At 56.9% G+C, this 55,095-nt stretch carries 60 protein-coding genes and 2 pseudogenes (2 of these 62 only partly in view); 20 read left to right on the top strand and 42 right to left on the bottom strand.

Annotated features, from left to right (window positions below):
- Nucleotides 1-1,233: the 5' portion of a histidine--tRNA ligase gene (gene hisS / locus QZ487_RS03700; RefSeq protein ID WP_285976438.1), read on the bottom strand. Its footprint begins 6 nt before the window's first position; the window shows 1,233 of its 1,239 coding nt (coding positions 1-1,233); it begins with the start codon at nt 1,231-1,233; its stop codon lies beyond the left edge, outside the window.
- Nucleotides 1,234-1,359: 126 nt separating this feature from the next.
- Between hisS and ppa the strand changes: the two genes are divergently transcribed.
- Nucleotides 1,360-1,896 carry an inorganic diphosphatase gene (ppa, locus tag QZ487_RS03695; RefSeq protein WP_285976437.1) on the top strand — a complete coding sequence of 179 codons (537 nt, stop codon included), beginning with the start codon at nt 1,360-1,362 and terminating at the stop codon, nt 1,894-1,896.
- Nucleotides 1,897-1,908: 12 nt separating this feature from the next.
- Here the strand turns inward: ppa and QZ487_RS03690 are convergent, their stop codons facing one another.
- On the bottom strand, nt 1,909-2,289 hold the full coding sequence (locus QZ487_RS03690; RefSeq protein ID WP_285976436.1) for a hypothetical protein: 381 nt from the start codon (nt 2,287-2,289) through the stop codon (nt 1,909-1,911).
- 247 nt (nt 2,290-2,536) lie between these two features.
- Between QZ487_RS03690 and lptB the strand changes: the two genes are divergently transcribed.
- The 3 genes from lptB to ctrA all read left to right on the top strand — a co-directional run bounded on the left by lptB (nt 2,537) and on the right by ctrA (nt 5,613).
- Complete coding sequence (lptB, locus tag QZ487_RS03685) at nt 2,537-3,265, top strand: LPS export ABC transporter ATP-binding protein (protein WP_285976945.1); 729 nt, start codon at nt 2,537-2,539, stop codon at nt 3,263-3,265.
- Nucleotides 3,266-3,270: 5 nt separating this feature from the next.
- Nucleotides 3,271-4,743 (top strand): RNA polymerase factor sigma-54, encoded by a 1,473-nt coding sequence (rpoN, locus tag QZ487_RS03680; protein ID WP_296023358.1) that lies wholly within the window; start codon nt 3,271-3,273, stop codon nt 4,741-4,743.
- Nucleotides 4,744-4,917: 174 nt separating this feature from the next.
- On the top strand, nt 4,918-5,613 hold the full coding sequence (gene ctrA / locus QZ487_RS03675; protein WP_285976434.1) for a response regulator transcription factor CtrA: 696 nt from the start codon (nt 4,918-4,920) through the stop codon (nt 5,611-5,613).
- Nucleotides 5,614-5,683: 70 nt separating this feature from the next.
- Here the strand turns inward: ctrA and QZ487_RS03670 are convergent, their stop codons facing one another.
- Complete coding sequence (locus QZ487_RS03670; protein ID WP_285976433.1) at nt 5,684-6,895, bottom strand: mechanosensitive ion channel family protein; 1,212 nt, start codon at nt 6,893-6,895, stop codon at nt 5,684-5,686.
- Nucleotides 6,896-7,000: 105 nt separating this feature from the next.
- On the opposite strand from QZ487_RS03670, the gene QZ487_RS03665 reads away from it, so the two are divergent.
- Nucleotides 7,001-7,705 carry a tRNA (guanosine(46)-N(7))-methyltransferase TrmB gene (locus QZ487_RS03665; RefSeq protein WP_296023357.1) on the top strand — a complete coding sequence of 235 codons (705 nt, stop codon included), beginning with the start codon at nt 7,001-7,003 and terminating at the stop codon, nt 7,703-7,705.
- On the opposite strand, the gene QZ487_RS03660 is transcribed toward QZ487_RS03665, so the two are convergent.
- On the bottom strand, nt 7,702-7,929 hold the full coding sequence (locus tag QZ487_RS03660) for a hypothetical protein (RefSeq protein ID WP_296024128.1): 228 nt from the start codon (nt 7,927-7,929) through the stop codon (nt 7,702-7,704). The two genes, QZ487_RS03665 and QZ487_RS03660, sit on opposite strands and share 4 nt — an antisense overlap.
- On the opposite strand from QZ487_RS03660, the gene QZ487_RS03655 reads away from it, so the two are divergent.
- Nucleotides 7,843-8,553, top strand: a complete 711-nt coding sequence (locus QZ487_RS03655; protein WP_285976431.1) for a DUF3592 domain-containing protein — start codon at nt 7,843-7,845, stop codon at nt 8,551-8,553. The genes QZ487_RS03660 and QZ487_RS03655 overlap by 87 nt on opposite strands.
- 84 nt (nt 8,554-8,637) lie before the next feature.
- Here the strand turns inward: QZ487_RS03655 and QZ487_RS03650 are convergent, their stop codons facing one another.
- Nucleotides 8,638-10,899, bottom strand: a complete 2,262-nt coding sequence (locus QZ487_RS03650) for an NADP-dependent malic enzyme (protein WP_296023356.1) — start codon at nt 10,897-10,899, stop codon at nt 8,638-8,640.
- 158 nt (nt 10,900-11,057) lie between these two features.
- Between QZ487_RS03650 and mutS the strand changes: the two genes are divergently transcribed.
- Complete coding sequence (gene mutS, locus QZ487_RS03645; protein ID WP_296024107.1) at nt 11,058-13,661, top strand: DNA mismatch repair protein MutS; 2,604 nt, start codon at nt 11,058-11,060, stop codon at nt 13,659-13,661.
- 26 nt (nt 13,662-13,687) lie between these two features.
- A complete protein-coding gene (locus QZ487_RS03640) occupies nt 13,688-14,026 on the top strand; it encodes a hypothetical protein (protein ID WP_296023354.1) in 339 nt (112 codons plus the stop codon).
- Here the strand turns inward: QZ487_RS03640 and QZ487_RS03635 are convergent, their stop codons facing one another.
- The 4 genes from QZ487_RS03635 to gluQRS form a co-directional block, all read right to left on the bottom strand.
- Nucleotides 14,027-14,896 (bottom strand): 3-hydroxyacyl-CoA dehydrogenase NAD-binding domain-containing protein, encoded by an 870-nt coding sequence (locus tag QZ487_RS03635; protein ID WP_285976428.1) that lies wholly within the window; start codon nt 14,894-14,896, stop codon nt 14,027-14,029.
- Nucleotides 14,897-14,993: 97 nt separating this feature from the next.
- On the bottom strand, nt 14,994-15,569 hold the full coding sequence (locus QZ487_RS03630; protein ID WP_296023353.1) for a cob(I)yrinic acid a,c-diamide adenosyltransferase: 576 nt from the start codon (nt 15,567-15,569) through the stop codon (nt 14,994-14,996).
- Between the two features lie 21 nt (nt 15,570-15,590).
- Nucleotides 15,591-15,821, bottom strand: a complete 231-nt coding sequence (locus QZ487_RS03625) for an HIG1 domain-containing protein (RefSeq protein WP_296023352.1) — start codon at nt 15,819-15,821, stop codon at nt 15,591-15,593.
- A 12-nt stretch (nt 15,822-15,833) separates the two neighbouring features.
- Nucleotides 15,834-16,661: a tRNA glutamyl-Q(34) synthetase GluQRS gene (gene gluQRS / locus QZ487_RS03620; protein ID WP_296023351.1), complete on the bottom strand. Its 828-nt coding sequence runs from the start codon at nt 16,659-16,661 to the stop codon at nt 15,834-15,836.
- A gap of 128 nt (nt 16,662-16,789) precedes the next feature.
- Here gluQRS and QZ487_RS03615 point away from each other — a divergent pair, with 128 nt between their 5' ends.
- Nucleotides 16,790-17,398, top strand: coding sequence for an HNH endonuclease (locus QZ487_RS03615; RefSeq protein ID WP_285976424.1), 609 nt, complete (start codon nt 16,790-16,792; stop codon nt 17,396-17,398).
- Between the two features lie 157 nt (nt 17,399-17,555).
- On the opposite strand, the gene QZ487_RS03610 is transcribed toward QZ487_RS03615, so the two are convergent.
- The 8 genes and pseudogenes from QZ487_RS03610 to dksA form a co-directional block, all read right to left on the bottom strand.
- Nucleotides 17,556-17,804, bottom strand: a complete 249-nt coding sequence (locus tag QZ487_RS03610; RefSeq protein WP_285976423.1) for an anthrone oxygenase family protein — start codon at nt 17,802-17,804, stop codon at nt 17,556-17,558.
- A 230-nt stretch (nt 17,805-18,034) separates the two neighbouring features.
- A complete protein-coding gene (gene kynU, locus QZ487_RS03605) occupies nt 18,035-19,264 on the bottom strand; it encodes a kynureninase (protein ID WP_296023349.1) in 1,230 nt (409 codons plus the stop codon).
- A complete protein-coding gene (kynB, locus tag QZ487_RS03600; RefSeq protein WP_285976421.1) occupies nt 19,254-19,901 on the bottom strand; it encodes an arylformamidase in 648 nt (215 codons plus the stop codon). Before kynB ends, kynU begins: the two co-directional genes overlap by 11 nt.
- Nucleotides 19,901-20,032: pseudogene (locus QZ487_RS03595) on the bottom strand (tryptophan 2,3-dioxygenase); the annotation flags it as partial. The gene kynB and the pseudogene QZ487_RS03595, both read right to left, overlap by 1 nt.
- A gap of 63 nt (nt 20,033-20,095) precedes the next feature.
- The gene (locus QZ487_RS03590; protein WP_296023348.1) at nt 20,096-20,389 is read right to left on the bottom strand and encodes a DUF4112 domain-containing protein; all 294 of its coding nucleotides are present in this window, start codon (nt 20,387-20,389) and stop codon (nt 20,096-20,098) included.
- Between the two features lie 18 nt (nt 20,390-20,407).
- The gene (locus QZ487_RS03585; RefSeq protein ID WP_296023347.1) at nt 20,408-21,844 is read right to left on the bottom strand and encodes an ABC transporter substrate-binding protein; all 1,437 of its coding nucleotides are present in this window, start codon (nt 21,842-21,844) and stop codon (nt 20,408-20,410) included.
- Between the two features lie 112 nt (nt 21,845-21,956).
- Nucleotides 21,957-22,232, bottom strand: a complete 276-nt coding sequence (locus QZ487_RS03580) for a PilZ domain-containing protein (RefSeq protein ID WP_296023346.1) — start codon at nt 22,230-22,232, stop codon at nt 21,957-21,959.
- A 98-nt stretch (nt 22,233-22,330) separates the two neighbouring features.
- Nucleotides 22,331-22,789, bottom strand: a complete 459-nt coding sequence (gene dksA / locus QZ487_RS03575; protein ID WP_285976416.1) for an RNA polymerase-binding protein DksA — start codon at nt 22,787-22,789, stop codon at nt 22,331-22,333.
- 302 nt (nt 22,790-23,091) lie between these two features.
- Between dksA and QZ487_RS03570 the strand changes: the two genes are divergently transcribed.
- A complete protein-coding gene (locus tag QZ487_RS03570) occupies nt 23,092-23,214 on the top strand; it encodes a hypothetical protein (RefSeq protein WP_296023344.1) in 123 nt (40 codons plus the stop codon).
- On the opposite strand, the gene QZ487_RS03565 is transcribed toward QZ487_RS03570, so the two are convergent.
- Genes QZ487_RS03565 through QZ487_RS03545 form a run of 5 tightly spaced genes read right to left on the bottom strand, consistent with a single transcriptional unit; the run spans nt 23,211 to nt 26,408 of the window.
- Complete coding sequence (locus tag QZ487_RS03565) at nt 23,211-24,347, bottom strand: GNAT family N-acetyltransferase (RefSeq protein WP_296023343.1); 1,137 nt, start codon at nt 24,345-24,347, stop codon at nt 23,211-23,213. The two genes, QZ487_RS03570 and QZ487_RS03565, sit on opposite strands and share 4 nt — an antisense overlap.
- The gene (locus QZ487_RS03560; RefSeq protein WP_296023342.1) at nt 24,344-25,072 is read right to left on the bottom strand and encodes a glycerophosphodiester phosphodiesterase family protein; all 729 of its coding nucleotides are present in this window, start codon (nt 25,070-25,072) and stop codon (nt 24,344-24,346) included. The genes QZ487_RS03565 and QZ487_RS03560 overlap by 4 nt, the downstream gene beginning before the upstream one ends.
- A 9-nt stretch (nt 25,073-25,081) precedes the next feature.
- Nucleotides 25,082-25,537, bottom strand: a complete 456-nt coding sequence (locus tag QZ487_RS03555) for a RidA family protein (protein ID WP_296023340.1) — start codon at nt 25,535-25,537, stop codon at nt 25,082-25,084.
- A complete protein-coding gene (locus QZ487_RS03550) occupies nt 25,534-26,163 on the bottom strand; it encodes an HAD family hydrolase (protein WP_285976411.1) in 630 nt (209 codons plus the stop codon). The genes QZ487_RS03555 and QZ487_RS03550 overlap by 4 nt, the downstream gene beginning before the upstream one ends.
- Nucleotides 26,160-26,408 (bottom strand): DUF3572 domain-containing protein, encoded by a 249-nt coding sequence (locus QZ487_RS03545; protein WP_367114439.1) that lies wholly within the window; start codon nt 26,406-26,408, stop codon nt 26,160-26,162. The genes QZ487_RS03550 and QZ487_RS03545 overlap by 4 nt, the downstream gene beginning before the upstream one ends.
- A gap of 95 nt (nt 26,409-26,503) precedes the next feature.
- Between QZ487_RS03545 and QZ487_RS03540 the strand changes: the two genes are divergently transcribed.
- From QZ487_RS03540 to QZ487_RS03530, 3 genes are all read left to right on the top strand, one after another.
- Entirely contained in the window at nt 26,504-26,872 is a 369-nt protein-coding gene (locus QZ487_RS03540; protein WP_296023339.1) for a response regulator, read from the top strand.
- 114 nt (nt 26,873-26,986) lie between these two features.
- Nucleotides 26,987-27,229 carry an acyl carrier protein gene (locus QZ487_RS03535; protein ID WP_296023338.1) on the top strand — a complete coding sequence of 81 codons (243 nt, stop codon included), beginning with the start codon at nt 26,987-26,989 and terminating at the stop codon, nt 27,227-27,229.
- Between the two features lie 10 nt (nt 27,230-27,239).
- Nucleotides 27,240-28,454, top strand: a complete 1,215-nt coding sequence (locus QZ487_RS03530) for an aminotransferase class I/II-fold pyridoxal phosphate-dependent enzyme (protein ID WP_296023336.1) — start codon at nt 27,240-27,242, stop codon at nt 28,452-28,454.
- A gap of 60 nt (nt 28,455-28,514) precedes the next feature.
- Here the strand turns inward: QZ487_RS03530 and QZ487_RS03525 are convergent, their stop codons facing one another.
- The gene (locus QZ487_RS03525; RefSeq protein ID WP_296023335.1) at nt 28,515-29,360 is read right to left on the bottom strand and encodes a sterol desaturase family protein; all 846 of its coding nucleotides are present in this window, start codon (nt 29,358-29,360) and stop codon (nt 28,515-28,517) included.
- A 50-nt stretch (nt 29,361-29,410) separates the two neighbouring features.
- Here QZ487_RS03525 and QZ487_RS03520 point away from each other — a divergent pair, with 50 nt between their 5' ends.
- The gene (locus QZ487_RS03520; protein WP_285976405.1) at nt 29,411-30,091 is read left to right on the top strand and encodes a Crp/Fnr family transcriptional regulator; all 681 of its coding nucleotides are present in this window, start codon (nt 29,411-29,413) and stop codon (nt 30,089-30,091) included.
- A 2-nt stretch (nt 30,092-30,093) separates the two neighbouring features.
- Here QZ487_RS03520 and QZ487_RS03515 read toward each other — a convergent pair whose 3' ends face one another.
- Nucleotides 30,094-30,738: a YqaA family protein gene (locus QZ487_RS03515; protein ID WP_296024105.1), complete on the bottom strand. Its 645-nt coding sequence runs from the start codon at nt 30,736-30,738 to the stop codon at nt 30,094-30,096.
- A gap of 291 nt (nt 30,739-31,029) precedes the next feature.
- Between QZ487_RS03515 and QZ487_RS03510 the strand changes: the two genes are divergently transcribed.
- Nucleotides 31,030-32,112: an OmpA family protein gene (locus tag QZ487_RS03510; protein ID WP_296023333.1), complete on the top strand. Its 1,083-nt coding sequence runs from the start codon at nt 31,030-31,032 to the stop codon at nt 32,110-32,112.
- Nucleotides 32,113-32,263: 151 nt separating this feature from the next.
- Nucleotides 32,264-32,731, top strand: coding sequence for a superoxide dismutase family protein (locus QZ487_RS03505; protein WP_296023332.1), 468 nt, complete (start codon nt 32,264-32,266; stop codon nt 32,729-32,731).
- Here the strand turns inward: QZ487_RS03505 and QZ487_RS03500 are convergent.
- The 7 genes from QZ487_RS03500 to QZ487_RS03470 all read right to left on the bottom strand — a co-directional run bounded on the left by QZ487_RS03500 (nt 32,728) and on the right by QZ487_RS03470 (nt 39,604).
- Entirely contained in the window at nt 32,728-34,374 is a 1,647-nt protein-coding gene (locus QZ487_RS03500; RefSeq protein WP_296023331.1) for an MFS transporter, read from the bottom strand. The genes QZ487_RS03505 and QZ487_RS03500 overlap by 4 nt on opposite strands.
- A gap of 26 nt (nt 34,375-34,400) precedes the next feature.
- Nucleotides 34,401-35,096, bottom strand: coding sequence for a 7-cyano-7-deazaguanine synthase QueC (queC, locus tag QZ487_RS03495; protein ID WP_285976401.1), 696 nt, complete (start codon nt 35,094-35,096; stop codon nt 34,401-34,403).
- Nucleotides 35,097-35,156: 60 nt separating this feature from the next.
- Nucleotides 35,157-35,570 carry a hypothetical protein gene (locus QZ487_RS03490; protein WP_296023329.1) on the bottom strand — a complete coding sequence of 138 codons (414 nt, stop codon included), beginning with the start codon at nt 35,568-35,570 and terminating at the stop codon, nt 35,157-35,159.
- An 89-nt stretch (nt 35,571-35,659) separates the two neighbouring features.
- The gene (locus tag QZ487_RS03485) at nt 35,660-36,550 is read right to left on the bottom strand and encodes an Hsp33 family molecular chaperone HslO (RefSeq protein WP_285976400.1); all 891 of its coding nucleotides are present in this window, start codon (nt 36,548-36,550) and stop codon (nt 35,660-35,662) included.
- Between the two features lie 54 nt (nt 36,551-36,604).
- Nucleotides 36,605-37,558: an ornithine carbamoyltransferase gene (gene argF / locus QZ487_RS03480; RefSeq protein ID WP_296023328.1), complete on the bottom strand. Its 954-nt coding sequence runs from the start codon at nt 37,556-37,558 to the stop codon at nt 36,605-36,607.
- Nucleotides 37,559-37,566: 8 nt separating this feature from the next.
- Nucleotides 37,567-38,748, bottom strand: a complete 1,182-nt coding sequence (locus QZ487_RS03475; protein WP_285976398.1) for an aspartate aminotransferase family protein — start codon at nt 38,746-38,748, stop codon at nt 37,567-37,569.
- 121 nt (nt 38,749-38,869) lie between these two features.
- On the bottom strand, nt 38,870-39,604 hold the full coding sequence (locus QZ487_RS03470) for a cold-shock protein (RefSeq protein ID WP_296023327.1): 735 nt from the start codon (nt 39,602-39,604) through the stop codon (nt 38,870-38,872).
- A 290-nt stretch (nt 39,605-39,894) separates the two neighbouring features.
- Between QZ487_RS03470 and QZ487_RS03465 the strand changes: the two genes are divergently transcribed.
- Nucleotides 39,895-40,335, top strand: a complete 441-nt coding sequence (locus QZ487_RS03465; protein WP_285976396.1) for a TIGR01244 family sulfur transferase — start codon at nt 39,895-39,897, stop codon at nt 40,333-40,335.
- A 16-nt stretch (nt 40,336-40,351) separates the two neighbouring features.
- Here QZ487_RS03465 and QZ487_RS03460 read toward each other — a convergent pair whose 3' ends face one another.
- Nucleotides 40,352-41,773, bottom strand: coding sequence for an amidohydrolase (locus tag QZ487_RS03460; protein WP_285976395.1), 1,422 nt, complete (start codon nt 41,771-41,773; stop codon nt 40,352-40,354).
- 63 nt (nt 41,774-41,836) lie between these two features.
- Here QZ487_RS03460 and QZ487_RS03455 point away from each other — a divergent pair, with 63 nt between their 5' ends.
- From QZ487_RS03455 to QZ487_RS03445, 3 genes are read left to right on the top strand one after another with little or no spacing between them, the layout of a single operon-like run.
- On the top strand, nt 41,837-42,253 hold the full coding sequence (locus QZ487_RS03455; protein ID WP_285976394.1) for a hypothetical protein: 417 nt from the start codon (nt 41,837-41,839) through the stop codon (nt 42,251-42,253).
- A complete protein-coding gene (locus QZ487_RS03450; RefSeq protein WP_285976393.1) occupies nt 42,246-43,193 on the top strand; it encodes a sterol desaturase family protein in 948 nt (315 codons plus the stop codon). The genes QZ487_RS03455 and QZ487_RS03450 overlap by 8 nt, the downstream gene beginning before the upstream one ends.
- Nucleotides 43,194-43,217: 24 nt before the next feature.
- Nucleotides 43,218-44,804, top strand: coding sequence for a GMC family oxidoreductase (locus tag QZ487_RS03445; protein WP_296023325.1), 1,587 nt, complete (start codon nt 43,218-43,220; stop codon nt 44,802-44,804).
- Here QZ487_RS03445 and QZ487_RS03440 read toward each other — a convergent pair.
- From QZ487_RS03440 to QZ487_RS03395, 10 genes and pseudogenes are all read right to left on the bottom strand, one after another.
- Nucleotides 44,801-45,142, bottom strand: a pseudogene (locus tag QZ487_RS03440) (GNAT family N-acetyltransferase); the annotation flags it as partial. The gene QZ487_RS03445 and the pseudogene QZ487_RS03440 sit on opposite strands and share 4 nt — an antisense overlap.
- Nucleotides 45,143-45,369: 227 nt before the next feature.
- Nucleotides 45,370-46,707: an ammonium transporter gene (locus QZ487_RS03435; protein ID WP_285976391.1), complete on the bottom strand. Its 1,338-nt coding sequence runs from the start codon at nt 46,705-46,707 to the stop codon at nt 45,370-45,372.
- Nucleotides 46,708-46,724: 17 nt separating this feature from the next.
- Nucleotides 46,725-47,063: a P-II family nitrogen regulator gene (locus QZ487_RS03430; RefSeq protein WP_285976390.1), complete on the bottom strand. Its 339-nt coding sequence runs from the start codon at nt 47,061-47,063 to the stop codon at nt 46,725-46,727.
- Nucleotides 47,064-47,229: 166 nt separating this feature from the next.
- Nucleotides 47,230-47,922 carry an endonuclease/exonuclease/phosphatase family protein gene (locus QZ487_RS03425; protein WP_296023323.1) on the bottom strand — a complete coding sequence of 231 codons (693 nt, stop codon included), beginning with the start codon at nt 47,920-47,922 and terminating at the stop codon, nt 47,230-47,232.
- A 26-nt stretch (nt 47,923-47,948) separates the two neighbouring features.
- Complete coding sequence (locus tag QZ487_RS03420) at nt 47,949-48,509, bottom strand: pyridoxamine 5'-phosphate oxidase family protein (protein ID WP_285976388.1); 561 nt, start codon at nt 48,507-48,509, stop codon at nt 47,949-47,951.
- Entirely contained in the window at nt 48,509-49,378 is an 870-nt protein-coding gene (locus tag QZ487_RS03415; protein WP_296023322.1) for an alpha/beta hydrolase, read from the bottom strand. The genes QZ487_RS03420 and QZ487_RS03415 overlap by 1 nt, the downstream gene beginning before the upstream one ends.
- A gap of 50 nt (nt 49,379-49,428) precedes the next feature.
- Complete coding sequence (locus QZ487_RS03410; RefSeq protein ID WP_285976386.1) at nt 49,429-50,967, bottom strand: peptide chain release factor 3; 1,539 nt, start codon at nt 50,965-50,967, stop codon at nt 49,429-49,431.
- A 14-nt stretch (nt 50,968-50,981) separates the two neighbouring features.
- Nucleotides 50,982-53,348, bottom strand: coding sequence for a phenylalanine--tRNA ligase subunit beta (gene pheT / locus QZ487_RS03405; protein WP_296023321.1), 2,367 nt, complete (start codon nt 53,346-53,348; stop codon nt 50,982-50,984).
- On the bottom strand, nt 53,345-54,445 hold the full coding sequence (pheS, locus tag QZ487_RS03400; protein WP_296023319.1) for a phenylalanine--tRNA ligase subunit alpha: 1,101 nt from the start codon (nt 54,443-54,445) through the stop codon (nt 53,345-53,347). The genes pheT and pheS overlap by 4 nt, the downstream gene beginning before the upstream one ends.
- 64 nt (nt 54,446-54,509) lie before the next feature.
- Nucleotides 54,510-55,095, bottom strand: partial view of an AraC family transcriptional regulator gene (locus QZ487_RS03395; RefSeq protein WP_296023318.1) — the 3' portion only. It continues 281 nt past the right edge of the window; 586 of the gene's 867 nt are visible here — the last part of the coding sequence; the start codon falls outside the window, past its right edge; the stop codon is at nt 54,510-54,512.

Genomic DNA, 55,095 nt, shown 5'->3' with positions numbered 1-55,095 from the left:
GTAGGGCCTAAAGCTTTCCAAAACCAGGGGGTTGGGCTCTCCGGCACTTGTGAAGCTGTGACCCATGTCCTTTTGCAGTGACACGATTGCCGCCGCTCCACTCTTTGTGGCCTTGTCATAGCGCTTGCGTGGCGACCCATTGGCGAATATCTCAACCACGAGCCCATCCTCACGAGCCTGGCGAGCCGCACTGATCGCTTCGGCGATCCGGTCATTGTCTTCAACGACAAGCGCTACATCGGCAATGGGTTCACCCTTCTCCCCAACCAGCATCGCCAGCCGCTCGATCCCGGCTGCCCAGCCCACTGCAGGCGTCGGTGCGCCGCCGAGACTTTCCATCAGCCCGTCATAGCGCCCGCCGCCCAGGATCGTACTCTGGCTGCCAAGCTTGCCAGCCGCTTCGCTGCCTTCATCAGGAATGAACTCAAACGCCGTGTGACGATAATAGTCGAGACCGCGCACGAGGCTTTCCGCGCGTGTCCATTTGACTCCAGCCGCATCCAAGCCGCTGGTCAACGCCTCGAAAAACGCCTTCGCCTCGTCTGACAGGAAGGCATCGATCTTGGGCGCATCCGCCACGAACTTGCGGTCGCGCGGGTCCTTTGAATCGAGAATACGCAGCGGATTCTTCTCCAGACGTTCCTGCGAATCTTCGGAGAGCTCATCCTTCACCGCACGGAAATACTCGACCAACGCCGCGCGCCAGGCATCGCGGCTTTCCGCGTCGCCCAGCGTGTTGAGGTGCAGCGTCACGCCCTCAATGCCCAGCTCGCGAATGATCTGATCCGCCATCGCCAACAGCTCGACATCGGCCTGCGGTTCCGCCGCACCGATAATCTCTGCATCGATCTGGTGAAACTGGCGATAGCGCCCCTTTTGCGGACGCTCGTAACGGAACAGCGGGCCGTGGGTTGCGACTTTCAGCGGCGCGTGCTGCTGCCAGCCATTGGTGAGGTATGCGCGAGCGATCCCTGCAGTGAATTCAGGCCGCAGCGTGAGCGATTCTCCGCCGCGATCATCGAACGAATACATTTCCTTCGATACGACATCGGTCGTCTCGCCAATCGCGCGCCTGAAAACTTCGGTCTTTTCGAAGACCGGCATCTCGACGCGGCGAAAGAGATAGAGTTTGCGCACGCGCTCGAATGTTTCGACCACGAAAGCGAAAGCTTCGGCATCGGCGCCGAAAATATCCTGAGTGCCGCGAATGGCATTTGGCGTGTTCTTGCTCATGAGATGCGCGATTAGGACCAAGGAAGGCCTTTCGCAATGGCGCATGTATCGCTAAAGGCCGCGTCAAATAAAAACTAGCGCAGCTCCGTCGGGGGAGTGGGGCAGCGCTGTAAAGACGAGACCACAATGCGTATTGATATGATCCCCGCCGGCAAGAACCCGCCAGAAGAACTCAATGTCATCATCGAAGTCCCGACCGGCGGCGAACCGGTGAAGTACGAGTTCGACAAGGAATCGGGTGCGCTATTCGTTGATCGTATCCTACACACGCCGATGCGCTATCCGGCGAACTACGGCTTTATCCCGCATACGCTGTCGCCCGATGGCGATCCGCTGGATGCATTGGTGATCGCCCGCAGCCCGTTCATTCCAGGCTGTGTTGTGCGTTCGCGCCCGATCGGTGTCTTGAACCTTGAGGACGAGCATGGCGGCGATGAAAAGCTGATCTGCGTGCCTGTGGACACGACTTTCCCGTATTATTCGGATGTTGGCGAAACCAAAGACTTGCCCTCAATCATCTTCCAGCAGATCGAGCACTTCTTCACACATTACAAGGATCTGGAGGCAGAAAAGTGGGTGCGCGTTGGCAATTGGGGCGACGCTAACGAAGCCCGACAAGTAGTCGTGGAAGCGATTGAACGCGCGAAATCAGCTCAAGGCTGATTGCGGCAGGTTCTACATTATTGCGGCAATGCCCTTGAAGAGCATGGTCAGCACAAACGGCAAGCCGATCGCGAGCAACCAAAGCCCAATCAGATCGCGCTTGAACGCGCTTTCATAAGCCATATCCGATGCTTGCTCGTCGGTTAGGTTGCGCCAGCGCCGTTCAAACTTTCGACAGGCCGGTATGATTGCGCCAACGAGAACGACGAGAGCGAACAACGCCATCATCTTCATGCCCGTTTCTTTCATCGCACCCATCGTCGCGAAGATCTGCAGGCCGGTATAAACCAACAGTGCATAGGCGACATGATCGCTCATTTTCTTGCGCCAGTCGTGCGCGTATTCGCGTGCACCCGCAGGCGCTGCATTGTTATTCGAGAACGTGTCGCTCATCGAAAGGCTCTCCCCAAAGTTCCTCTCACGGCGCAGAGTATCACAGAGAGTCGCGCCCAAGGCAAGACTGCTAACCATGCAATGATATTTAGCCCCAAAGCTTTGCCATGCATAAATCTTGCCAATTTGGCGAAAACGGGGGTTTTCTGCAGATGCTGGGATGCTAAAGCTGTTGGTGATGGACGATATGGAAACTCTAGCCACAGACAGTCACGCCGATGCGGCGGGTGCAATTGAACGAGTCGATATGCCCAACGGCGGACTCGAAGTCATCTCCATCGCGAAAAGCTATGACAAGCGCGCGGTCCTGACCGATATCTCGTTGCATGTCGCCAAGGGTGAAGTGCTGGGGCTGCTCGGACCAAACGGCGCAGGCAAAACCACCTGCTTCTATTCAATCATGGGTCTGGTCCGGCCTGACTCCGGCCGTATCCTGATGGACGGCGAAGATGTCACCAATCTGCCGATGTATCGCCGCGCAATCCTGGGCCTGGGGTATCTACCGCAGGAAACCAGCATTTTTCGCGGCATGACTGTGGAGCAGAACATCAATTGCGTGCTCGAAATGGTCGAGCCCGATGCGGATACCCGTGCCGCAGAGCTGGAGCGGCTGCTCGATGAATTCGGCCTGACGCGACTACGCGAAAGCCCGGCTATGGCGCTTTCGGGCGGCGAGCGGCGGAGGTGCGAGATTGCGCGAGCGCTAGCGGCCAAGCCCTCGATCATGCTGCTGGATGAACCGTTTGCAGGGATCGACCCGCTTTCGATCAACGACATTCGCGATCTTGTGAAAGATCTGAAAGAGCGCGGGATCGGCGTTTTGATCACGGACCACAATGTGCGCGAAACACTCGACATCGTGGACCGCGCCTGCATCATCTATGGCGGCCAGGTGCTTTTCGCGGGCTCTCCGCAAGATCTGGTCGCGGATGAGAATGTGCGTCGCCTGTATCTCGGTGAGGGCTTTACGCTGTAGCTCCGATGGCTTTGGGTCCTCGCCTAGACCTTAGGCAATCACAATCGCTGGTGATGACGCCGCAATTGCAGCAGGCGATCAAGCTCCTGGCCCTCTCCAACCTCGAAATCGAAGCTTTCATCGGAGAAGAGCTGGAAAACAACCCGCTCCTCAAAGCCGGAGAAGTGTCGAGCGAAGATGTTGGCGACCCTGAACCAGATGATATTCCGCGCGAAGAGGTCACATCGGATGTCCTGATTGCACAAGGGCAAGGCGAAGCCGAGGCGCCGACAGATCTTGATGCCAGCGCGCTTGATCGCGACTATGATACCGGAGATGCCGAATGGGGCGCGGCCCATGTGAGTGGGGGGCTCGAATCCGATCTGCCCAGCATTGAGGAGTGTAGCTCCGCCGATGTCAGCCTGGAAGAGCATCTACAGCTTCAGATCGGGGCTTACTACGATGACCCCAAGACCGAGTTCATCGCCCGTCACATCATCGGGTTGCTGGATGATGCTGGCTATTTGTCTTTCGAGTTGAGCGAAATCGCAGGCGATCTGGGCGTCACCATTCAGGAAACTGAACGGGCTCTTGCGCGTGTGCAGCAGCTGGAGCCGAGCGGCGTTGGCGCACGGTCATTAAGCGAATGCCTGGCAATCCAAGCACAAGAAGCAGACCGGTACGACCCCTGTATGCAGCGTTTGATCGACAATCTCGATCTGCTTGCGCGCGGCGAAATCCCGCGCCTCAGGCGGATGTGTGATGTCGACGATGAAGACTTTGCAGACATGCTGTCCGAACTGCGAAACTACGACCCCAAGCCCGGGCTTGCATATGGTTCGAGTGCAACAGAAGCTATCATTCCTGACGTTCTGGTCAGCTCCAAAGAAGGGGAAGGCTGGGACATCAGGCTTAATGAGGAGACTTTGCCGCGCTTGATCGTCAACCGTGCATATATGCTTGAGCTGCAGGGCGGCGGGACCAACAAGGAAGCCAGCCGCTGGCTCGACGAAAAGCTGGCGGATGCGAACTGGTTGATCAAGGCGCTGGACCAGCGCCAGAAAACGATCCTCAAGACTGCCGCAGAGATCGTGAAACGTCAGGAAGGTTTCTTTTTGCGGGGTGTGTCAGAGCTTAAGCCGCTTACGCTGAAGATGGTCGCCGACGAGATCGACATGCACGAAAGCACGGTTAGCCGTGTGACCAGCAACAAGTTCCTGAACTGTGAACGCGGAACGTTTGAACTGAAGTATTTCTTCACCAGCGGTGTGGGCTCCAGCGACGGCGAAGGCGCATCCTCCGAAGCGGTCAAGGCGCGTATCAAGGCATTGACCGATGCAGAAGATCCCAGAAAGATTTTAAGCGATGACACTCTGGTAACAATGCTTAAGGCCGAGGGCTTCGAACTCGCGCGCCGAACAGTTGCCAAATATCGCGAAGCCATGGGGATTGGCTCTTCCGTCCAGCGCAGAAGGCAGAAGAAGCTGGAAAACTTGTGATTTTCACATTCACCACCCTCTGTGACTCAAAAGACTCACTACTCGCGCGAAGTCGTTCGCTGAAGGGCTTTACGGGAAATTAACCTTTTTCGTTGAGACCTCGTGTGGTTAATTCACGGCAACCACTCTTTAGGAAGGGTTGCCACAAGTCTGGGGCAAAGGGGGAAACCACCCATGCGCGTGCTATTGATTGAGGACGAACCGACAACAGCAAAGGCTATTGAGCTGATGCTGACGACTGAAGGTTTTAATGTTTACTCGACTGATCTGGGCGAAGAAGGCTTGGATCTGGGCAAGCTGTATGATTACGATATCATTCTGCTCGACCTGAACCTGCCGGATATGCACGGCTATGACGTGCTGAAGAAGCTGCGCGTTGCCAAGGTGCAGACACCGGTTCTGATCCTTTCGGGTATCGCGGAAATGGACAGCAAGATCCACAGCTTCGGCTTCGGCGCTGACGATTACGTTACCAAGCCGTTCCATCGCGAAGAGCTGGTCGCTCGCATCCACGCTGTTGTGCGTCGTTCGAAGGGCCACAGCCAATCGATCATCCGCACTGGCAAGCTGGCAGTGAACCTCGATGCCAAGACCGTTGAAGTCGACGGCGCTCGCGTTCACCTGACAGGCAAGGAATATGCGATGCTTGAGCTGCTTTCGCTGCGCAAGGGCACTACGCTGACCAAGGAAATGTTCCTCAACCACCTGTATGGCGGAATGGACGAGCCGGAATTGAAGATCATCGACGTCTTCATCTGCAAGCTCCGCAAGAAGCTCAGCCTGGCAGGTGGCGGCGAGAACTATATCGAAACGGTATGGGGCCGCGGCTATGTGCTGCGTGACCCGGAAGAAGCTGCTGAAGCAGCCTAAGTTTCCAACAAGACGGAACTTGAGCGGCTCGCTGTCCCTGAGGGAGAGCGGGCCGTTTGCTATTCGGGTCTTAGTTAGTGAGCACGCGCTGGAAATCGGCGCCGCTCGGCTCCTGGAATATCTTCAGATCAAACTCTGGCAGGATCGCCAAGAGGTGATCGAAGATATCCGCCTGAATTCTTTCATACTCGCCCCAATTCGTAGTCGAGGTGAAGCAATAGATCTCGATCGGCAGCCCTTCCGGCCCTGGCGGTAATTGCCGAACAAGCAAAGTGAAGCCTTCATCATTGATCTCGGGATGGCTTTTCAAATAGCCGATAATGTAGGCGCGCAGAGTCCCGATATTGGTGATCCGACGCGCATTTACCGCGTCCTCGCCCGCCAATTCGCTTTCGTTCCAATCGGCGATCTCTTGCTTTTTCTTGTCCAGATAGTCGCGCAACACGCGGAAACGCTTAAGCGCGGCCACTTCGTCATCGTCCATGAAACGCACCGAATTCTGGTCGATGGTAAGCGCGCGCTTGATCCTGCGGCCCCCGGCATCGCTCATCCCGCGCCAATTGCGATAGGCATCAGAGACCAGCCTGTGCGTTGGTATAGTCGTGATGGTCTTGTCGAAGTTCTGCACCTTCACTGTGTGGAGCGAGATATCGATCACATCGCCATCAGCCTGCATGCTGGGCATTTCGATCCAGTCGCCCACGCGCAGCATGTCATTAGTCGTGAGTTGGACCGATGCAACGAGCGAGAGGATCGTGTCCTTGAACACTAACAACAGAACGGCAGTGACAGCCCCAAGGCCGGACAACAAAAGCAAAGGCGACTGATCGATCAGTACCGAGATCATGATGATCGCTGCGCCGCACAGGACAAGGATCTTTATGACCTGGATAAAGCCTTTGATCGGGCGATTCTTGGACCGTGGAAGCCGCTCGTAGAGCTCGTTTGCGTAAGCAAGAGCAAGAACGATCGCCATAGCGACAGACACCACAATCAGCGCCTGTGCGATATTCCTGACGCCATCGTAGATCTCGGCCGGCAAGTTGGGCACGTAGGCAATGCCGCGCGATATGATCAGCAATGGCGCCACTGTTGCGAGCCAGGCCGCCGCTTTGTCTATCGTTTTGGTTTTTCCGTCGAGATAGGGCTCGGCGATTCTGAGGATCACGTCTTTGAGAATATAATTGACGGTCAATGAAAGCAGCGCGAGCGCTACAAGACCAACCGCTGACTGCGCCCATGGGGCGAGCCCCGACAGATATGTAGTGATTTGTTCGAACACGCGCCGGATATAGGGACTTGCGAAGGCACCTCAACCCCTAGCCCAGCGCCCGGATCGCAAAGCCTGACTGGACAATTGGCTCGCGCTTCGCCAATCGGCTGCGCTGTGTCTGCATTCAAAGAAGGTGATCCGACGACGCTTAACCGGCTCTATGGAAGGAGTCAGGGCAAGCCGCTGCGCGCGCGCCAGCAAGGGTTGGTCGACAACCTGCTGCCGCAGATCGCAGTGCCAGCTGAAGGCCCTGTGACTAGCGAGATCCTGTTCGGACATGATCGGCCGCTACATTTCGAAATCGGATTTGGCGGCGGTGAACATCTGGCCTATCGCGCTGACCTGTTGCCTGATCACGGGTTTATCGGTGCAGAACCGTTTGTGAACGGTGTCGCGCAAGCATTGACCCATGTCGAAGAGCAAACACTTGCGAACGTGCGCTTGCATTGGGGCGATGCGCTGGACGTGCTGCAACGCATTCCGGACGGTGCGCTGACGATGATCTATCTGTTGCATCCAGACCCCTGGCCCAAGAACAAGCATGCCAAGCGCCGGATGATGAACGACGGCCCGGTGAAACTGTTTGCTGACAAACTGAAACCCGGCGGTGAATTCCGCTTCGGGACAGACCACGATGTCTATCTGCGTCACGCGCTGATGGTGATGCAGCGCCACACCGACAAATTCGAATGGCAGGTCAAAGGGCGTGACAGCTGGGAAAACCGCCCGTCGGGCTGGTGCGAGACCCGCTATGAACACAAGGCGCGTACAGTTTACGGGCACGAAGTTTGGTACTTCCGCTATCGTCGGCTGCCCTAGTTTGCGAACTGTCGTCGCAAAATCGCGCCCAAAGCCAAACGGGTAACAGGCTGTAAATTATTAGGAATTAACCCGAGAACCGGAAGGGCTGCGACATTGTTGTCCCGGCAGCCGGCAAATTCTTTGGAGTGCACGTTATGCCCAAGGTTGTCCGCTCGATCGGCAGCATATTTCTTCTGGTCGGTCTGCTTTTCGCCGGTGTCGGAGCGTGGAATTTTTGGCATTCATCCCAACTGTCAGCGAACGGCCAGCAAGCTCAAGGGCAGGTCGTGGAAATTGAGCGAAGGAGGAACAACGACGGGAAGTTCATCTACCGTCCCGTCGTCGAGTTTCGCGACAATAGCGGGGTTCGATACGAATTTGTCAGCAAGCACGGCAGCAATCCTGCCGCATTCTCTCGCGGCGAACGGGTCAAGGTTATCTATGACCCATGGGATCCATCTGATGCCATGATCGACAGCTTTTCCACCCGATTTCTGTTTCCATTGGTGATCGCGAGCTTTGGATCACTTTTTGCCGCGATTGGTGGCTGGCTAATCTATCTCCGCATCACGCATACGCGGATCATTGCCAGCCTGAAGCAGTTAGGGGTGCCGCTGCAAGCAAGCTTCCAACAATGCGAGCGCGACTACCGTACTAAAATAAACGGACGCAGCCCGTATCATGTGTTCGCACAAGCAACGCATCCTGCCACAGGTAAAATCACAAGCTTCAAGAGCCCGCCGATCTGGATCAACCTCACCTCAACTCTCGAGAATAAAGAAGTCCCAGTGCTGATCGATCCTTCGAACCCCAAACACTGTCACGTCGACCTGAGCCAGTCGGTCAGCGAAGACGAATTCGCATAGGCGCGGGTCGGTAGCAATCTCTATGCGGCTGGATGCTTTCGCACGATCCTGTCGCGGGATCTTGTGAAGTTGCCGGCTATTGGCTCAATCCACTACGCCAGCCGCAGCCAGCACCGCCAGCGTCAGCACATCCGGGGCGATTGCAGTCATCGGCGCGATCTGGACCGGTTTCTGCATGCCTACCAGCATCGGCCCGATCGTAGAGGCACCCGCCAGTTCACGCAGCAGCTTTGCAGAAAGGTTTGCCGACTGAAGGCCCGGCATCACCAACACATTGGCGGGCGCCGACAAACGGCTGAACGGATAAAGCTCCATGACCTTGGGATTGAGCGCGGCGTCTGGCGCCATCTCGCCTTCATATTCGAAGTTCGGCTTCTCTTCATCGAGAATTGAGACCGCGCCGCGAATGCTGTCGAGCCATTTGCCGGAGGGGTTGCCAAAGGTCGAATAGCTCAGGAATGCTACGCGTGGCTCATGCCCCAACCGTTGCGCCACTTTTGCGGTTTTCCTGGCGATATGGGCCAATTGTTCTGCACTCGGGCGTTCGTTGATCGTGGTATCAGCAAGGAATACGGTGTAATTCTTGCCGATCATCAGATGAATGCCGTAGGGGATCTCATCTGGCTTGGGATCAAGCACCAGGTTCACTTCGCGTGCCGTCTGAGCAAAGGTCCGCGTAAGACCCGAAATCATTGCATCGCCATGGCCCAGCGCTACGAGCAGTGCCGCGAACACATTGCGCTCCTGGTTTACCAAGCGTCCCACGTCACGTTCTGTATAGCCCCGGCGCATCAAGCGATCATAGAGATACTCGTTCATCGCCGGTACGTGCTCTGACGTTTTCGAGTTCTGGATTTCGAAACTGTCAATGTCGTCCACCGCCAGCTCTGCCAGCTTTTCTTTGACCTTTTCCGTGCGGCCAACCAGCACTGGCGTGCCATAACCGAAATCGCGGAACTGGATCGCGGCGCGCAGCACCACATCCTCTTCCGCTTCAGCGAAGACCACACGTTTCGGATTGGCTTTTGCGGTTTCATAGACCTGCGTCAGAACCGAGGTCGTGGGGTTGAGGCGCGCTTTGAGTGAATGACGGTAGGCGTCAAGATCCTCAATCGGCGCGAGTGCTACGCCTGAATCCATTGCCGCCTTGGCAACGGCCGAAGATACAACTTCCATCAAACGCGGATCGAATGGCGCGGGAATAATGTAGTCCTCGCCAAAAGCATGCGTTTCGCCATAGGCGGCAGCGACTTCCTCCGGCACAGTTTCACGCGCCAGCTGAGCAATGGCACGCGCCGCGGCAATCTTCATCTCATCATTGATCGTGGTCGCTTGCACATCGAGCGCGCCGCGGAAGATGAACGGGAATCCCAGCACATTGTTGACCTGGTTCGGGAAATCCGATCGGCCAGTGGCAATGATCGCATCAGGACGGACAGCCTTCGCCTCATCCGGCATGATCTCTGGCGTCGGGTTGGCCATGGCAAAGATGATTGGCCTGTCCGCCATCTTCTTCACCCATTCCGGCTTCAAAGCACCCGCCGCGGAAAGTCCAAGGAAGATGTCCGCTCCGCCCAGAGCTTCTTCCAGGCTGCGCGCTTCGGTTTCCACCGCATGCGCACTTTTCCATTGGTCGACATTTTCGCGCCCGGGATAAATCGGTCCGGCACGGTCACACACGATGACATTTTCGTGACGGATTCCCAGAGATTTTGCGAGCGATGTGCACGCCAGTGCCGAGGCTCCCGCCCCGTTCACAACCATCTTCACATCTTTCAGTTCGCGACCGGTCAGATGGCACGCATTGATAAGGCCGGCGGCTGAGATGATCGCCGTTCCGTGCTGGTCATCATGCATGACGGGAATATTCATCCGTTCCCGCAAGGCTTGCTCGATAATGAAGCATTCGGGCGCGGCAATATCTTCCAGGTTGATGCCGCCAAAGCTTGGCTCCATCAGAGCCACCGCTTCGATGAATTTCTGCGGATCTTCGGTGTCGAGTTCGATGTCGATAGAATCGACGTCGGCAAAGCGTTTGAACAACACCGCCTTGCCTTCCATCACCGGCTTGGAGGCGAGCGCGCCCAGATTGCCGAGACCAAGGATCGCCGTGCCGTTTGAAATTACCGCCACAAGGTTCGAACGCGCAGTGTATTTGGCCGCCAGCCGGGGGTCTGCAGCAATCGCTTCCACTGGTGCTGCCACACCGGGTGAATAGGCCAGGCTGAGATCGCGCTGCGTCGCCATCGGCTTGGACGCGATGATTTCGATTTTCCCCGGACGAATTGTCTCGTGATAGAACAGCGCTTCGCGGGTCGTAAAACTCAGTTTTTCTTTATCGGCCAAGGCCAACCTCCGTATCTGCCGCGTCCTGTAAACCAGCCAGATCAAGAGCGATAGGGGAAAGCTGCGTATCACCCGTATCGAATCGGATGGCTCCGCGTTAGGCCATGGCAATGGCCGCAACCAGAACCACTTCTCCCGGATCGGGCAAGGTTACTCCCATGATGGAGCAATATCTTGCACTAAAACGCGAAGCAGGTGGATCTCTGCTATTCTACCGCATGGGGGATTTCTTCGAGCTGTTCTTCGAAGATGCAAAGGTTGCCGCAGAAGTGCTTGATATCGCGCTCACCAGCCGGGGTGAACATGGCGGCGATCCTATCCCGATGTGCGGCGTGCCTGTGCATTCTGCAGAAGGATATCTTGCGCGGTTGATCAAGGCCGGGTGCCGCGTCGCGATAGCAGAACAAGTAGAAACGCCTGAAGAATCGAAGGCACGCGCCAAGGCCGAAGGCAGGCCTGTCAGCAAAGCTTTGGTGAAGCGCGACATCGTACGGTTTGTGACGGCAGGGACGCTGACCGAAGAGGCTTTGCTTGAGCCGCGGCGGGCTAACCTGCTGGTCGCTTTGGCAGATGTGCGCGGCACCATTGGCATTGCAAGCTGCGACATTTCGACCGGGCAAATGGTGCTGGATGAGTGCCCGCTCGAAGCCCTGGATGCAGCGCTGGCAAGACTAACCTTCAGCGAATGTGTTGTGCCTGAGGGCACCGAATTCAGTCCGAATGATGCCATCCCGCGCGCAAAATCCGAATTCGAAAGTGAGAACGGCAAAGCGAGCCTCCAGCGGGTACACGCGGTTGCGACGCTTGATGGCTTCGGTGATTTTTCTCGCGCCATGCTGGCAGCTGCAGGCGGACTGATTGAATATCTCGAACATGTCGGGCGCGGCACGCTGCCCCTGCTATTGCCCCCGCAAAAGCGCGATGCGGGACAGACCATGGCCATGGACGAAGCCACGCGTTCAAGCCTCGAGATACTCTCCAGCCAATCCGGGCAGCGCGAGGGAAGCTTGATTGGCGCGATAGATCGCTGTGTGACTGGAGCCGGAGCGCGATTGCTAGCTGAAGATCTGGCAGCGCCATTGCTTGATCGCGGTGCCATCGAAGCGCGTCTGGCACTGGTGCAGTGGCTCCATATTGATCCGCTCAATCGAGCAGAACTTCGCGAGATGATGCGTAATCTGCCAGACCTGGGGCGTGCGCTGGGCCGGATAGTCGCAGGTCGCGGCAGCCCGCGTGATATGGGACAGATCCGTAACGGGCTAAACGATGCACGGCGCATTGAACTGTTTCTGGGAAGCCAGCCAGATGTTCCAAAGCTGCTGGCAAACCTGCTGCCGCAATTGCGCGGCCACGGCGCGCTGGTGGATTTGCTGACCCGCGCGCTCGTGCATTCTCCGCCAACCGAACGCAGCAATGGCGGCTTCATCGCAGAAGGCTATGACGCATCCCTCGATGAATTGCGTGCGGTATCAGGTAATGCACGCAAGGCCATCGCGGCGATGGAAGCGCGCTATCGTGATGACACTGGCATTTCATCGCTCAAGATCAAGCACAACGGTGTGCTAGGCTATTTCATCGAAGTGCCAGCCAAGCACGGCGACGCTTTGATGGCGCCAGACAGCGGCTTTACACATCGCCAGACCATGGCCGGTGCCGTCCGTTTCAATTCAGTCGACCTGCACGAAGAGGCGAGCCGCATTGCCGAGGCTGGTGGCCATTCTTTGGCCGCTGAAGAGGCACATTTCGAAGATTTGGTCGGCGAAGTGAACGCGGCGCGAGAAGCGATCGCTCAAACCGCCGCAGCCCTTGCGCGGATCGATGTGAGCGCAAGCCAGGCTGAACGCGCAGCCGAAGGCGGTTGGTGCAAGCCCGACATCGAAGAGGATCCGGTGCTTGATATCAAAGGCGGGCGACACCCGGTAGTGGAGGCCGCGCTCTCCAAGGCAGGTGATCGCTTTGTTGCCAATGATTGCGCGCTGGCGCCGAGTGACCGGTTGTGGCTGATCGGCGGCCCCAACATGGGCGGTAAATCGACGTTCCTGCGGCAGAACGCACTGATCGTGCTACTCGCGCAGGCGGGTGGATTTGTGCCAGCCAACGCGGCAAGAATTGGCTTGGTGGATCGATTGTTCAGCCGTGTCGGTGCGTCGGATAATCTTGCGCGCGGTCGCTCAACCTTCATGGTCGAAATGGTCGAGACTGCGGCTATATTGAGCCAAGCATCGGATCGCAGCTTCGTTATTCTGGACGAGGTCGGGCGCGGAACCTCTACCTATGATGGCCTTGCACTGGCGTGGGCGGTGGTTGAAGCGGTCCACACAAATATCAAATGCCGCTGTCTGTTCGCGACACACTATCATGAGCTGGCAAGGCTGGCGGAACGATGTGAAGCACTCTCGCTGCATCATGTCCGCGCGCGCGAATACAAGGGCGACCTTGTTCTGCTGCATGAGTTGTCCGAAGGTCCGGCCGACCGCAGCTACGGCCTGGCTGTCGCGCGGCTTGCCGGGGTGCCTGACCAAGTCGTCAGCCGCGCAAAGCAAGTGCTCAAGCAGTTGGAGAAAAACCGGACGGAAACGGGCGGTTCGGCGGCTGGATTAGGCGAGTTGCCTCTTTTCGCCGCGCTGGAAGAGAGTGAGCCGGAACATCAGGAAACGCTCGTAGACCGGTTGGCAGAGATCGACATCGACTCGCTTTCCCCTCGTGAAGCTCTTGATATTCTGTATGAATTATCATCCGAAGCCAGGGCTACGAAAAGTTAACGCCCAATCGGCTATGTCTTCGTATTATGTCGAAGAGCATTTTTCAAAGTCCGAAAAAGGCGTTGATGATGGTTGGCGCGACCATGTTTGGTACCGTGATCCTGGTCGGTTCTGAAGACCGGGAGGGCGCATTGGTGCATGCGGCGGCGAGCGTCGAGAACAACGCGGCCAAGGCATCGGCGCGACAGGAGTTCAATGCAAACCCTCAGCCCATGCGGCAAGTGCAACGGTCCAGCGAAGTCATTGAAATTGATGGCTGGGCAGAGGATACCGACTTGATTGACGACACATCCGGTTTTGATCCGACCCCGGACGAATTTGATCCGGCTGATGGCGACGAATATTATCTGGAAGATGAATTTTAGCTAGCGCGTCGGAACAGGCGCCTCGCCTGTGTAGTCGTAGAAACCGCGGCCCGTCTTGCGGCCCAGCCAGCCCGCCTCGACATATTTCACCAGTAAGGGAGCCGGGCGATATTTGCTGTCACCGGTCGTTTCGTAGAGCACCTTGATAATCTCGAAGCAGGTATCCAGCCCGACAAAATCAGCGAGCTCCAGCGGCCCCATCGGGTGATTCAGGCCCAAGCGACACCCTTTGTCGATATCGGCAATGCTTGCAGTTGACTGGCCCAGAACAAACACCGCTTCGTTAATCATAGGCAGCAGGATGCGGTTCACAACAAATCCTGGTTCATCCTGACTGAGGACGACTTGCTTGCCCAGCCCTTCTGCAAAGGCGGAGATTGTCGCAGTGGTTTCCGCTGCCGTTGCCAGGCCCGGAATGACTTCGATTAGGCCCATCACCGGCACCGGATTGAAGAAGTGCAACCCGATAAAACGAGCTGGGTCGGGCAAGAAGTTCGCCATACGGGTAATTGGAATCGAACTGGTGTTGCTGGCCATGATCGCTTGCGGATCAAGAACGACACCGGCAGATTCGAAGATAGCTTTCTTGATTTCTTCGCGCTCAGTCGCGGCTTCAATGATCAAACCGGCATCAGCCATTGGTGCATAATCGGCAATAGGCGTGATCCGGGCGAGAGTGGCTTCTGCCTGGTCGATCTCGACCTTGCCGCGCCCAACCAGCTTGCCCAGCGCCTTCTCGATTGTCGCTTTGCCCGCTTCTGCCCGTGCGAGATCAACATCGGCCAGCATGACTTGCATCCCGTGCTGAGCCACGGTCTGGGCAATCCCGGTGCCCATTTGGCCTGCGCCGATTACGCCAACTGTCCGCATGATGATCAATCCCTTCGCAACTGCAGCATTTGCTATGCGAAGGCTGTTAGCGGCGGTTTTCCGGCTTGGCTAGCGCCGAGATGTCAGCGGACAAATTCTAACGGTTCGCGCCTGGCACCCATTTCACGTCATCCGCGCCATTGGCATTCAACACGCGCGCCAACACGAAAAGATAGTCTGACAGCCGGTTGATGTAGGCGACGGCCGCCGGGTTTATCGGTTCCTCAGCCGCCAAGGCGGTCACAGCACGCTCTCCGGCGCGAACCGAAGCCCGTGCCACATGCGTGCGCGCAGCCGCTTCGCTTCCGCCCGGCAAGACAAAGCTCGACAGCGGTTCCAGAGATTCATTCAATCTGTCAATTGCCTGCTCGATCCAATCGACCTGTTCCTGCGTTACGCGCAGGACCATTTCCGATGGCGCAAAATCCGCATCAGGAGCCGGCGTGGCAAGGTCGGCACCCAGATCGAACATGTCATTCTGGATCCGGAACAAAGCATCAGCATGCGCGCCTGATTCTAGAGAGGCAGCAGCCAAGCCGATCGCGCTATTCGCCTCGTCCACTTTGCCGATCGCTTCGATCCGCGAGGAAGCTTTGGCAACGCGTGACCCATCGACCAGGCCGGTCGTGCCATCATCGCCAGTTCGTGTGTATATCTTGTTGAGCTTGACCATGCGGATCGCTGAACTTTGTCGCTATTGCGAAACGGCTAGCAGAATGGCGACCAATGCCACAGCAAGCGCTTGATATTTTATACGCGCGAACATCGCCTTGTTCTGCATCAACTGCATTTCCTTGACGGTTTCGCCTTCGCCCGATTCCAGATCAATCTTGGTCGTCTTGAGAAACGCCACAACGCCGCGAACCAGCGAGAACACCACCAATGCCATCAATATGACAAGCGCAATAATCAGAATAACGTGCATATCACCTACCTACTACTCAGACAGCGAAATGCCAGCAGGAAGGTTCCCGCAAAGAAGATTATCTGCGAGTTGACGCCCATCTACTCCGGCACCGCGCAGGTCCGCGAGAGAGCGGCTGTCGCGGCGTTTCGCAAGTTTCTCTCCAGTGTCATCAAGCAACAGCTGGTGGTGATGCCAAATGGGCACGGGCAACTGTAGCAGTTCTTGCAGTACGCGGTGGATATGCGTGGAAGTGAACAGATCCGCGCCGCGCGTGACCAGCGTCACACTATCTGCCGCATCGTCCAGCGTCGCGGCCAGATGATAGCTTGCCGGGCCTTCCTTGCGCACCAGCACCACATCGCCAAATGGGCGCGGGTCAGCCACTGCGATACCAGCGATCTCGTCTTCCCAGACAATCTCTCCAACGCGCGCCATCGCCTCTTCGACATCGAGCCGCAACACCGTTTGCTTACCTTCATCTACGCGCTTGCCCTTGCAAGTTCCGGGATACACCAAGCCCTCTGGCCCAATGCGCGGCTGCAAAGCGGCAATCTCTGACCGGGTGCAGGCGCAGGGATAGAGCAGGCCCGCATCCTGCAATTGCTTTGCAGCTACTTGATAGCTGTCCAGCCGCGTCGATTGCGCCGGGACTTCTTCCCACTCCAGCCCCAACCATTCCAGATCACGGCGAAATTCGTCGGCCAGCTCGGGCTTGCTTCGCACGCCGTCGATATCCTCGATGCGCAGAAGAAACCGGCCGCCTCTTTCCTTCGCCAGATCATGCGCAATAATCGCGGACCATGCATGGCCCAGATGCAGCATGCCATTAGGGCTTGGAGCGAATCTGGTGACGACCATTGTTGACTCAAATTCCCTGCCTGCCCGCGTGTGCGTCAAATCATGCTTGTGGAAAGCGCATTTGTCACGGGGTTGACGCTTTTGTCAGCAAATGATTCTTTGCAATCAATCAGGGAGGCACGCAAACCGTGTTCAAAACCGAACTGATCGAAACTGCGGCTCACTTCCGACGGGCGGAGGAGGATCCGACACGCAATCTGTCGGCATGCCCCGCGCTGGTGCTGAATGCGGACTACACCCCGCTATCCTATTACCCGCTTAGCCTGTGGCCCTGGCAAACCGCGATCAAAGCAGTGTTCCTTGACCGGGTAGACATTGTCGCCAGCTATGAACGCGAAGTGCACTCGCCCTCGCTCGACATGAAGATTCCAAGCGTTATCGCCCTGCGACAATATGTCAGGCAAAACGAATTCCCCGCCTTCACACGTTTTAACGTGTTTCTGCGTGACAGCTTTGAATGCCAATATTGTGGCAGCGGCGACAATCTGACCTTTGACCATGTGATCCCGCGCCGCTTGGGCGGGAAGACCACTTGGGAAAACATCAGCAGCGCCTGCGCGCCGTGCAATTTGAAGAAGGGCGGGCGAACACCGCAACAGGCGCATATGCATCTGCGCGAGCGGCCGATCCGCCCGACCAGCTGGCAATTGCAGCAGCGCGGACGGCTATTCCCGCCCAACCATTTGCATGAGACCTGGCGCGATTACCTCTATTGGGACATCGAACTGGAAGAGTGATTGGTGGCGCCTGCCAATCAGTCAGTTGCGGACATCGCCAAACACCCCAGCAGTACAAGATGCGAACGGCAATCGCTGCGATCAGCAATGCGAGCGATAGGGTGCAGGCGATGGTGCGCACATGGTTCCAAACGGTCCATTTCGCGAGATAAACAGCTCACATCTCGCTGCCACCAGATCCATTTGCATCGGTCGATTCCAGGCGATTGTTCAGCGGAACATTCCCGACCACCGTAACAACGAACATGCCCAGGAAGTATAGGCCGCTTCCCGCAAGCGCCCACTGCGCGCCAGGCAAGGATGGCTCAAACAGCATCAGTACCACAAGGGCCGCTGCGGCGAGCGAGCTGCCAAAGAAGATCGGCAAGAATACCGATTTGAGGATGATCCGATTGATCGACTGCATGGCAAGCATCCCCGCCGGGGCCTCGATCGCATCACAAATGCCGAGAAGGTAAAGTAAACACCCGCCATGATACCCACCGAAATGGCGGTGAACCATAGCAGCCCATCGATGACGATTTCCATGCGATCCTCCCTAGAACTGCGGTCTGTGATTGATATCTACCAATAAGACGCGCGTAGCGCCAATCTCGTACAGTTGGCATGCATCTTTTCCGCCTCGAGATCGAATACTCAAGTCACCGCCGCTCTTTGATTGAATTCGTCGCGTTGCCATTCGCCGGTTTGCAGCACCTCGGCCAGATGACGCACGGCCTCGGCCATATCCTCGAACCGCAAGTATGCCGGCGCAAAGCCCAACCGCAAAATATCCGGATCACGGAAATCGCCGATCACGCCGCGGGCGATCAGTGCCTGACAAATGGCGTAGGCATTCTCATGCCGGAAACTGAGCTGGCTGCCACGCCTAATGCTGTCTGATGGGCTAACCAGCTCAAGCGCGATATCGCGGTCTGACAAGCATTCGAGAAAGAATTCGGACAGCGCCTGAGACTTGGCATAAAGCCGATCAACGCCAATCTCCGCGATCAGATCGACGCCCACTTCCAGCGCGGACATGGAGAGAACTTGCGGCGTGCCGCAAAGCAATCGGTCGACACCGGGCGCAGGAATGTAAGCATCGTCAAATGCAAAGGGCCGCGCATGCCCCATCCAGCCGGACAAAGGCTGGCTCAGCGTTTCATGGTGCCGCCCAGCAACGAAAGCATAGGCGGGCGCGCCGGGCCCCCCGCACAGATATTTGTACCCGCAGCCAACCGCGAAATCCGCGCCGACAGCATTAAGATCGACCGGCATCGCGCCGCCTGTGTGCGACAGATCCCAAAGCACCAGCGCGCCAGCTTCGTGCGCGGCATTGGTCAGCGCCGCCATGTCATGCATTGCGCCGCTCTTGTAGTGAACATGAGTCAGCAAAAGCAGCGCTACATCATCGTCAAATGCGTCAGCGATCTGCTCGCGCGCGGCCAGCCGTTGCTCGGCCAATCCCTGCTCCTGCAAACCCTGGATCATGTAGAGGTCAGTCGGGAAATTGCCCAGTTCGGACAGGATAACCTTGCGGCCGGGACGCATTGTGAGCGCCGCGCTGATGAGCTTGAACAGGTTTGCGGAGACGCTGTCCGCTACGATCACTTCGCTCGCGCGCGCGCCGATCATCGGGGCGATCTTTGCCCCGATCCGCTGCGGCAGATTTATCCAGCCCACCCCAAGATCAGAGGCGTTCCAGCTTCGGATCAGGCCTTCGCCCCATTCACCCGTTACGACCTGATGAACCCGCTCAACGGCCGCCTTCGGGAGCGCCCCAAGCGAGTTGCCATCAAGGTAGATCACCCCATCTGGCAGCGTGAAGCGATCACGGAAACCGTCAAGCGGGTCGGCACCATCTAGCTCACGCGCCCTATCCAGCATCTGCCAGCTCCCTTAATATCGCCCGCACCGGCGACGCATCGCCGCCCGCGATGGGCAGAGGCAGTGCGATCAGCTCGTAACGCCCGGCCGGCACGCTATCGAGCACCAAACCTTCAAGGATGCGCATATCCGCTGTGAGCACAGCCTTGTGCGCATCCATTGTCTTGGAGTTCTGCGGATCAATCGAAGGGCTGTCGATCCCGACCAATCTGACGCCGCGCGATGCGAGCTCGGTTACTGTCTCTGCCGCGATCGCGGTAAAATCCTCGCGCCATGCATCATGCGGGAATGCGTCATAGGTCCGAAACAAGATGCGCTGCGCTTCGCCCAAGTCAGGCAAAATCTCAGGCTGGATCGCGGCCCCGCAATCGCGCGCATCGACCACCAGGCACTCACCCAGATACGCGTCCAGATCGACCGATGCGATATCCGGTGACGCGGCATCATAGTGCAGCGGCGCGTCTGCGTGCGCGCCGGTATGGGTCGACATGGTAAGAGCGGATACATTGACCGGCGAACCATCCCCGATCTGCCAGGTGTCAACTTGCCCGAACGCGGTATCGCCGGGCCAAACCGGCACATCGGCGTGCAGCTTTTGGGAAATGTCCCAGATGCGTTGACGTTTTCTGGGCGACATCAGATCGCGGTCCGCACGCTAAGCAGTTCCGGGAAGAATGCCTGCTTCAGGACGCCTGCCAGATAGGGCACGCCGGGTGTGCCGCCGGTCCCCTTCTTGAAGCCGATAATGCGCTCAAGATCGAGATAGCCGGTGTAAGTTACGTCGCTTTTCGCCATGGCGAACGCTTTAACCCGCAACAGTCACAATGGAAACTATCCCTCTATAATCCGCGCCTCGGGATGATGCTTGTCCAGATGCTTCTTGATGATGCGAAGGTTGCGCGCTGCCCAGACAATGTAGGCACCCAACGCTGTCGTCACGATATCGCCCAGCACGGGTATGAGGCCTATGATTGAATCCAGACCAATCGGAAAGTTGGTACCCGGGACTTTGAAACTGCGCTCGAGGAGCATCTCCATTGCTTCCACACGCTGGCTGATCGATTGAACGTCAGTTCCGGTTGGCAGCGATATACCAACGATTTGCGGTTCGTCCGGATTGTTCAAATGCGTCTCCTTCCTCGCTTATGTGGGAGGTTGTGAAAGCGGGAACGAGGGGTGCAGCCCCCAACGGTTCTCTTCGAAACCCGTTATGTTGCCGCGAACAAGTGACCAACGTACGGGCGCGCCCAGCGGGATAAAAACTTCTGATCCAATAAGCTGCATGTGTGCGGCGGCGAGCAGTTGCGCCTTCACAGCTGCATCTCTTTCTACAATTGATTGCTCGACCAGATCATCCACCTCTTCAGAACAGAGGCCCAGTTCAAGGCGGCAATGAAACTGGTTCAAGAACCATCGCGGCGAGTAGAATCTTGCCAGCCGATCGTGCAATTCCAATTCTGCACCTTCGCCCATGCCCGTTCGGACTGCGGTGATACCGATTTGCCCTAGACCGTTGCTCAGCTGTTCGAACAATGTATCGCTGCCCGGCCCTTCTGGTAGGCCGATACGAAGCACAAGCTCTTCCCCTTGTGCCCCTTCCCAAGCGGCAACCCGTCGGCTCGCTATCTCTCGCCTTTGTTGCAGCGAAAGATTGGCCCAACGGTCGCCAAGAGCAGCCACACCCACTGCCAGCTCTTGCGGAATGATCCAACTGGTCGATTGCCAGCCGCCGACATTGAACGGCTGCAACAGGCCTCCACGATCAATCGCCAGACTCAGGGCCTGCCTGCGCGCCGGATCTGCCAGGAACCCGCTATCGCTCCGAACGATCAGGCCGAACAGACCAAGCGCGGCATCAAGCCTGATTGTACCACGCGTCAACGGGCCGGTATCCGCGAGTGGCAAATCCGCCAGTGTACCGTTCAGGACAAGATCAATCTCGCCATCAGAGAATGCATCCACCGCTTCTCTCGCTGACATGACGGAGACCGCCACTGGTCGCGTACGGGATTGCCATTCCTCGCGTGCCGGAAAGCCGCGTGCTTCGGGTGGGATGGGTTCGAGCACAACCGGCAAGGGGTCAGTCTGGTCAGATCGAACCATAGGTCCGGAGCCGCCGCCTTCTAGAACAATACCCATCTCCGGTTGAGCAAGCAGGCGAAGAAAATCGGGCATCGGACTCGTCAAAGTGATTTCGATGACACGCCCGGTCATATCGCGGATCTCGTCGACTTTCGACAGGTCCAGCCCCAATGACGTGCCGCGCAAATCGCGCATGTTTCGTCGAAGCGCGGTGCGGATATCGTCAGCGGTCATCTCGGCACCGTTTGGCCAATCGGAATTGCGCAGGCGAAAGATATAGCTCAGGCCATCGTCGGTCACGATCCAGCGCTCGGCCAATGCCGGGACCACATTGCCGGCTTCGTCGATGGTCACGAGGCCTTCGGCCGTTGCGGCGCGATAGTGCTGGCCAGCCGGTGACAAGCGCATCCCGCTTGAGATCAAGCTGTCAGCGTCTCCGATGATGGCAACATTGACCGGCCCCTCCGGTGTCGAAGGGCCACACGATACCATTGTCATGGCCGAGAGAAGAGCAAGCGCAATCCGCATAAGCGGTTGAGCTAGCAGGTCAGGCAATCGAGGTCAGGAGAAAATTGAGTTTGCGCGAATAAATCGATTTGGTGCTCGGAAATCAAGCAAGGGTCGGATCAACCTCATTATCAAAAGCGACGCCAAAGCGTGGCTCCTGCACCCAGACCACCGTTCCGGCCACGTCGCCTTGTTCGGGCAGACTGATCGTCAATCTGGTCCCGGATCGGAGGGGGAACGGGCCTTCACCCATCATGCCATTGCGCGAAAGATTCCGGACCTTTATCGGATGCGGCATCGGCTCGCGGCCTACGCGCAATTGCGCGTGCTGGACTGTGTCCACGCGCGTTTCTGCTCTGCGTTGCGTTAGTTCGGCCATGCTTCACCCGTTAGTCCACACCGATTCTACGGCGGCGAAGGGCAAAAAATAGGCCAGTACGGCTAACGAAAAGTTAAAGCGGGTATTTCGGCCCAAGCTTAGTCGTCGCGGGATATCTTCTCGCGGCGTTCGTGCGCTTCTTGTGCTTCGACAGTCATGGTCGCAACTGGCCGTGCGATAAGACGTTTCAGGCCGATTGGTTCGCCGCTCACTTCGCAATAGCCATACTCACCTTCATCAATCCGGCGAAGCGCCGCATTGATCTTGCCGGTGAGTTTACGCTGGCGATCGCGCGTGCGCAGCTCAATGCCCCAATCAGTTTCACTGGATGCGCGGTCGTTCAGATCCGGTTCGCGGATTGGGCCATCCTGCAGCGATTGCAGAGTCTGACCGGCAGCGTCGTGAATCGAGCGCTTCCATTCGAGCAACAACATGCGGAAATAGTTCCGCTGCTTCTCGTTCATGTAGGGTTCGTCCTCGCTCGGAACATAATCCGGGCCAATCACACGCTTGGCTTTTTCGAGAACATCGATTTCTTCAGACGCCGCAGTGGCCATGTATTCCTCTCAACCCAGTCATTTTCCGCCCAGCCGTTCCTATCCTGCTGTCCCGCTTTGCGGTGACAAAGAATGACATTTGTAAGCGGGCCTATAGGCTCGTGAAGTTTGCCGCACAAGGCGTTTCGCAGACTGTTGAAATAATGCTTTTGAATGAATGAATTGTGACCGGTTTCCGAGGGGATTGCCGATTATGGTGAATAAAGTTTGCCGTCGCGTTAACCATTTAATGAAACTGTTCTGGCGAATTCAGTGATGCCAAAAGAGGAAATGCCCGCTCAGGCAAACTGGGGGACCGAATAATGGAACTGAAAGTAATTGATGGAGTAGAAGCCAAGCCAGTCATTTCTCGTGAAGGCGAGATGATGATTGCGAAGTGTCTGGCTCGTGAATGGTTGCCTGCAGAGCGCCGGAAAGCAGCTTAAGTTCTTTTGAAGGGCGTCCGCTGATCCAGAAACATCTGGTCGGTTGCAACGCCCCTTCGCTCGCGCTCTAGAAAGTCTGCGACGGCGGCGCGAAAGCCAGGATCGGCGATCCAGTGGGCGGACCATGTCTGGACGGGTTCATATCCGCGAGACAGTTTGTGGCCGCCTTGCGCGCCAGCCTCAACCCGCTTGAGACCACGCTCGATTGCGATATCGATCGCTTGATAATAGCACATTTCGAAATGCAGGAAGCGCTTCTCCTGAGTGCACCCCCAATAGCGCCCGTACAGCGTATCCTGCCCGATGAAATGCAGCGCGCCCGCGATTGGCGTATCGTCCTGATAGGCCAGGCCCAGCACCATCCGATCGGCCATACGCTCGCTCAGCAGATTAAACGCTTCGCGCGTGAGGTATGGCGTGCCCCATTTGCGCGCGCCGGTATCCTGATAGAAAATCCAGAATATGTCCCAATGTTGCGGCTTGATGTCATCGCCTGTCAGAGTGACAATCTTCAAGCCCTCTTGTGCACCTTTGCGTTCCTTTCTGAGCGCTCTGCGTTTGCGTGAAGCAAGTTGCTCCAAGAACTCTTCGAAACTGGCGTATTCGCGGTTTTTCCAATGGAACTGAAGGTCGCTACGCAGCAGCCAGTCAGCATCTTCGAAGTACTGCAATTGCTCAGGCTCGATGAATGTCGCGTGGGCCGAAGATAGCTGGCTTTGCAAGCAAACGGCTTCTGCTGCCCGTAAGAGATGCGGGGCCAAGCTTGCGTCCTTCATCAACAAACGCGGCCCTGTTGCTGGGGTGAATGGTGCGGCGATCTGAAGCTTGGGATAATAGCGTCCACCGGCACGCTCCAAAGCGTCGGCCCAGCTGTGGTCGAACACATATTCGCCCTGACTGTGGCCCTTGGCATAGCTTGGCAGTGCACCCAACAAATCACCGGCGCCGTCCGTAATGATGACCGGCGCTGGCTCCCAGCCAGTCCCCTCGCCTACACTGCCTGAATCCTCCAACGCAGTCAGAAACTCGTGACTGACAAACGGGTTGCGATCCCCGCCCAGCGCATTCCATTGATCCGCGGAAACATGTCCAACGGACGGAACCATTCGCACAGTCAGTTCGCGATTACTCACGCCAAACCTGCCCCTTCGCTGATCAAGGCATCCGCTCGGCTCAGCGCGCGCCGACGCGTCTCAGGTGAATTGACGGTCCAGGTTAGCACTGGCAGGCCTTTTTTCCGCAACCGCTCGACCCAGTGGCTGGGCAAGGCAGCAATGTGGTAGGCAATGAAGTCTGGCAGCGCGATCCAATAAGCCATTCTCCGTTGCCACGCCGATTGCGTGTATCCGTGCTCATCTTCACGCATCACAAGTCCAACGCATGTAAGCGGTGAATGCTTGCGGAACCAACGGGCGACGCGTGGATCAAAACTCATGATGGCATGCTCGCCGGAGTAGCTCGCCAACGCGGCCACGACCGCCTCGCAAGATTTCTCTATGTCGTAGCCCGTCTTCGATTTGATCTCGATCAGCATCGGGGCACGACCTGCGACCAGTGCGAGCAGATCGGCCAGCGTTGCGATATGCTCGTCACTTTCGCGATAGCTGATCGCTTCAAGCTCATCCGACCTGCGCGCTTCAGTTTGCCCCTCCGCTTCGGTCAAGCGATCCAACGTCCAATCATGGAACACCATCGCCGTTCCATCTGCGCTGCGTTGGATATCGCATTCGATGCCGAACCCCGCGTCAATCGCGAGCCACGCACCCATCAGCGAGTTTTCTGGCACGCCGTTCCCGTGCAGGCCGCGATGGGCATATTCCCACCGCGTCAACCAGTCAGGTACAGCGCGCCGCCTCATTCAGCGCCTTTAATCAGCAAGCGCGATGATCGCATCGACTTCGACGGCGGCACCCAGAGGCAGTGCAGGAACGCCAACAGCCGCGCGCGCGTGCTTTCCGATTTCCCCGAATACGTCCAGCATCAGATCAGAGGCGCCATTGATAACCTTTGGCTGGTCGGTGAACTCTGCAGTTGAGCTTACAAATCCGCCCAATTTCACCACACGCTCAACCTTTTCAAGCACCCCAGCGGCCTTCAATTGTGCCAGGATCATGAGCCCGCAAGCACGCGCTGCTGCCGTGCCTGCCTCTACCGAGATGTCCTCGCCAAGCCGCCCGGTCACCAGCTCTCCATCGATAAATGGTAGCTGGCCAGAGACATGCGCAAATCCGCCTTGCACCACGACAGGTACATAGCTTGCTACCGGCGCTGCCGCTTCTGGCAGAACAATTCCCAATTCCTGCAAACGCGCTTCGATACTCATCGCGGGTCCCTTTCCAATTCTTCCAATAGCCAGGGCAAGGCCTCGTCCCAGCGGTCGATCCGCGCATGTGCATGACCGGCCTTGTGCGCGCAATCGATATGATCTGCGATCATCGGTTCGCCGCACATATGTAAGCGCGAGATGCCTGGCACAGTCTCTGATGCTGAATGATGATGCTGCGGCAAATCATCGATAAAGATCGCTTTGCTCGGCCGGAATTCATCAAGAATAGCCTGAAGCGCTGGCCCTTTGGGCCCCTGGTTCGTGAACACCCGCGCATTTATGCCAACTTCGGCCAGCTGACTGGTGCGTTTGGCTTGGCGGTCATCGTTGAGATTCGTAAGAATGACCACATCGGCCGCTTCTGCCACCCGGTTGATGCCATTTACCGCGCCGTCAATCGGCATTTGACGATGCATTTCCGTATCGAAGAACCCGCCAAGGAATTTCCAGATATCCTCTTGCGCCAGCGTTTCCCCGCTATCTGCCCATTTCATGGCTGTAGCGAAGTTGTTGCCCTTCAGCTCGAACCGCACCCCCTGGCTCTCTTCCAGCCATTGCTTGAAGGGTGCAACCATGTGCAACAGCACCTCGTCGCAATCGCTAATTACCAAGGGACGACTCATCGGCCCAGCTCCTGTCCTGCTCTGACCAGTTCATCTGGCGCAACGGCCAATGCTTCTGATGCGCAAATGAGATCTGGTTCGTGATTTCCGAGGAATTCGACCACTGCGGCTAGCACCGAAGGATTGGTCAAGCCGGCACGAAGCGTGTCCGGATCAAGGCCCGTCAAAGTCAGAAACCGTTGTGCTCGTGCTTCGTCTTCCAGGATCCAGCCAAGCGCTGCAAGTGTGAGCGTTTGCGGGTCTATCCCTGCTTCATCGGGGGATGTTAGGTGATTTTGAATTGTCAGCCGCCTTTCCGCTGGACTATCTGGGGATCAACACATGGGAGTGCCAGAGCCAAGTGGCAAAGAGAATCCTTGTTGTCGAGGATAACGACCTAAACCGGAAATTGTTCTGCGACGTGCTCAAAGCCAATGGCTTTGAAGTGGAACCGCTTGCCGATGGCACGGCTGCACTCGATACTGCGCGTCAGACTTCCCCTGATCTGATCCTGATGGATATCCAGCTTTCCGAGGTATCCGGCGTCGATTTGATCGAGCAAGCCAAGCAAGATTTGAACCTTCAGGCGATCCCTATCCTTGCCGTTACCGCTTATGCTGCCAAAGGCGATGAAGAACGCATCCGTGCAGCCGGCGCGGCCGGTTATCTGTCCAAGCCCGTATCGATTGGTCCATTTATGGCAGCTGTTAAGGAACTCCTGCCTGAGTAAGGTTTTACCTTAGGGAGTGGCGATGGTTGAAAATCGCGGGTAAGGACTGAACTTTCCCCACCTCGCACGGAATACTCTGCGCGAGAATGCATCGAAGGAAGGTTATTTATCCTAATGGACCGCGCTGAAGTCGATACGAAGATCCGCTCGTTGATTGAACCTTTCAACAAGAAAGGTGTCGAGATTGCTGACGAGACGACGTTTGCCAATGATCTGGAGTTTGACAGTCTGACTGTCATGGATTTCGTGGCAGAGATCGAAGACGCTTTCGATATCATCATCAGCATGAACCAGCAGGCCGAAATCGAGAATTTCGGGCAGTTGATTGATGCCGTTACCAAACTTCAGGACTTGTAAGAGCGGACCCATGAGCGACACTGCGCCCAAAGACCTATTCTCCAAATTCGACGAGCTTATCACGATGCGCGAGGGGCTTCTCGCGACCGGCGTTGAGGATCCCTACAATCTCGTGATGGAAAAGGTGCTCTCACCGACCCGCGCGATTTGCAACGGACGCGACACGATCCTTCTCGGCACATACAATTACATGGGCATGACTTTCGATCCCGATGTGATTGAAGCCGGCAAGGACGCACTGGAAAATTTTGGTACCGGCACTACCGGCAGCCGAGTTCTCAATGGCACGTATCAGGGCCATAAGGAATGCGAGGACGCGCTGAAGGAATTCTACGGCATGGATCATGCCATGGTGTTCTCAACTGGGTATCAGGCCAACCTCGGCATCATCGCCACGATTGCCGGCAAGGGCGATTATGTAGTGCTCGATATCGATAGCCACGCCAGCATCTATGATGGCTGCGCCATGGGCAATGCGGAAATCGTGCCATTCCGGCATAACGACATCGAAGCGATGGAAAAGCGCCTTCGCCGTATTCCCGAGGATGCCGGCAAACTGGTGGTTCTCGAGGGCGTCTATTCGATGCTGGGCGACGTGGCGCCGCTTAAGGAGATGGTCGCTATCGCCAAGAAATATGGCGCCATGGTTCTAGTCGACGAAGCGCATTCCATGGGCTTCATCGGAGAGAATGGCCGTGGCGTGGCCGAGCAAGCAGGCATTATGGATGATGTCGATTTCATCATCGGCACCTTTTCTAAGAGCGTCGGAACAGTCGGCGGGTTCTGCGTCTCCAACCATCCCAAATTTGAAGTAATGCGGCTCGTATGCCGTCCTTACGTGTTCACGGCTTCGCTGCCGCCCAGCGTTGTGGCCACGGCGGCTACGTCTATCCGCAAGCTCATGCATGGTTCGAACAAGCGCGCGCATCTCTGGGAAAATTCCAAGAAACTGCATCGCGGGCTGAAGGATCTAGGCTTTGAGCTTGGAACGGAGGAGCCGCAAAGCGCAATCATTGCGGTGATCATGCCCGATCTCCAACAAGGCGCGATGATGTGGGAAGCCTTGCTCAAAGAGGGGCTTTATGTGAACCTTGCGCGGCCACCTGCGACGCCCGCAAACATGACTTTGCTGCGCTGCTCGCTATGCGCGGAGCACAGCGAAGAAGAAGTCGCCACGATACTCGGAATGTTCGAACGCGCAGGTAAGGCTAAAGGAATAATCTAACCTCTTTGGGTTAGATCAGGCGGCCGCTAGGTCCTCTCCTTCCCGGCCGCCAGCCCTTTTTCAGGTGACTTTAGCCGCCACCTTCTTCCTAACCCCTGGATCAGCTTCCTTGTTCTCCGGAAAGATTGGCCACAGCAGCTGCTGGCCCAGCGTCGCAGGCGCGAGGTTCTCTACGCCGTAGCTTTCCGGATACGAGCGTGTGATTTTGGCTGTGCCGAACAGGACATCCCAGAAGAACAGCAAATTGCCGTAATTGCCTTTGTAGTTGACCGCCGGATCATCCGCATGGCGGCCGTGGTGCGCATGGTGCGTAGAAGGCGTTGAGATGGTCCGTTCTACCACCCACATGACCGGTGAAAGCCATTTGATCTGGTACAGCGGTTTGTCCCAAGCGACGTCTGAGTGTGCACCGATGATGACAGCCATTTTGACCACCAGATAACCGGCATAGACCCATCCCAGCCCCATGTAGAGCAAGGCGCCTGCGGTCCACAGACCGGGCATCAACATGTAGTATATGATGTTGTTCCGATAGACGAGGCGCACGCTCATATACTTCGCATTGTGGTGCGCGCGGTGCAGATTGTAGAGCCACGGAAAAGTGTGGCTGGCGCGGTGCCACCAGTATTGCGTCATGTCTTCAAGCACCAAGAACAAGGCAGTCGCCGCGAAGATGTTGATGTCTGAAAGCGCACCCTCAAGACTGGGCGCCACTACGCTCATGATCGCCGCTGACAGGAAAACGATGCCAGGCTGAGTGACCGCGAGCAGCATCGTCATGCTGATGCCTTCAACAATCCCGTCATCGCGGGTCTGTCCGCCCTTAGCGAATAGCTTGGTGCGCCATAGTTCGAGCACAGCGAAACCGAGGAAGATTCCAAGGACAGCAATCGTTGATGTTGGCATGATTCTCTCCGCTTGATAGTCGACCCTATACAGCGTAGTCCACTGCCAGAATGTCAGATATTTTACATTCTTCTGCGCGCTCTCTTGTTGCGCCGATGTTGTTCTCTGCGTTGTCAGCAGAACTGCGTGGGCAGCTGATCTCCAGCGCGCTGGCAAAACAATATTCGGAAGACCAGATCATCCAGCAGCGCGGTGAGACAGCGCATGGCTTCTACCTCATCGCAAGTGGCTCAGTTTCGATTGGGCAGTTCCTCTCCAAGGGCGAATTTCGTGCCGTGGCGGTACTTGGCCCCGGGGATTCCTGGGGTGAGCTGGCCATGTTCGCGAACCGTCCACGTGTTGTCGACGCAATCGCGCGTGGCCCTTGCGAAGTTCGTTTCATTAGTAGCGCAGATTTCGAGGCAGCAATTGCAGGCAGGGCGGAAGAAATGCGGATGCTGCTTGGCGCAATGTCCGTTCAGTTTCAGGACATGATTGACGTGATGGCGGGGATCCGTCGGGGCACAGCCCACGCCCGCGTTGCAGGGCTGCTGGATGCGCTGGCCGGAGCATCCCCTTTGCCTGCCAAAGTCCGCCTGACGCAGCAAGAGCTGGGCGAATTGCTTGGCCTGACGCGCGTTACGATCAACGCCGCGCTCAAGGAGCTGGAGGCAGCTGGCGCCATTGCCAGGCGCTATGGGCAGATCGAAGTGCTGGACAAAGCTACGCTCGATCTCGCATCACTGACCTAGCTTCAGTTCACCTGAACCAGTGTGGCGTTCTCGCATTTATCCGCAACGGCTTCATCACTGCTTGAGAATTGTGTCAGGATCAAAAATCCGCCAACCACCAAAACGACGAAGAGCGTTGTGACAGTACCGAGATATTTGTCGATGATTGCCTTTATCGGAGCGCCAAACAGTCGGAACAAGAAACCGACCGTCATGAAGATGAGCGCGCGCGCCGCGAGGCTTGCCAGAACAAATGTGATCAGGTTCATCCCGATGAAGCCAGCGGTGATCGTCAGGAGCTTGAACGGTATAGGGGTCGCGCCTGCTATGACTATGGCTTCCCAATCGTATTCGCGCAGATAACAAGCGGCGACGGGGAAACTTTCCGTCAGGCCTAGCGCGCCGATGAGCCAGGCACCAACGGTATCGTAAAGACCCCAGCCAATTGCATATCCGAGCAGCGCGCCCGCAACCGAAGCGAGCGTCGCAACCAGTGCCAGCCGAATCGCTTTTTTCGGTTCGGCAAGGCACATCAGGCCAAGCAATGGATGCGGCGGTATCGGGAAAAAGCTCGATTCTATGAAACAGAAAAAGGCCAGCCACCATGCGGCATATGGATGAGCAGCCTTATCCATTGTCCAGTCATAAAGACCGCGCAGCAAATGCATCATTTCGGAGCCACACCTTCAAGGGACTACTGAGAATTTACGTTAGGAAGCGGGGCAATCTCTCAAATATACACGATTAGCAAGTGAGCGCGGTCTTCGCACGGGAGAAGATTGTCTATCTTCGTGTATTCAGCACGTCGAGAAGTTTCGCTCCGGCGTCCAGGCACGCGTTGATCAACGTAGCGACGAAATTGCAACAGTTAAGCGGCAATGTCCGCTTGCTTCATGGCGCGCGAACGGATAAAAACCCAGTCAATTAATTAATTCGGTTAACTGAAAGGGACTATACCTATGCGTAAACTCGCAATGGGATTGGCGTTGGCATCAACTGCTCTCGCCTCACCTGCGCTAGCTAAAGAGGGCCAATGGTACATTGGTGTCGATGCTGGCGCGATGATTGTTGATAGTGCATCTGTGGACGGAGCCGATATTTCGGTCGATCACAATGAAGGTAGTGATTTTGGCGCTGTAGTTGGCCACGATTTTGGGGCCTTCCGCCTCGAAACTGAAGTCGCATATAAGCAGGCTAACCTTGAGGCGATCAATTTCGGTATCACAGAAGTCGCCGCCAATGGCGAAGGCAATTTCTTGAGCTTTATGCTGAATGGCCTTTTCGATTTCGGTAAAGATGACGGCCTCCAAGGCTTCTTCGGTGGCGGCTTCGGTATCGCACGTTCCCAGCTTGAAAACGGGTTGATTGCTCAAGGTGGTGCTACGGGGCTTTACGATGATTCCGACACCGGCATTGCATGGCAGCTGCTTGCAGGTGCGCGCGCACCGTTGACTGATCGTTGGGACGTTGGTTTGAAATATCGCTATTTCAACGCACCTGGCATCAATATCGTGGCACGTGATGGCACCGGCCTTGAGACCGATGTGTCAACGCACTCGTTGCTTGGCACATTGACCTACAATTTTGGTGAAGAGCCGGCTCCACCGCCACCTCCGCCTCCACCGCCACCGCCACCGCCACCACCGCCACCGCCTCCACCGCCTCCACCGCCGCCTCCACCGGCTCCGGTGTGCAACACTGGCCCGTACATCGTCTTCTTTAACTGGGACGAGTCGGATATTACGCCAGAAGCTGCGACAGTGCTGGACAACGCGGTAACGGCGTACGCAGATTGCGGCACGGCCAGCGTAATGCTTGCAGGTCACACCGACCGTTCAGGCACGACGACCTACAATATGGGTCTTGCTGAACGTCGTAACTCATCAGTTCGTGACTATCTGAATGGTCGCGGAATTCCTGATGATCGTATCGGCAGTGAAGCCTTCGGCGAATCGCAGCCACGTGTAGCCACTGAAGATGGCGTTCGTGAGCTTCAGAACCGCCGTGTTGAAGTAACCTACGGCCCGGGTTCCGGTATGTAAGTTGCCTCTTCAGGTGAATTGATAGAAAAGGGCCGGAGAAATCCGGCCCTTTTTGTTTTTACTGGAGACACTGGCTTTGCGCTCTATAATACTTGCACTTGCTACCTTGCCCACAGCGCTTTGCGCCTGCTCTTCGAAAGACAAAGGCGAGATGGGATCGGCTCCCGCGGTAATTGGCTCTGCATTGATAGCTACAGCGAGCGGGACGGAGATCGGCACAGCCGAGATCATCCGCGCGAAGGGCGCCATCTCGATTTCGGTCAAGGTCAACGGGTTTGAAGCCGGCGAGCGCGCGCTTCATCTACATTCAACTGGGGCCTGCGATGCACCAGACTTCACAAGCGCTGGAGGCCACTTGAATCCTTTCGAGCGGGCGCACGGCAGCCTAAATCCGGATGGTCAGCACCTTGGGGACATGCCCAACATTACCACGGACGATAATGGCCAAGCCACACTCACCTTCACATTCTCCGACGACCCTGACCATCTCATCCAGGAAATATTTGACGCGGACGGAACAGCAGTGATGATCCACGCTGGTCCGGACGACTATATCAGCGACCCAGCCGGCGCTGCCGGTCCAAGGATCGCGTGCGGAGTAGTCAAACCAGCCAATTAAGCCGAGGTTGGCTCACCGGCCGCAATCGCACGCTGGAGAACAGTTTCATTTGCCTTGGGAACGAGCTTCAGTGCCGAAAGCAGAAGCACTAATCCGATAGGTGTAATCCACAGGGTCGACAACACACCTGTGCTTAGGTCCCCATCGTTTTGCGCAGAGACATAGCCAGCCATATAGGGCCCCAACGCCAACCCAACCAAGGTAGTTGCGAGGAAGAAGGTCGCTGTAGCAGTCCCTCGCATGCGCGGCAGGACAAGAGCCTGGCTGCTAGCTGCAGCCGCTCCCAATGCTGACGCTGCCAGCGCTCCGACAACAACATTGAGTATCAGGAAAAGCGTAAAACTATCTGTCGTATACTGAATGATCGCAAACGGGATCGGGGAAAGCAGTCCGAACAATATTACCCAAACACGCCCCGAGGACATGCGGGTGTAGAGAAAATCTGCCATCCGGCCGCCAAGGATCACTCCCAAGAAACCGCCAGCTGCGCCGCCACCGCCTAGCCAGAACCCAAGCTCGGCCTTGGAAACATCGAATACGCGCTCGGCATAGGGAGCTCCCCAATAGGATGCAGAGTATGCCATGAACGCCACCGTGCCGTACCCGAGAATGGTACATAGAAATGCTGGTGATCCCCATGTCAGCGCAAACGTGGGATAGTCACGGTGCTTAAGCGCCGTTGCCCAGCAGAAAACTGAGTAATATCCGATAGCCAAAAGAAACCATTGATCGGTGATCGCTGGTAAACTGAGCGCCAGGAGCCCTCCGAGCGCTTCAACAATGACGCCATTGCCAGAGGCCAATGCCACTGTGATGAGATGTGCAATCACAAAAGATGCGGCGAACACAAGAATATTCAGTCCCAGGGCAGCAGCCCCCCGCGATGCCGCACCTACGAAAGTAAACGGCGGGATGACGGTGTAAAGCTCACGGACGAAGCCCTGAAACGGCTTGGGATCTTCGGGCGTTGGCAGCCCGTCGATCGCACCGCGAACAGGTTCGCGCAGCGTCGCCACCCAGACTGCCAGCAGCAGGCCGGGTACCCCGACCGCTATGAAAGCGGCCTGCCAACCAGCCAGGCCAAACCAAGGATCTCCGCCGGGATAGGCCGCGTTCCAGCGGTCAACAATGACGCCGCCAATGGCCAGCGAGACACCGCCGCCAATATATAGTCCAGAGCTATAAATTGCGAGCGCGGTTGCCCGCAGCCTCGCCGGAAACCAATCCGAGATGAGCGAATAAGCCGAAGGGCTGGCCGTGGCTTCACCCACTCCAACACCAATACGCGCAACCGTTAGCTGTGCGGCATCACGCGCAAACCCGGATGCCGCTGTCATTGCGGACCATAATGTCAGTCCAAGCGTAATGAGCCGAATACGCTTCCAGCTATCGGCAAGCTTCCCCAGTGGAATGCCGAAAAGCGCATAAAAGATCGCGAAAGCCGTTCCGTATAGAAATCCAAGATATGCGTCGTCGACGCCCAGATCGGCCTTGATATCATTGGCAAGAATCGAAAGAATCTGCCGGTCAATGAAGTTCAGAACATAGAGTAGAACCAAAACGCTAAGCGCATACCAGCTATAGGCAGGAACGGCTTGCTCAGTATCGATCGACTTCTCGGCTTGCGCCGCGGGTTCGCCCATATTGTCTGCTTCTCTTCCAGTAGGGATCAGGCCACGTAGGGGGTGCTATCGACTAGTCTGGCCTCGGCAAAGCCCTTTTTTCGCAGGCGACAAGAATCGCAAAGTCCGCACGCTTGGCCTGCTTCACCAGGATCATAGCAAGACCAACTCATCGACGGGTCGAGACCCAGTCGATCACACTCGCGCGCGATATCTGCCTTGGTCATGTGTTGCAGCGGCGCGTGCACAGTGAAAGCCCCGCCCTCCACACCTGACTTTGTTCCAAGCTGAGCGGTTTTCATAAAGCTTGCAATGAATTCTGGTCGGCAATCGGGATACCCCGAATAGTCGAGCGCATTCACGCCGATAAATACGTCGGTCGAACCAGCAGCTTCGGCTGCCGCGACACAGAGTGATAGAAACACAAGGTTGCGAGCGGGCACATATGTAACAGGGATGGCGCCCCCCACTCCAGACTTCGGGACATCGATTTCATCAGTGAGAGCCGAGCCTCCGATAGAGCGCATGTCGAGCTCAAGTCGAAGGTGGCGTTCAACGCCAAGTTTCTCGGCAATGGCGGAGGCGGCTGCAAGCTCTCGCCTGTGCCGCTGCCCGTAATCGATCGTAACTGCGTGCACCGTGAAACCTTGTTCAATAGCAAGGGCAGCAGTGACCATAGAATCCAGTCCGCCGGAAAGCAGAACGACAGCAGGTGATTGTTTAGGTTGTTGGATATCTGCCATGCGGCCGACTTAGAAGATTTAGCCCTGCTTGCAACGGGATTCCTATCGAAAGAATTGGCCTCAGCAGCTACCTGTGCGACGCGCCTCTGCACTCAAATCAAACGGACGCCCATCCACAATGCCTTGCGTATCGATCTGAACCAAGGCACCGGTCTCGCGTCGTATCGTTGTGCGCCCATATCCGTTGCCACGGCACGTGTATTGCACAGTTACTTCTGTTGCATTGTCCTCAATGACAAAACGGCTGCAGGTTTGAACCGTATGCTGGAGCTGGATAAACTCAGTTCCATCCCGAACGCAGATCTGGCGGCTAGGAGTTCCATCCCGAAACGTTATTGTCCATTCGCCCTTGTTTAGTCCAGACATCATCGCGAGCGCTGACGTTTGCGCAGATCCAGGCACCACCATTGCGAGCGCAAACAATCCGGCAGCGCTGCTAACAGTCACTATCAATGCGTTGGTCAGTTTCTTCATCTTTTCCTTATCGCCTTGCAGGCAGGAATTACACAAAAAAGGGGTAGCTTGCATGCGATAAACCGTTGCTGAACATCGACAGACTGAAATTATAGGTTCAGTACGAAGTCTCGTGAGCAGAATGCACAATCGACCACGATGTGCCCTTGCCCGTTTCGCATCGCATCCCGCTCACCTTCGGGGAAACGCGACACAACCTCATCATAATGCTCGACAGTGCAACGGCAGCCCTTTGACAGAGCTGCGCCTTTTTCGACGAGAATTTTCTCTTCTTCGTGAAATAGCCGCCAAATCAGAGCTTCCATCGAAAGCTTTGGATCCACCAACTCTGCGTGGCTAAGACTGCCGCCCAGCGCTTCGATATGCTCCCAGTCGGGGTGGTCAACCTGCGCGTCGAGCCGTTGGCGCCCTACTTCGCCTTGCGGCAAATGCTGGAGCAACATTCCCCCAGCGACGCACTGCCCTTTGTGAAAGCGAATGCCCAGCCGCACAAGAGTTGGTATCTGCTCTGATTGCAAGAAGTAGTGCTCGCAGGCTTCTGCCAACGACGCGCCTTCGAGGGGGACAATCCCCTGATACCGCTGACCCTTCCCCGTTTCGAAAGTGATCGCAAGATAGCCGCTGCGGAATAGGCGCATCAGTGAGGGGTTTGCGCCAACGTCGCCCAATGCAGCGCGATCAAAATCGGCATAACCGCGAAGGGCACCTTCCTTGAAGTCAGCCACAAGCAGTCGAACCGGGCCGGTCTGAGTCTGCGCCTGCAAGGTGAGCTGTGCGCCCTCTTCCTTCTGGAGCCCGCCCATCAATGCGCCCAGCAATAACGCCTCAGCCAACAAGTGCTTCACAGGAGCTGGATAGTCGTGCGCGCTTAGCACTCCTGCAACCACATCATCCAGACGCGCAATTCTCCCGCGCGCATCACGTGCAGGGATGCTAAAATTCAGCAATTGGTCCTGATAGGTTTCGACGTGCTTGGTCATTGGCGACAATATGGGGCCTATCGGATCAATTGAAAGCCCGCTTCCTCTGCATTCCTAAAGCTGACCAAAGCACCAGCGCAATATCGATTTCTGCGCATGGATTCGGTTCTCAGCCTCATCGAATACAACTGACTGATCGCTTTCGAACACAGCCTTGCTGACCTCTTCATCGACATGCGCCGGCAGACAGTGCAGGAATTTCGCATCGTCCTTCGCCATTGCCATCAATGCCTCATTGACCTGATAGGGCGCCATCGCGGCAAGCTTGTTATGCGCGTGATCCTGACCCATCGAAACCCAGGTGTCGGTGACAATGATGTCAGCACCAGTTGCCGCAAGCGCGGCATCCTGAGTTAGCATGACCTTGCTACCGCCTGCCTTTACCAGGTCCACGAACTCACTTTCCGGCTGATAGCCGGCTGGTGTTGCCACGCGCACATTGAACTTCATCAATCCGGCAGCTTCCAGTATCGAATGAAGCACATTGTTGCCATCGCCAAACCACGCCAATTCAAGGCCGGGCAGTGTCTTGCCATGCTCGATTATCGTAAGGAGGTCGGCCACGATCTGGCAGGGGTGAGAGCGATCGGTCAGACCGTTAATGACCGGCACATGCGCATAATGTGCCATCTCTTCGACCTTGGCATGATCGTCTGTCCGCATCATGATGACGTCAACCATACGGCTCAGCACGCGCGCGGTATCCGCAATCGATTCTCCGCGCCCAAGCTGACTTGAAGCGGAATCGAGGATCAATGACGAGCCCCCCAATTGCCGCATCGCGATGTCAAAGCTGACGCGCGTGCGTGTCGAATTCTTTTCAAAAACCATACCCAGGACATGACCTGCCAATGGTTGATCTTCGTCAGGCCTACCCTTCGGCCAGCCTAGACGCGCTGCTTTGCGATCGATTGCATCTGCAATCATCGCCGCGATTGCATCGCCTCCAGCATCGGACAGATCGAGAAAGCTGCGCACCTCAGGCGCAAGATCGAGTGGTTCCGGCATCAGCAGCCCTACGGATTTTCGTAGCTGGCTGCGCCAGCCGACAGCTTCTCGAAGAACTCCTCGATCTCGGCGTCGCCGACGACCAAGGGAGGCAACACACGCAATGTGTTGTCGCCCGCAGCAACGGTCAGAAGCTGATGATTGTCACGCAAATGCACAAAGAACGGACGGCTTTCGACCTTCATCTTCATGCCCAGCATCAGCCCCTTGCCACGGACGAGCTCGAAGAGCTCAGGATAGTTGCCGATAAACTGTTCGAGCCGGCTGCGCAGGCGCTCACCCTTCTCGCGCACTTCGCCAAGAAATTCGTCGTTAGCTACGGCCTCCATCACGGCTGATCCAGCCGCCATCGCGAGAGCGTTGCCACCATAGGTCGAGCCATGCGTACCGAAGGTCATTCCGCGCGCAGCCTTCTCAGTCGCCAAGCATGCGCCAAGTGGGAAACCGCCGCCTATACCTTTCGCCGTTGCCACAATGTCAGGCACAATGCCGTATTGTTCATAGGCATAAAGAGTACCGGTGCGCGCTACGCCGCATTGCACTTCGTCCAGAACCAGCATCAGATCATGCTCGTCTGCGAGCGCACGCAGGCCTTTCATGAACTCGTCGGATGCAGGGCGAATACCGCCTTCGCCCTGAATAGGTTCAACCAGAAAACCAGCTGTGTTTGGTCCCATCAGCGCCTTGGCCGACTCCAGATTATCAAACTCGGCATATTTGAAGCCTGCAAGAAGCGGCGAGAAACCGTGGTGCATCTTTTCCTGGTTCGATGCGCTGATCGTCGCCATCGTGCGGCCATGAAACGCGTTGGCAAATGTGATCAACTCAAAGCGAGTGCTATCGTCCTCGTGCTGATGATAGGCGCGCGCGGTCTTGATTGCGGTTTCAACTGCCTCGGCGCCTGAATTAGTGAAGAAAACTGTATCAGCGAAGGTTTTGTCGACAAGCTGTTGAGCCAGCTTCTCCCCTTGCGGGCTGCCATATAGGTTCGACACATGCATTAATGTGGCGGCCTGTTTCTGAATAGCGGAGATCAGCCCCTCATGTGAATGACCAAGCAGGTTCACGGCAATCCCGCTGGCAAAATCGAGATAGCGAGTGCCGTCCTCATCGATGAGGTGACAATGCTCGCCGCGTACAGGACGTACGCCGCAACGGGGATAGACAGGCATCAATGGTGTGATCGACATCGCAAAACCCTCAATTTATATGCGCGCTCTAGAAAGAGAAATGGCGGCCCATCGGACCGCCATCTCCACGTCATCTAATCATGTGCTGGTCAGCGGTCAAACATGCCGCCGTCAGCGCGTATCAATCCTGGACGGGAACGAGATTGACCGCAGAGTGCTTGCCTCGTCGATCAACTTCGAGATCAAACTCGAAACGCTCACCTTCATTGATTTCCTGTAGGCCAGAACGCTCTACCGCACTGATGTGTACAAATGCATCTGGCTGACCATCGTCACGAGTCAGGAAGCCAAAGCCCTTCATCGAGTTGAAAAACTTGACCGTTCCAGTAGCTTTCTCACCAGTTAGTTCGCGTTGCGGAGCCACAGTTTTCTGCTCAACCGCAATCACATCACCAACAACCTGAAGATCTTGCGCGGACACCTTGCCGCCACGATCGACCAGATTGAATTCGAGCTCCTGACCTTCCGCGAGACCTTCTAGCCCAGCACGCTCGACAGCGCTGATATGCACGAAGATATCTTCGCCGCCAGTTTCCTGCTGAATGAAGCCAAAGCCTTTTTGACTATTAAAGAACTTCACAGTTCCCTTGCCGGTGCCGACAACCTGGGCGGGCATACGGCTGAAACCGCCACCGCCACCGCCGCCGCCTGGGCCGCGTCCGCCGCCGAATCGATCACCGCCGCCAGAGCCGCGATCATCGCCAAACCGGCGGCCACCGCCGCCAAACCGATCTTGCTGACCAAAATTGTCGCGTGGGGGAAAAGAATCACCGCCGCCGCCAAATGGATCGAAGCTATCTTCACCGAACCCGTCGCGCTTGTCCCGTCCGCGGCGGCGCCCTCTATCGTAACCCATAACCTACTTCGTACCTTGTAACTCCGCCCGAAAAACCTCGCGCAAACGCTGTGGACGGACAGCTTTGTCGACGCAGTAGGCAGCACAGCGATTTTGCTGAACCCCACCTCACTGATATGAAACATAGCGCACAAAGATCATTTGTGCGAATATTTTAGTGCGAGTACCAGCATAGGCGCGCAAATGTGACATTTTCGCATTGTAGCGTGTTCGAAAATTCCTTGCTGGTGTACCGCAAATGGCGCGAGGAACCATCCTGCGCCGACATGAGAATTCAAGAAGAGAGAGTCATGAGCGATTTCCGCGTTTTGTCGCCAACCATGCTAGCCAGCCCGCAGATCGGGCCAGCCGACGTTGTCGAAGCAGCCGGTCAAGGCGTGTCACTGATCATCAACAACCGGCCAGATGGCGAGTCTCCCGGTGAACCGCAAGGCCCGGAGATTGAAGCGGCTGCACGGAAGGCGGGGCTGGACTATCTGGCGATTCCGATCGGCAGCGCCGGCTTTGGCGAGCCTCAAGTCGAAGCTATGCAGCAGGCCATTGGCAATGCGAATGGAAAGGTTCTTGCCTATTGCCGCAGCGGAACTCGCTCGACTTTGCTTTGGTCGCTCGCACAAGCGCGCGCGGGCGAGGACATTGACGCGATTGCGGCCACTGCCCGCCAAGCAGGTTATGACGTATCGCCGGTTAGAGCGGCGATGGACGCGCTGTCCGCACAGTCCAAAAGCTGAGGCCCAGTCTTTACCCTTACTTGCGATAGTCCAAGGGCGGTGCGCGATCTCCAAGTAGGGACTTGTATTGATAGTCCGGCCCACGTGAGCGATCGAATTCTGCTCTCGCGGCCGCCCGCAGGTCGGAATTGGTATAAAGCTCAACCGCCATTAGCGTCATGGCTTTGGCCGCCACCATAGTCCCCTTATAGCCGATCGAGTGCCCGCTTGCGGCAACCGCTTGCCAGCTATGCGCGCTTGTTCCCGGCACCCAAGTGGCCGTGCGTATGCCCACAGTTGGCGTGGCCCAGGACACGTCGCCAACATCGGTAGAGCCATAGCCCAGACTCTTGTTGTAGGCCCCTATTTCGGCGGCACTCTCTAGTGGTTTGGCAGCGTCACCCAGCGATTCCTGAATCGCTTCAGCCCATGCGCGCTCTTCATCAGAATACTCAACCCCGCCGACTTGGCGAAGCTTGGCGTCCATAACTTTCGCCAGCGTTTCATTGACCAGAAGCGGATTATTGCCGTGAATGATCTCCCATTCGACCTGCGTGCCTGTGCCTAGTGCAGCGCCGCGCGCTGCATCCTCGAGGCGCGTCCAGATTTCCTGAACCCCATGTGGTTCAGGATGACGAACATAGTAAAAGTTCTCCGCAAAATCAGGGACGACGTTTGGCGCATTGCCGCCTGCCGTTACAACGTAATGCATCCGAGCATCCTGCGGGATGTGCTCGTGCATCATGTTCGCCATCATGTTCATTGCTTCAACACCATCCAGCGCGGATCGCCCCCGTTCCGGAGCACCGGCCGCATGCGCAGAAACACCGGTAAAGCGAAACTTCGCGGAGCGGTTAGCGAGGCTAGTCCGGGCAGCAGCACTGTTTTCGTCGTCCGCATGCCAGTGGATCGCGATATCGACATCGTCGAACATGCCCGCGCGGGTCATATAGACCTTACCCGATCCGCCCTCTTCCGCGGGGGTTCCGTAGAGGCGAATTCGGCCGGGAGTTCCAGTTGCCTCGAGCCAATTCTTTACCGCTATGGCCGCAGTCAGCGATCCAGCGCCGAACAAATTGTGCCCGCAAGCATGGCCTGCGCCCTTTCCTTCAATCGGATCGCGGGTCGGCTTAGCCGACTGATTGATGCCAGGCAGCGCGTCCATTTCAGCAAGGATCGCGATCACCGGGCCGCCTTCGCCCCATTCAGCAACGAAGGCTGTCGGGATTTCGGCAATGCCGCCTTCGATGGTGAAGCCTTCTGCAGTCAGCTCTTCAACCATCAGCGCGCTGGAGCGTTCTTCCAGATAGCCAAGCTCGGCCCAATCCCACAGCTGTTGCGCGACACGATGCGTGCGCTCTGCTTCAGCTTCGACATTCGCAATGGGATCCGCTTGCTGTGCGGACAACGGAGCGGCGCTCAAAACTGCAAAGGCAATCAGACTTAGATATGGCTTCATGGATGTTTCCTCTCTCGATTGCCTGCTTGCCGCAAAGCGGTCTCCGTGCCAATTGCAAATTCAATGAAAGTTTCGCCTGAACTCATGCAATTTCTTGGTTCGCTTGTCGCAATTCTCGCGGTGGCGGGGCTTGCCTGGTGGCTGAAACTGGGCAGCACTCCTCAGCTTTCAAGCGATAGAGAAGCACAGGCGGCCGCAAGTGAGGCCATTGATGGCTTTGAATCGGTCGAGACTGCTGTCGATGCGAATGGAAATGGCGCCATTTTACGTGACCGCTCCGGCTGCCTCCTGCTCCTCAAGCGGCATGGAAACAAACTTGCCGGACGATTGCTGACGCATTCCGCAACAGGCCGGATCGACAAAGGGCAACTGGTTGTCGATTCAGGAGAGCGGCGATTTGGCCTTGTAATTCTTACCATCGATCACGCGCAGTCTTGGGCCGATCGCATCAATGGAGTAAGGTCCGAACGCGATGCCTGATTTTTCGCCCACCGAATATGCCGTTCCCGGCTTTGTGTTGCTTATCCTGATCGAGATGATCTGGGCGTGGTGCAACCGGCCGGATGCCTATGAACCGCGTGACACGCTGACCAGCCTCGCATTCGGCCTCGGCAGCACGGTGTCCGGCTTGCTGTTTGGCGGGTTTTTCTTCCTGCTTTTCCTTGGCGTGTGGGAGTACCGGCTCATTGATTTCGGTCCTGAATGGTGGGCGGTTTGGTGGGCCTGGCCGCTGTGTTTTGTGCTCGACGATCTCAAATATTACTGGGTGCACCGCGCAGGTCATCGCATTCGCTGGATGTGGGCCGCACATGTGAACCACCACTCAAGCCAGCACTACAATCTCTCGACCGCGCTCAGGCAAACTTGGACCGGGCCGTTTACCTTCGGGTTCCTGTTCGCATTGCCGCTGGTGCTGCTCGGCTTTCACCCTCTGATGATCGCCATCTGTGGCGGCTTCAATCTGATCTACCAGTTCTGGATCCACACTGAGGCGATCGACAGGATGCCGCGCTGGTTCGAGGGGGTAATGAATACCCCTAGCCATCACCGCGTCCATCATGCCACCAATCCGCGTTATCTGGACCGGAACTATGCCGGCGTTTTCATCATCTGGGACAAGATGTTTGGAACATTCGAGCCTGAAAGCGATGACGAGAAGATCCGCTATGGGATCATCAAACAGCTGGGCAGCTTCAATCTGTTATGGGCAGTGTTCCACGAATGGATCGGCATGCTGAGCGATATGTGGCGCAGCCCCTGGAAGCATAAGCTATCATACCTGTTGCGTGAGCCCGGCTGGTCTCACGATGGCAGCCGCGACACATCCGATACAATTCGCGCGCGCTGGCAGGAAAGACAAATCGTAAAAACTTCAGTTGCATCTGAAAACGCGATTGCAGGCGAGCAAGAGCCTGCCTAACACTCTCCCGCAAAAGGAGAGAGAATGGATACCTTCGATTACATCGTAATTGGCGGCGGTAGCGCCGGCAGCGCAGTTACCGGCAGGCTTGCCGAAGACGACAGCAAGACCGTCTGCCTAATCGAAGCGGGCGGCAAGAATGATAACTTCCTGGTCAAAACGCCGGGCATGATGCCCTTCCTTTTGAAGAACGCCAATTACCGCTACGAGACCGTGCCGCAAAAGGGCCTGAATGACCGCATCGGGTATCAACCACGCGGCAAGGGCCTCGGCGGGTCATCAGCAATCAATGCCATGGTCTATATCCGCGGCAATGCGTGGGACTATGACAATTGGGCCGCCATGGGATGTGCCGGATGGGCCTATCAGGATGTCTTGCCCTACTTCAAACGTAGCGAAGGCAATATTCGCGGCGGTGATGAATATCACGGTGGCGATGGGCCACTTTCCGTTTCTGACCAGAAATGGCCCAATCCAACCAGCACGGCTTTCGTTGAGAGCGCGGCGCAGCTGCAATTGCCGCGCAATACAGACTTCAACGACGATAGCCAGGAAGGTTTCGGCCTTTATCAAGTCACGCAAAAGGACGGCGAACGCTGGTCTGCGGCGCGCGCCTATGTTGAGCCACTGCGCGGCAAGCCCAATCTCGAAATCCGTACCGGCACACTGGTCGAGAAGCTGGTGATCGAAGACGGCCGTGTAACCGGTGTTGCCATTAAGCGGGGGCGTAAACGCGAATTGGTGAAGGCGAGGCGCGGAGTGATCCTGTCTGCTGGCGCATTCAATTCTCCTCAGATACTGATGCTCTCTGGAATCGGGCCGGCCGAACATTTGCAGCAGCATGGTATCGATGTTGTGATCGACAAAGCGGCAGTTGGGAGCGAGCTTCAGGATCATATCGATTACGTATCCGGCTGGGCGACCCAGTCCACTGATCCGATCGGCAATTCGCTTGCGGGTACATGGCGTATGGCAAAAGCGATAATCGAGCATCGCCGCAAGCGCACCGGGATCATGACGACATGCTATGCTGAAAGCGGCGGGTTCTGGAAAGTCATGCCAGACAGCCCGGCCCCCGATGTGCAATGGCATTTCGTTCCTGCTGTGCTGGAAGACCACGGGCGAGAGAAAGTGAACGGGCACGGTTTCTCGCTCCATGCCTGCGTATTGCGGCCTGAGAGCCGCGGCACGGTGAGACTGAACTCTCCGAACGCCGCAGACGCGCCGCGGATTGATCCCAATTTCCTGGATGATGAACGCGATATGGCGGTGATGCGCGCAGGGGTTCGCCTATCGCACCGGATCGTTGATGCGCCGCCGCTCGCCGACTACAAACCAACCGATCGTTACCCCATCGACCTCAACAATGACGCTGAGCTGGATGAGCTAATCCGCAGCCGTGCGGACACAGTCTATCATCCCGTGGGAACGTGTCGCATGGGATCGGACGAAGGCGCGGTGGTGGAGTCAACATTGAAAGCGCGCGGCGTTGAAGGGCTATGGATTGCGGACGCTTCAATCATGCCCAAGATCGTCAGCGGCAACACCAATGCGCCAAGCATCATGATCGGCGAGCGGTGCGCAGACTTTGTGAAGGCTGCGACGTCCTAGACCAAGCATTTCCACATCGTCGCAAGTGGCACGGGCACAGCGCCATTCTCGTCAAGCCATTCGCTTTCGACCTGATAACCACACGCGCTGTATAGCGGCTTGCCTGACATGGTGGCGGCCATCTCTATCGCTGTGAACCCTTCTGCCCGCGCGGCGGCTTCTGCTGTGTCGAGAATAAGCCTCCCTATGCCTTTTCTGGTGTGATCGGGATGGGTGTACATCGCCCTGATCCGGGCACGTTCGCTGGCTGGATCGAGCAAGCGCGGATCGCGGCCAGCTGAATGGTTGCCGCCATAGAGGGTTGCGCGCCGGGGCCAGCCGCCGCAGCCGACAAGCTCTCCATTTGTTTTATACTCTTAAGATGTTGCAGATACCCGTGCCAGCGCAAGCTTATTGCTTCAGATGCAACTCGCGAATCGCGCGCTGTCGCGGGGATACAACACACAAAAAAAGGGCCGAAGCGCTTGGCTCCGGCCCTTATCAGTTTGTTCGTTCGCAGGAGGAACGAGGTGAGGCGGGTCGAGGAGGGAGAGGAGAGGTTTCCCCGCCCCGCCAAACTTTTTGATCAGTTGTAAGCACGTTCTCCGTGCTCAGAGATATCGAGCCCATCGACTTCGGTTTCTTTATCAACCCGCAGGCCGATCAGAAGTTTGACAGCATAGGCCGCAATCAGCGTACCGATACCTGCCCAAGCGACGGTTATGAGAACGCCCTCAGTCTGGATCCAGAGCTGCGCACCCAGGCCGGTCGAGCCGTCGCCAGGGCCGCCTAGGAACGGCTGGTAGACCAGACCTGTCCCGATCGCGCCGACAATACCGCCGATGCCATGGATGCCGAATGCGTCCAAGCTATCGTCATAGCCGAACTTGGCCTTCACCTTGGCTACAAAGAAGTAACAAACAACCGAGGAAGCGATGCCGAGCAGAATCGCGCCGAACGGACCGCTATTGCCAGCCGCAGGCGTTACAGCAACCAGGCCAGCGATCACGCCAGAGCAGAAGCCCAAGGCACTGCCCTTGTGGCCTGCCATGCGCTCGATCACCATCCAGGTTAGCGCACCGGCTGCGGTTGCCACAAAGGTGTTGATCATCGCGAGACCAGCGAAGCCATCAGCTTCGAGTGCTGAACCGGCATTGAAACCGAACCAACCAACCCAGAGCAGGCCTGTGCCCACCATGGTCAGCGTCAAGCTGTGTGGAGGCATTGGCTCTGACGGGTAGCCGCGACGCTTGCCCAATAGGTAAGCAAGAACGAGACCTGAGACACCGGCATTGATGTGCACCACTGTGCCGCCCGCGAAATCGAGCGCGCCTTTCTCGAACAAGAGCCCGTCACCGGCCCACACCATGTGCGCGATCGGGAAATAGACAATTGTCAGCCAGATCGGAACGAACAGCATGACAGCGTTGAATTTCATACGCTCCGCGGTGGCGCCCAGGATGAGCGCGGCTGTGATGGCTGCAAAAGTCATCTGAAAACTCACGAAGACGTACTCAGAGATGACTTCATCCGTGAATGTCGCTGCGGTTGTTTCCGCGCTCATTCCCGCAAGGAAGTAGCTACCCGTGCTGTAGAAGCTGCCGAGCCAGCCTTCGATTTGCGTCGATCCGAATGCAAGCGAGAAGCCCCACATCACCCAGACCAGCATAGCCAAGGCGGCGGTCGCGCCGATCTGCGTCATTGTCGACAGCATGTTCTTTGACCGCGTCAGACCGCCATAGAACAGCGCGAGGCCGGGCAGGATCATGAGCAAGACCAAGACGGTCGATGTCATCATCCATGCATTGTTGCCGGGCTTTGGAACTGCCGCCACTGCTTCAGCCGCAGGCGCGGCGAAAGCCGGCTGTGCCATGGCAAGTGCGCCAAGCCCAAGCGTTGAAAGGGTTAGGATTTTACGATTCATCTTATTTTTCCCCTTGATCACAGCGCAGTGTCACCGGTCTCACCGGTACGGATGCGCGTGGCGGAAGCGAGATCGAGCACGAAGATCTTGCCATCTCCGATGGCATCTGTGCTCGCTGTTTGCTGAATAGTCTCGACCACTTGAGCGGCGATTTCGTCGCTCGCGGCAATCTCTAGCTTCACCTTGGGAAGCATATTAGTCGAATACTCGGCTCCACGATAAATCTCGGTCTGGCCCTTTTGTCTGCCGAAGCCTTTGACTTCAGACACTGTCATGCCAGCGACCCCGATGGCGCCCAGCGCTTCGCGGACTTCATCGAGCTTATACGGTTTTATTACGGCGATGATGAACTTCATCTTTGCCCCCTACTGCTTGCCGGGCCCATCCCGACTTCGCAGACGCAGCAATTCTCGTGCCAGAATCTGGAAAACCATGGATTCAGCCGTTTGGCCCCGATGCGAAGGCACAATGCCCTTAGGCACTCGACTTAAGTTGCCTATCTATTAGGCATACGATGAAATGTTAGGCGGTTCGTAGAGAGGCCCAGACCGGCAAATGGTCTGATGCGGCAGCCGAAGTGGCGCTGTGATGCACCCCGCTGGTCTCATAGCTCCAATCAGGGGTAGCAATAATCCGGTCAAAACGCGCAATAGGTCGCGCCGATGGGTAGCTCGCACCAGGTGTGATCTGTTGCCATCCCATCCCGAAGGCCTGCATTGCACCGGTTAACCGGCCCCATTGATTGAAGTCGCCCATGATTACAGTTGGCATCTTCCCGCGACGTGTGCACTGCTTGAGGATTGCCTTGATCTGATCACGCCTGCGCAGCCCGGAAAGATCCAGATGCGCGCCCAGCACCCGGATGTGCTCCCCCCGCAAGTCTAGTTCCGCCAGAACGGCGCCGCGCGGCTCGAGTGTCGGAAGATCAAGCGGTTCTGCATGAAGACACTTTATGTCCCGCCTGACCAAAAGAGCATTGCCATGCCATCCAAGGCTTCGCGGTCGTTTGGCCACCGGCAAGGGCCGCCAGCGCGTATCGTCCAGCAGAGCACGCGGCAACACACTTGCGCGCGCACCAAAGCGTCGATCTGCCTCCTGTAGAGCGATGATGTCCGCATCGACTTCGCGCAGGACTGATATGATCCGGTCAGGATCGCGGCGTCCATCAAGCCCGACCGCCTTGTGGATGTTGTAGCTGGCGAATGTCAGTTCCACGCGGGATCCACTCCCCATGTGCGCTATTACGTTTCACCTGCAATGTAGCGGTCAGTGGCACGGGTAGGCAGACCGTCAATACTCGATATACGCAAGGAATGCTTGGCCGCCCATTCATCTGGATCAGCCTGGGCATGAGCTTTCTTGAGCGTTTGTCGCTCATCCTGAAACTCCATGAACGGCACGCCCCAGCCGCAGCTGGTCTGGACGCTTTCAACGTCAATCACGAAAATCTGGCGCGTGCCGGGCATCAAAGTGAAATGCGCAGCAAGACCGCTCCATTCATCGTCCTGTGGTAATACAGCTCGCCCGCGCCCGTAGATTCGCAAGATGAGCGCCGGCTGCTGGAAATTGCAGAACATCACGGTAATCCGACCGTCAGCGGCCAGATGTGCATTCGTCTCATTGCCTGATCCGCCAAGATCGAGATAGGCAACGCGCGTCGGCGACAACACCCGAAACGCGTGATAGCCCTTGGGGCTTAAATTGATCCGTGCGCCTTCTGCCGCAGTCGCTACAAAGAAGACCGGCTGTTTGCCGATCATTTCGATATGCTTGTCGAGCAGACTGTCGGTGAAATCTGCCATCAGAGAAAATCCTTAAGTACCTGCATGAACCGGTCGAACTGGTCATGGTGCAGCCAGTGCCCTGCTTGCTCGAACTCAATCACTTCGGCGTTGTTGAAATATTTGATCCGGCCATCCTTCTCCGGATTCGAAGCCCAGCTGTCCGCGCCATAGAGCAGCAGCGTAGGCGCAGTAATCGCACCCCAAATCTGCTGAAGGAATTCGTCAGCAATGTCCTCAACGCCCCAGACATTGAGATGCGGATCGAATTTCCAGCTGTACGTGCCATCCTCATTGCGATTGACCCCGTGGATCGTGAGGTGCCGCGCCTGTTCCTCGGTTAGATAGCTGTTTTCCTCAATCATCCGCGCAAAAGCCGCTTCTATACTTTCATAGTTGCGCGGGATGCGGCCCGATGCCGCGCGCTTCTTGCCAATCCATTCCGCAAAACGTTCAGGATATGGCGTCGCGCGCATCTCTGCCTGTCGTTCTGGCGAAGGGCCGAGGCCTTCGATCGCAACGATCTTCTTCACCATGTCAGGAAACACTCCGGCGTACCTAAGGGCAACGTTTCCGCCCATCGAATGGCTGACGATAGTCACCGGACCTGCACCAAGTTGATGGATCAACTGCGCGAGGTCATAGACCATGTCGTTCGCCCGGTAATTGCCATCCGACACCCAATCGCTATCGCCATGACCGCGGTGATCCATCGCCACAACATGGTAGTCATCGCGCAAGGCCTGCGCCGTCCAATCCCAACTACGTGCATGGTCGCGCCCGCCGTGAACCAGAACAAGGGGCGGTTTGCCTTCATTGCCCCAATCCTCGTAATTAAGGCGGAGCCGCTGCGAGATGAATGTCTGGGATGTAGGTCCTGAGCCGTTCATGGCTCAAGCTTTGAGCGATGCTTGCGCAGCTTGCAAGCCCAGCCTCGCCTCTAACGTTCCTTCGTCGCCGAAAAGGTCAGCTCGGGATTGTTTTCTGCCTGGTAGTTCACGTCCCACGGGCTTTTCGCCATGAACACCAGATCACCATCGCGGTCCTTTGCCAGATTGGCGCGATTGAAATCCTCAAACTGCTTAATCGCGGCTGCTGGCCCCTTGACCCAACGTGCAGTGGCAAAGGGTGAGGCTTCGAGCCCGGCTTCGACTTTATATTCGGCCGACAGCCGCGAAACCAGCACTTCGAGCTGCAGCTGACCAACCACGCCGACAATATGCTGCGCACCGATCTCCGGGTAAAAGACCTGGATTACCCCTTCCTCGGAAAGATCGTCGAGCGCCTTGCGCAGCTGTTTGGTCTTAGTCGGATCCTTCAATTGCACCCGACGCAGGATTTCCGGCGCAAAGTTGGGCAGTCCGGTAAAGCGGATTGTGTTCTTCTCGCTCAACGTGTCACCGACACGCAAAGTGCCGTGGTTGGGAATCCCAATAATGTCACCCGCTTCCGCCGTGTCGGCGATTTCGCGATCCTGTGCGAAAAAAAGGATCGGCGAATGCACAGCGATGGGCTTGCCCAGTCCCGAGGGGGTCAGCTTCATCCCACGTTTGAACGTGCCGGAAACCTGCCGCATGAAGGCAATACGGTCACGATGGTTGGGGTCCATATTCGCCTGGACCTTGAAGATGAAGCCGGTGACTTCATCGCGCGATGGCGGAATCTGCTCTTCTCCAGCCGGCTGAGGGCGAGGGGGCGGCGCGAACTTCGCAATCGCGTCGATCAGCTCCTCGACCCCAAAATTCTTCAGCGCCGATCCGAAGTAGACCGGGGTTAGGTCGCCATTGCGATACGCCTCAAGATCAAATTCAGGATAACCGATCTGTGCGAGCTCGGCATTTTCTGCAACCTCTTCGGGCAGCTGAGCATTCTCGTCACGCTTGCCGTGAAATTCCTTGGAAGGGCCTTCGGGCCGCGCCACTGTACCAGTGGCGAAGTCGAGGATGCCTTCGAACTGGCCACCCATTCCCACCGGATACATTTGCGGTGACACATCAAGCGCAAGCATATCCGCGATTTCGTCGAGCAGCTCGAAAACCGGACGGCCTTCACGGTCGACCTTGTTGACGAAGGTGATGATCGGAACGCTCCGAAGGCGGCAGACCTCGAACAGTTTTCGAGTCTGTGGCTCGATACCCTTCGCGGCATCGATCACCATGATTGCGCTATCGACGGCGGTCAGCGTCCGATAGGTATCTTCCGAGAAGTCTTCGTGTCCCGGTGTATCAAGCAGGTTGAAGGTGATGGTCTCACCATCGAATTCCTTCTCGAAGGTCATGACCGAGGAAGTGACGGAAATGCCGCGTTGCTGCTCGATCTTCATCCAGTCTGAGCGAGCCCGCCGCGCCTGTCCACGCGCCTTGACTTCGCCCGCCAGATGGATCGCACCACCTTGTAAAAGCAGCTTTTCCGTGAGCGTGGTCTTACCGGCGTCAGGGTGCGAAATGATCGCGAATGTGCGGCGATTGGACATAGTCATAGGCAGCGCGGGACTTATCCGCGGAGCTCCGCTCCCTGCTTCGCGGCGGATGCCACGACTGCATCCGAAATCGCCTTGAGGTCCGCGTCCTTATAGCTTTTCTCGGTCGGCTGAAGTGTAACTTCAACCGCGACCGATTTCTTGCCTTCGGGCACACCTTGCCCAGCAAAAACATCGAATACACGCGCATCGACGATGTTTATCTTGTCCGCGCCTTTAACCGCGCGCACCAGATCACTTGCGGCGAGCTCTGTCGGAACAAGGAATGCGAAGTCACGCGTCACAGCCTGCAAGGCAGGTGGCGCAAAAGACGAACGAGCGAAGCTGGCATTCTTCTTCGCAGGGATAGCATCCAGATGGATACCCATTGCTGCCACGGGCACGTCAATGTCATAGGCCTTGAGCATAGACGGATGGATCATGCCGAAGCCTGCAATCACGTTCTTTGGCCCCAAACGCAAGGTGGCGGATTGACCGGGATGATAAGCATCGCCTGCCTCACCCATGACCATCAGATTGCTGACCGGTGCGCCAGCCGCCTCAAGCAGTTCGAGGCAGATAGCCTTCGCGTCATAAGCATCAAAGGTGGTTGCCTTGCCTGAAGCCCAACCGCGACGCTCCTTGTCACCCGCCAGCACGCAAACCAGTGTCGGGTGTTCGCCATCCTCAAGATAGCGCCGCCCAATTTCGAACAGGCGTATGCTTGAAGCGCCGCGATCGAGATTGCGCTGAACTGCTGACAGCAAGCCAGGCAGCAAGGACGGCCGCATGACCTTCATGTCTTCGCTGATCGGGTTGTCGAGTACCCATTTACCGCCGCCAACGCTTTCTGCCTGATCTTCCGAAATGAATGACCATGTGATCGCTTCGTTGAGCCCGCTAGCAGCCGCGGCACGGCGTAGCCTGCGTTCGGTCAACTGCACTGCGGTTGCGGTAGGTTTGGCAACGCCATCTGCCCGCGGCAGAGCAACGCTTTCTACCTTGTCGAGGCCGTGGATACGCACAACTTCTTCCACCAAGTCCGCCGGCCCTTCGATATCGTGGCGGCGGAGCGGACAGGTCACGTTCCAGTCTCCATCGATTGCGAAATCGAGGCTCTCCAGAATGCGCTTCTGTTCTTCGACCGGCACGTTAATGCCGCCCAGACGCGCGGTCAGGCCGGTATCGAACGCAATGACTTTCGGCTCGCTTGGAGGTACGCCTGCGTGCACTTTCTCGCTCGCGGTTCCGCCAGCCAATTCAACGATCAAACCGGTCAGCAGGTCCAGGCCGTAATCAAGAAACGTCGGATCGACACCGCGTTCGAAGCGCGTGCGCGCATCAGACGCCAAGCCAAGCTTGCGGCCCGTCACGCCGATGCGCGCCGGATCGAAATAGGCAATCTCCAGCAGCACGTCTGTCGTGTGGTCCGAGCAGCCAGAGTCTTCGCCACCCATGATGCCTGCGACGTCATGCACACCTGCATCGTCAGCAATCACGGTCATGCTGTCGTCGAGCGTGTAGGTCTTCTCATTGAGCGCCAGCACTTGCTCGCCATTCTTTGCCCGGCGTGCGACTACTGCGCCTGTCAGCTTGGCCAGATCATAGGCGTGCGCCGGACGGCCATATGCCAGCATGAGATAGTTGGTCAGGTCGACCAGCAGCGAAATCGGACGTTGGCCCGCACTAGTCAGCCGTTGCTGCAGCCAGTCTGGTGAAGGCCCGTTTTTCACGCCTGTGATCACGCGGCCATAAAACGCCGGACAACCTTCAGTGTCGTCGGTGCGGATTTCAACCGGGCAAGCACCGGACGTTTCGAACTCCGGCATTGCGATGGGCTTCAGCGTCCCAAGCCCGGCCGCCGCCAGATCGCGCGCAATCCCGTAAACGCCCATGCAATCGGGGCGGTTGGGCGTGATGGCAACGTCAATGATTGGCGAGGTGCCGTGATAATCGGCAAAGCTCTGACCCACCGGCGCGTTTTCAGGCAGTTCGATGATACCGTCATGCTCGTCGCCCAGCTCCAGCTCGCGCACAGAGCACATCATGCCGTTTGATTCGACACCGCGGATCGCACTCTTGCGCAATTCCATGCCGTTTGACGGGACGATCGCACCGGGCTGCCCCAGCACGCCCTTCATGCCAGCACGCGCATTCGGCGCACCGCACACTACCTGAAGCGGATCTCCCGACCCAGTGTCGACAGTCAGCACCTGAAGCTTGTCGGCATCAGGATGCTTCTCAGCCGTCAGCACTTTGGCAACAGTGAAGCCTGCCAGCCGAACGGCGGGATCTTCCACCCCTTCCACTTCCAAGCCGATGGCGTTGAGCGTATCGACGATCTCCTTCACCGAAGCTTCGGTATTGAGGTGATCTTTCAGCCAAGTGAGCGAGAACATCATGCTTTCGCTCCTACACCTGCCGACAGCGTCGGCTGGTCAAACGGGCTGAACCCATAATGCTGCAACCAGCGGACATCGCCGTCGAAGAAAGCGCGCAGATCGGTCATGCCGTATTTGAGCATAGCCAGACGGTCGACCCCGACGCCAAAGGCAAAGCCCTGCCACTGGTCCGCATCAAGCCCTGCCATCTCGATCACGCGGCGGTTGACCATGCCGCTGCCCAGCAGCTCCATCCAGTCATGCCCGTCATTATCGCCATTGCCGCCGACAACCCAGCGGCCGCTCTCTTTCGAATAACCAACATCCACCTCGACGCTCGGTTCAGTGAACGGGAAGTAGCTGGGGCGCAGGCGCAACACGATGTCGTCGCGTTCGAAAAATGCCTTTAAAAAGGTTTCAAGCGTCCACTTGAGATGCCCCAAGTGAATGTCACGATCGATCACCAGACCTTCGACCTGGTGAAACATCGGTGTGTGCGTGGCATCGCTGTCGGAGCGGTAGACACGGCCCGGCGCGATGATGCGGATCGGCGCACCTTGTTCTTTCATACTGCGAATTTGGACAGGCGAAGTATGCGTGCGCAGCAGCATGGAATTGCCCTCCACATCTTTGTCCTGGAAATAGAAGGTGTCATGCATAGCGCGCGCAGGATGGCTTTCATCCATATTGAGCGCAGTGAAATTGTGCCAGTCGTCTTCGATCTCGGGCCCGGTTGCCACCGCAAAACCCATGTCCGCGAAAATCTCCGCCAGCTCGTCCATCACCTGGCTGACCGGATGGACCGAGCCATTCGGTGCATCGGGTGCAGGTAGCGTCAGGTCGAGCTTCTCGCTGGCGAGCTGCGCTTCGAGCGCAGCGCTCTCGAGCGCGTCCTTCTTCGCTGATATTGCGTCGGCAATCTCGCCACGCACAGCCTGAATAGCTGGCGCGGCAGCGGAACGCTTGTCCGGTGCCATCTGGCCGAGCGTCTTCAACGCTGCACTAACCCAGCCCTTCTTTCCGAGCGCAGCTACGCGTTGCTCTTCGAGCGCATCCAGCGTTTCCGCCCCATAAACGGCAGCCAGCGCTGCCTCTTTCTGTTGTGTCAAATCTGTCATTGCTAATTCTTCGCGGTTGAAGGGCGCTCCGCTAGCGGGAAATGGGCTTCAACGCAAAGCGCAATCAGGCGGGTTTGTCCAATGTTTGCGCCGGCGGACCCCAAATCCGCGCGCGCGCTTCGACAAATGCGGTCAGGATCGGGTGTTCCTTCGAAGCATAGGCGCTGGGTGACATACCCATGAAGGTCTGAAACTCGCGCGTTAATTGTGCCTGATAGTGGTAGTGCTCGTCCATCGCATCCGTCCACTTGCTGCCCTCACGCAGCATGAATGTGGTGAGGCTACGCATAAAGCGCTGACGCCGCATCAGCAGCTTGGGTGCAAAGCCGAAATAGCGGCTGCAAATCCGCTCCAGGCTGCGGGTGCTGAGCCCGGCTTCCTTCGCAAACTCCGACACGCTGCTGAGATTTTCGTCCACCAACGCGCGGTGTACGCGCCTGATTTTCTCGTCATTGCGGGTTGGCTGCATCAATCCACGCATAGTGTCACAGATAGCTTCGAATTGCGCCTGATCGTCTATCTCCGGATCACACAAGATATCCGCCAGCGGCGCAAACTTCGCAAAGGCCGGGTGCCGTTCTCCGTCACATGTTTGGTTCGCAAGGATCTTCGCTTCGACATCGATAAATCTGCACCAGCCAAGCGGCATG

The sequence above is a fragment of the uncultured Altererythrobacter sp. genome, assembly GCF_913057185.1.
GTDB lineage: Bacteria > Pseudomonadota > Alphaproteobacteria > Sphingomonadales > Sphingomonadaceae > Erythrobacter > Erythrobacter rubellus.
The sequence above is the reverse complement of the archived record's forward strand: the minus strand, read 5'-3'. Positions and strand labels throughout refer to the sequence as shown.

What these genes read in the sequence shown, in the direction of transcription:
- QZ487_RS03410 (WP_285976386.1), bottom strand. Translation starts at nt 50,967, where the DNA reads ATGACTATGTCCAATCGCCGCACATTCGCGATCATTTCGCACCCTGAC.
- QZ487_RS03490 (WP_296023329.1), bottom strand. Translation starts at nt 35,570, where the DNA reads ATGAAGAAACTGACCAACGCATTGATAGTGACTGTTAGCAGCGCTGCC.
- QZ487_RS03420 (WP_285976388.1), bottom strand. Translation starts at nt 48,509, where the DNA reads ATGGCAGATTTCACCGACAGTCTGCTCGACAAGCATATCGAAATGATC.
- QZ487_RS03455 (WP_285976394.1), top strand. Translation starts at nt 41,837, where the DNA reads ATGAAAGTTTCGCCTGAACTCATGCAATTTCTTGGTTCGCTTGTCGCA.
- QZ487_RS03485 (WP_285976400.1), bottom strand. Translation starts at nt 36,550, where the DNA reads ATGACCAAGCACGTCGAAACCTATCAGGACCAATTGCTGAATTTTAGC.
- QZ487_RS03555 (WP_296023340.1), bottom strand. Translation starts at nt 25,537, where the DNA reads ATGAGTATCGAAGCGCGTTTGCAGGAATTGGGAATTGTTCTGCCAGAA.
- QZ487_RS03630 (WP_296023353.1), bottom strand. Translation starts at nt 15,569, where the DNA reads ATGGTCAAGCTCAACAAGATATACACACGAACTGGCGATGATGGCACG.
- pheS (WP_296023319.1), bottom strand. Translation starts at nt 54,445, where the DNA reads ATGACAGATTTGACACAACAGAAAGAGGCAGCGCTGGCTGCCGTTTAT.
- QZ487_RS03465 (WP_285976396.1), top strand. Translation starts at nt 39,895, where the DNA reads ATGAGCGATTTCCGCGTTTTGTCGCCAACCATGCTAGCCAGCCCGCAG.
- dksA (WP_285976416.1), bottom strand. Translation starts at nt 22,789, where the DNA reads ATGGCCACTGCGGCGTCTGAAGAAATCGATGTTCTCGAAAAAGCCAAG.
- QZ487_RS03640 (WP_296023354.1), top strand. Translation starts at nt 13,688, where the DNA reads ATGTCGAAGAGCATTTTTCAAAGTCCGAAAAAGGCGTTGATGATGGTT.
- gluQRS (WP_296023351.1), bottom strand. Translation starts at nt 16,661, where the DNA reads ATGGTCGTCACCAGATTCGCTCCAAGCCCTAATGGCATGCTGCATCTG.
- QZ487_RS03430 (WP_285976390.1), bottom strand. Translation starts at nt 47,063, where the DNA reads ATGAAGTTCATCATCGCCGTAATAAAACCGTATAAGCTCGATGAAGTC.
- QZ487_RS03635 (WP_285976428.1), bottom strand. Translation starts at nt 14,896, where the DNA reads ATGCGGACAGTTGGCGTAATCGGCGCAGGCCAAATGGGCACCGGGATT.
- ppa (WP_285976437.1), top strand. Translation starts at nt 1,360, where the DNA reads ATGCGTATTGATATGATCCCCGCCGGCAAGAACCCGCCAGAAGAACTC.
- QZ487_RS03580 (WP_296023346.1), bottom strand. Translation starts at nt 22,232, where the DNA reads ATGGCCGAACTAACGCAACGCAGAGCAGAAACGCGCGTGGACACAGTC.
- ctrA (WP_285976434.1), top strand. Translation starts at nt 4,918, where the DNA reads ATGCGCGTGCTATTGATTGAGGACGAACCGACAACAGCAAAGGCTATT.
- QZ487_RS03530 (WP_296023336.1), top strand. Translation starts at nt 27,240, where the DNA reads ATGAGCGACACTGCGCCCAAAGACCTATTCTCCAAATTCGACGAGCTT.
- QZ487_RS03525 (WP_296023335.1), bottom strand. Translation starts at nt 29,360, where the DNA reads ATGCCAACATCAACGATTGCTGTCCTTGGAATCTTCCTCGGTTTCGCT.
- kynU (WP_296023349.1), bottom strand. Translation starts at nt 19,264, where the DNA reads ATGCTGGATAGGGCGCGTGAGCTAGATGGTGCCGACCCGCTTGACGGT.
- QZ487_RS03690 (WP_285976436.1), bottom strand. Translation starts at nt 2,289, where the DNA reads ATGAGCGACACGTTCTCGAATAACAATGCAGCGCCTGCGGGTGCACGC.
- QZ487_RS03625 (WP_296023352.1), bottom strand. Translation starts at nt 15,821, where the DNA reads ATGCACGTTATTCTGATTATTGCGCTTGTCATATTGATGGCATTGGTG.
- pheT (WP_296023321.1), bottom strand. Translation starts at nt 53,348, where the DNA reads ATGATGTTCTCGCTCACTTGGCTGAAAGATCACCTCAATACCGAAGCT.
- QZ487_RS03610 (WP_285976423.1), bottom strand. Translation starts at nt 17,804, where the DNA reads ATGCAGTCGATCAATCGGATCATCCTCAAATCGGTATTCTTGCCGATC.
- QZ487_RS03475 (WP_285976398.1), bottom strand. Translation starts at nt 38,748, where the DNA reads ATGTCGATCACACCATTGATGCCTGTCTATCCCCGTTGCGGCGTACGT.
- QZ487_RS03435 (WP_285976391.1), bottom strand. Translation starts at nt 46,707, where the DNA reads ATGAATCGTAAAATCCTAACCCTTTCAACGCTTGGGCTTGGCGCACTT.
- QZ487_RS03535 (WP_296023338.1), top strand. Translation starts at nt 26,987, where the DNA reads ATGGACCGCGCTGAAGTCGATACGAAGATCCGCTCGTTGATTGAACCT.
- argF (WP_296023328.1), bottom strand. Translation starts at nt 37,558, where the DNA reads ATGCCGGAACCACTCGATCTTGCGCCTGAGGTGCGCAGCTTTCTCGAT.
- QZ487_RS03585 (WP_296023347.1), bottom strand. Translation starts at nt 21,844, where the DNA reads ATGACAATGGTATCGTGTGGCCCTTCGACACCGGAGGGGCCGGTCAAT.
- QZ487_RS03460 (WP_285976395.1), bottom strand. Translation starts at nt 41,773, where the DNA reads ATGAAGCCATATCTAAGTCTGATTGCCTTTGCAGTTTTGAGCGCCGCT.
- kynB (WP_285976421.1), bottom strand. Translation starts at nt 19,901, where the DNA reads ATGTCGCCCAGAAAACGTCAACGCATCTGGGACATTTCCCAAAAGCTG.
- QZ487_RS03550 (WP_285976411.1), bottom strand. Translation starts at nt 26,163, where the DNA reads ATGAGTCGTCCCTTGGTAATTAGCGATTGCGACGAGGTGCTGTTGCAC.
- QZ487_RS03655 (WP_285976431.1), top strand. Translation starts at nt 7,843, where the DNA reads ATGCCCAAGGTTGTCCGCTCGATCGGCAGCATATTTCTTCTGGTCGGT.
- QZ487_RS03415 (WP_296023322.1), bottom strand. Translation starts at nt 49,378, where the DNA reads ATGAACGGCTCAGGACCTACATCCCAGACATTCATCTCGCAGCGGCTC.
- QZ487_RS03510 (WP_296023333.1), top strand. Translation starts at nt 31,030, where the DNA reads ATGCGTAAACTCGCAATGGGATTGGCGTTGGCATCAACTGCTCTCGCC.
- QZ487_RS03445 (WP_296023325.1), top strand. Translation starts at nt 43,218, where the DNA reads ATGGATACCTTCGATTACATCGTAATTGGCGGCGGTAGCGCCGGCAGC.
- mutS (WP_296024107.1), top strand. Translation starts at nt 11,058, where the DNA reads ATGATGGAGCAATATCTTGCACTAAAACGCGAAGCAGGTGGATCTCTG.
- QZ487_RS03500 (WP_296023331.1), bottom strand. Translation starts at nt 34,374, where the DNA reads ATGGGCGAACCCGCGGCGCAAGCCGAGAAGTCGATCGATACTGAGCAA.
- QZ487_RS03515 (WP_296024105.1), bottom strand. Translation starts at nt 30,738, where the DNA reads ATGCATTTGCTGCGCGGTCTTTATGACTGGACAATGGATAAGGCTGCT.
- rpoN (WP_296023358.1), top strand. Translation starts at nt 3,271, where the DNA reads ATGGCTTTGGGTCCTCGCCTAGACCTTAGGCAATCACAATCGCTGGTG.
- QZ487_RS03560 (WP_296023342.1), bottom strand. Translation starts at nt 25,072, where the DNA reads ATGAGGCGGCGCGCTGTACCTGACTGGTTGACGCGGTGGGAATATGCC.
- QZ487_RS03470 (WP_296023327.1), bottom strand. Translation starts at nt 39,604, where the DNA reads ATGGGTTACGATAGAGGGCGCCGCCGCGGACGGGACAAGCGCGACGGG.
- lptB (WP_285976945.1), top strand. Translation starts at nt 2,537, where the DNA reads ATGCCCAACGGCGGACTCGAAGTCATCTCCATCGCGAAAAGCTATGAC.
- queC (WP_285976401.1), bottom strand. Translation starts at nt 35,096, where the DNA reads ATGGCAGATATCCAACAACCTAAACAATCACCTGCTGTCGTTCTGCTT.
- QZ487_RS03450 (WP_285976393.1), top strand. Translation starts at nt 42,246, where the DNA reads ATGCCTGATTTTTCGCCCACCGAATATGCCGTTCCCGGCTTTGTGTTG.
- QZ487_RS03505 (WP_296023332.1), top strand. Translation starts at nt 32,264, where the DNA reads ATGGGATCGGCTCCCGCGGTAATTGGCTCTGCATTGATAGCTACAGCG.
- QZ487_RS03520 (WP_285976405.1), top strand. Translation starts at nt 29,411, where the DNA reads ATGTCAGATATTTTACATTCTTCTGCGCGCTCTCTTGTTGCGCCGATG.
- QZ487_RS03660 (WP_296024128.1), bottom strand. Translation starts at nt 7,929, where the DNA reads ATGCCAAAAATTCCACGCTCCGACACCGGCGAAAAGCAGACCGACCAG.
- QZ487_RS03570 (WP_296023344.1), top strand. Translation starts at nt 23,092, where the DNA reads ATGGAACTGAAAGTAATTGATGGAGTAGAAGCCAAGCCAGTCATTTCT.